Consider the following 57,671-nt stretch of genomic DNA (forward strand, 5'->3'; position numbering starts at 1 on the left):
ATAAAAGTTTTGATAGTATCAGTAATGATTTCAGGTTCTCTTTGGTAGTTTTTTCGCACTTCTGGATGAGTAGCGCCTTCGCAGTATTTTTTAACAGTCTGTCTTGATACGCCAAGGTCTTTTGCGATGGCGCGTATGGATTCTCCATCTGAATAACGGGCACGAATCGCTGAATAAATGTCCACCTCAATAATCACACCTTTCATTCCTCCCTGCAAAACATTTGATAATATTCTACAGGATTTTTATGATAGGTGGTAAACTAATTCAATATCAATATGACTTGAAGTGGTACACTTTTAGAATATCATTCACAGTTAACGGCATAGAACTCCCCAAAGTAGAGAAAAAGGAACGTGCTGTACTTTCTATAGAGGAATCTATTGCTTTTAGAGAAAATCCCAAACATAAAAAGCACCCCCTCTATGCTGCTTTCATGTTACAGTTACTAACAGGTATTAGAAGAGGTGAAGTCCTAGCATTAAGAGTTAAAGATATTGATTATAAAAACAGATTAATTCACATCCGAAAGAATGCCGTATTTCTTCCAAAGTCAGGCGTAGTAATGCAATCACCGAAAACTAAGGCTAGTATTAGATCTATCCCTATGACAGAGGAATGCAAGACAATCCTAGAAAATCATAAGCAAATATCTAATGAGTTAAAGCTTTTCTTTTGTAATGAAAAAGGCAAACCCTTGAACCCAAGGAACTATCAGCGAACCTTTGAAACCATCTTTGCGAAGGATTACGAAGGAATTACACTGCATAGCCTTAGAAGAACCTTTGCGACCACCATGTGTGCCAACGGTGTGGACATGAGCACCACTGCAAAAATCATGGGACATACTGATATAAGAATGATTGCAGAGATTTATAACCAGCCTCAGTTTGACACCTTGCTCACAGCAATGCAAAAGTATGAAACTGCATTAAAAACCCCCAATGCCACAGAAGAAGCACCTTCAGAACCACAAGAATAAAATTCATAGATACTGTATTTTTCACTGTATTTGTAACAAAAAAGGCTTCCAGCATATCGCCGAAAGCCTTGTATTTCCTATGGTGGGGTTAGGCGGACTCGAACCGCAGACCTCTTCGATGTCAAGGTGAATATTATGTAAATTGTGTATAATTTATGTATAAAAACCATATTAACTTCGTATTAACTAGCCGTCTTAAACTCGGAATAATTCAGATAAATCAAGCATTTATTATAATTACGTTTAAAAAGCGTTATATTTATATATTATTCATTTTATACAATTATTTAATCCGATTTTTAGGTACTTAGGCAGGCATTAGGCAGAACTCTCCTTATGCAATGGGTTTTAAGTCCTATGGAGTTATAACACTATTAAAAAACAATTTAAAAACTAATATAACACAAAGTCAATAATTGTGCGGGTTTCAGGCACAATTCAAGTTGTTGGATGGTAGGATGATATGAATGTGAACCTGAAACATTGCAGAAAGATTGCAGAAAATAACTCAAGCATTGCAGACATATTAATTGAAAAAAACATTCTATATTGCTGATTTTTTTAATGACACACATACCCATCCCCGCTTAAGTACCTTATAATAGAAAGAGATTGTCGCCAGCATCAATTTACGAAATAATCTGGAGGTACCCAATGCACCGAACTTTATTATCACTTATCGTATTCATAATGTTCGCCGTAACATCAGTGTATGCTACAGAGCCTCTGAAGGTAAAAGTATACGAAGACGAAACTACAAAAGTTGAGTTTACCCAAGAAGTTATTCCTTATAAAAATGATTTTCCTACTGGGCTAATTTACCTATTCACTATACAAAATCATAAAGCACCAGATATAAACTTGACTGTTGTCCCCAAAGAAGGTAGTTTAGATGACAGTTTACTCAAAACCCAAAACTCTTATATCACAAGCCTCAATGCTCGGATTAAAACTTGCGAAAAGCTACAAGTGAATAATCACCAAGCCTTTTGGCTAACTGCATTCGTCATGTACCCTAATAATGATAAGCGCATATATTCTATGCTTGTAATTGACGGAACCGACCTTCGCTATTTTCTATTTAGTGCGCCAAAGGAATCTCAGTTCGAAACTACCCTTGCCGAATTCTCCTATATCATACAAAATATCGAAATCAAGAAATAACCCACCCTATTCTCTGACTGCGCCAGAGCTTTGTCTTTCTCCAGCCTTCACATCCTCCACACGCCACACCATCACGAAAACATATAATTCGAAAAATAAAATGGTATTGCAAAAAATACAATCACCAAGAAAGACCGCTGACGTATATAATGCGTTTTAACGGTCTTCTTTGATACAGTTGGCTACTTAGCAGGTATTAGGCATAAGAATTTCTTATACAGAAAGAATGCAATTAGTTTTTATTCTCAAATAAGTCATTTATTTCATATATGTTTATCCCGCCATTTAAATAGCTTTGCCTAATTACATTCTCTAATAATTTTTTGTCGTCAGTTTCATCTAGTATTTTCTTTATTCTTTCATATTCCTTGTTGTTTAAAGTTTGAGAAGTAGTTTTAATTTTTATACCATGATTGTCTTTTATCTCATATTCATTTTTAATAATTTCAATCATCTTCTTTATAAACGTCATAATTATTTGTAATTCGTCTCTGATTTCAACTACATCAATTTCATTGACTATGCGTAAATTCATTTGCTGAATGCCATTTACTATTGCTTCAAGGTCATCTATTACAAGTTCTTCATATCCTTTAATAACATTTATTTCCTTAAGTAAATTACGATAATGTCTATAACTTACATATCCAAATCTAAAAAGATAATCTACATACATCTGTAATAAATTATTAAACATTTTATGCGAATTAAAATTTCCAATAACATTTAAAGAATTAATTTTATTTAAAATCCAAATATATGATTTTTTATCTTTTATAGAAAAATAATTTAACACATAAATTATTTCAATATCAAAATCAGTAGTTTTTTTCATTTTTAAGTAAAGTTCAAATAGTGCTGTTCTATTTTTAAAATCTGCATCTATTACCAAGAATGACTTAAACAACTCAACAGCCCAAGGGATTCCCATTAAAAATATAGTTTCATTATCCATTTTTTCAAATTTCATATGAAATAACTCATTATAAAATTTGTTAAATGCGGTAATCTGGTCATCAGGTTCTTGGGACAAAACCTCTTGAATCACTTTTTTTGCCACAAATTCATAATTAGTGTATCTGGATTTACCATTTTCTAAAAGACTCCAAATAATTCTATCTTTTTTATCATTTTCATTTCTACTATTTAACATTCTTTCTGGTTCCATTAATATTGATGGTATTTTTTCTGAAACATCTTCAATTAAATAGTGTTCGGAATTATAATTTAATAGTTTCAAAATACAATAATTTTCAATGTTTTGTTCATTCTTAAATAAATTTTCAACTATTTCTTTCTTCATATATATAATCTTAGAAATTGTATATTTTTGAGAATCAACATCAAATTTAATTGTATCTATAATAGATTCAGCTACCTCTAACTCTTCATAAATAGCAGAATAAAAATGTTTTATGTAAAAAAAAGTTATCACTGTTTCCTTATTATGGTTATATGGCTCATCCATTATTATAAGATTAATTTCATCTATAAAATGTTCAATAACCCTGACACTATAGTACTGTCTTTGAACATTTAAATAAGGTTCTTCAATATCAAATTTTCTTTTTATAATATCAAATCGATATTGCTGTTGATAGTTTTGGAGAAATTTAAAATCTTCAAGGTTTAACACTTCTTGATTTATTTTTTTCTCTTGTAAAATAAACTCTATAAGCTCAAAAAAAGTTATTTTTGTTAAATTAATTTTAAATGGAATGTATTTTTCCAAATATTCATTAGTAAAACCAATACATTTAAGTTTATTTTCATCATATTGATATAAGATTTTTATATTATCAGTACAAAGCTTCTCAGATAAATAAAATATCTTTTTAATAACTTTATCATCTGATATTCTGTCAATATCCTCATATACTATTAATATTTCTTTATCAATAAGTTTTAACTCTTGTTTAAAGCCTCTAATAGTTTCTGAATATGAATAGTTCCCATGAAAAAACAAGCCCAAAACTTTATTTATATTTGAATCTTCAACAATGAAGCTTTTAAGTTTTTTAGAATATTTAGAGACCATTCCATGTTTATACATAACTTTTTCTATTTCATTTATTAAAATAAGTAGAATTTCATCAATGTTGCATGCCAGAATATCTATTTCAATTATTTCGTATTGAGTACGAATTTTTTTATATAATTGATTTACTATAAAACTCTTTCCAGTTCCCCATTCTGCATTTATTCCAATAGTATTAAAATTGTTTACATATTGTAAAAGTCTTTCTAAGTCCTTTTCCCTTTTATAAACTAGATTTTCTTCTATTTCAATATGTTTATCTTTTCTTTGTAACCAGTAACTCCGTATGGAAACAAACAATACTAATAGTAAAAAAGCTGATATATATATTACTTCAGACAAATTGATAAAAACAATCTCGTTGCTTTTTACTAAAAAGTATGACAGAAAATTACTGATAGTAAGGATGATAAGCAAATCAAAAACTTCTCTGCTCTTTTTTATTTTAAAATTCAAAAATATAAATCCCCAAATTATTGATAAAAAAATCAAATATTGCATTAAGCTCAATTTTATAGCCGAAAAAACGATTAATGATATCAGCATTGTTTTTATAAAGTAATTCAATAAATTTTTTATTCCCAAGCCATACACTCCTTTCTAAACAAAATATGTTTTTAACTTTATCAGACATATAAGTCTATCAATTTACATTTTATATTAAATATCGAATCACAATGTAAAAAATAGATTTATTTCATGAAATCATCCTTCTATCAATTTTTCACATTGTACTTAATAGCTTTGCAAATTCATTAAAAATCAAAGTCTGTATTTGCGGCAATTTCAAGAACTTAGGGTCATTACTAACAAAAACTTCTATCGAGTTGGCATTTAGAGTCAAGGCTATTAGAGGCAGGACTACTATTTCCTCTGATTTTATCATATAACAATAAATCTTCTGAGGTAGCCCCGTTTGCGCCATATCCTGCGCCTTCAACATCATAAGAAAAACCCTGTGCAGGAAGGATAGTTGCAAGCTTATGAATTGATAAGCATTCTTCTCGCTTCTCCGCATTTTTTATATATTTTAGCTCAGCTTCTTGAATAGCAATACCATAAAGAATAACATTATTTAATCTCATGTGTTTAAGTAAAAGCTCTTTAGTTTTGGAGTCTAAATATAACGCGTCATAAATATTAGTATCCAGCATTATTCTCTATCTCTAAAATCAATAACGAAAATTATTGTACATTATCATTTTGTATTTTTCTAAAGTATCCCTATTCACAAGTAAAACTACAAGTCTATTCGTTTCGCGAGTTGTCGGTTTCAAAAAAAGAAGATATTTTGCATCAGAAATAGGAAGTTTGTAAACTCTCCCAGAATGATATTCAATCACCGTATGATGTAAAAAAACATTTATGTAATCTATACTATCCAAATCACGTGTTCTATCGGGAATTACTGAAATTGTATTTTCAGAAATCTTTATTAATCGCTCATCATAAAATTGCTTAAATATTCCTTGCAAAAAATAATCTTTAGAAATGGGATAATTTATATTTAAGACACCTTCTGCTTCCGTAGAAAATATTAGATTTAATGTACTATTAAATGCAGGAAATGTAGCTTTACGACCAAAAATCCAGTCTCTATACCATAGCGTATTAAAATAAGATATACTTTGCACAATAAAAATAATTGAAGCTAGAAATATTATTGTTACATATTTACTTACTTTAGCCTTTCGCTTTATCCTCTTCAATTTTAACCCCCATCGAAAAGCTCTTCCGAGTAAACACATAAAAGATAAGGATATCAAAAAGAAAGCATAATGCCAATTACTATGCTTATCAGAAAGTATAATAATAAAAAACACAAAAACCGAGACAGTTACGGCATATTTATTTTTCTCTCCCCAAATTAGTCCTTTGCTTTTAGCCAACTCAAATAATTGACTAAAACTCAATTTATAGACACGTACCTTATGTAATAACGCCAAAAACCATTTGATTAGAAAAATAAAATATCCTGGCAATAGTATTAAACCAACATTTGCCATTCTTTTTATAATCGGTAACTCCCAATTATTTTTCATTTCAGCAAAGTAATTATATCCGAATATCGTAGTGAATATTAAGTATGATGCAAAAATCGAAAACACAGGATTTTTCAGTCTTATGGTTTTGTAAATCATATATGGTATAACTACAATGCCAAATGGGATTAAGACCAATATGGTAAAAACAAGTAATGCTACTTTTTGATATGAGCCAAATAAAGCAATATCAACAATATATTCTCCAAAAGAAAAATCCAACAGCCTTGTATATACTATATAATCATTGAAATATATTAGCACAACAAATAATAATAAGTAACCTTTAATTTTACTTATTACAGAAATAAACTCTCCTAAGAATGACCACTCGCTACTTGAATTTATTTTGCTCATTCGAATTCTCCCACTATATCTTTAATCGTCTTTATAATACTTGTCCCAATTATTATAATCCGTCAATTCACAAAATTTAGGGGTTTGCAACTCAACAACTTCTATAATTTCTGATGCATCTAAGTTGCGTCTTATATACATTTCAAACACTGATGGCGGTTCTGGATTTTCTATATCACTAGCGATAAGATTAGAAAAAAAACGTTCAGCCAAGCTACTACTATAATGTTCAATATCGTTTACAGGTATTGAACATATAAGAATACATGGGGTTCCAAGTTTTTTTAGTGTAAGTGCAATGTTTTTGTCATTTTCATGTCCCCAGTACACTCCCTCCCCACCCCAGGAACGAAAAAAGCGATAAATTCCATTAATATCATTTCTCAATAATGAACAATTAGCAAAAAAGCAAATCCGCTCTGTCCGAACGCCATGTTTGTTATGGAGTATTTCATTAATATCTTGACTATTAATTAGGTAATCAAATTCTTCTTTTAATAGATATCCGTGTTGGTGAGCCGATATTAATCGTTCTTGAACTAATTCTTTCGATAAAATCTTCATTCCATTTCTTTTTATATTTTCAATTTCATAATCAATCAATTTAGTACAATGATAAGCAACGAAATTATTGGGTTTTAATAATTTTTCTGTTTGCCAAATAACCTCCTGATACTCTGCCTTAAAAGGATTTAAAGGAGGATTATATCTTAACTCAACATTTTTGATAGACCTGAATTCTATATCTTTCTTAAATTTATGATATGCAATAATCAATTGCTTTTTTTGCGTTGCAATCTCTAAGAAATTTCTAGGCCAAGTGCTCCTATCTTCAATTTCCATTGATAATTTCCTCACATGTCAACCCACCTAATAATTATCATTAAAAAACAACACGTTAATCTTTTTTCTTTTTTAGTTTTGCTCTCAATCGGTCTGCTTCCTTTTTAATATCTTCTAATGTTTTATATCCTATATCACATAATACAAGACAATTTAACGCCATATATACCGCCATTTTTGAGACATGATATAGGTCATTGGGGGTAACTGCTTCATATTCACCCCTATGTACAATTAATGAGCGTTTTTCGTAAAGGTCTTTAATTTGCTTATCATAATCTTTAATTTTTCTACTTGAGTCAAGTTTAAAACCGCCATATGTTAAAACTGTAGCAAGTCCATTTTCAACCAACTCAGTGACACCTTTATTATCAGGAGGATTATATATTAATGCTTCTATCCCTGACCAATATTTAATAAATGTATGAGTTAACGAATAATCATTTTGAGCTTCACCAATCCAATAGATACTTGTTAAAACCGCTTGTTCAAGTTCTGTGTGTTCGACTTTATTTATAAGAAATATTAACTTTGAAAAAAAATCAGTGTCTTGAAGATTTTCTAGTAGTTTTGGATTAACCTCAAAAGGAATTAATATTTTATTTGTAACTTGAAACTGCCAATTTTCATGACCAGCATTATCAATAAAAACTGTATTTTCTTCTGCTATATATGCTTCCGCAAGAAAATTAACTTTTAATGAATTGTCGGTTGAACCACCTTTATAAAGTATACAAATTAAAAAGCGAATGATATTTAAAGTTTCTCTTAATTTCCTAATCGCCTTATTTTTTGCTATATCTTTATCGCCAAAAACTTTACAGCGTATAATTACCTTGTTAAGCAATTGCCTTCGCCTATCAGCTTCGGGTAATTTAGCAAAATCAACCTTTAAAAGTTCACTAATATACATTTCATTAGAATTAAATATTTGGACTTCTCCTAACTGAATAGAAACGTCTTCTAGTTTTAGACCATCCACTATTCGATAAAATGTATATTCCTCACAGTCAGCAAGGCATTTTTCAACTATAGCTCTTGCATTCTTAGCTGAATGGATTTCTTGTGGCTTTTCCAATACCTGTGCAATTTCATACCCGATATTTCTTTCTATTGTCCTTTTAGTGATTATATCTGCTATTCCTTTTATAGAATATATATCATCAGCTATTTTTTCAAATTCGCAAGTAAGCTGTGGTGGCATATATATTATTCTATTGTTGTAATTTAATCCTTGCAACTTGTCCAACTTATCTTTTTCCTCAAAACTCTTAGGGCTATCAGTTATATATTTTTTTAAGTTAGTTAACTGCATCCAACTAGCTTTAAATCTGCCTAATATTTTCCTAAAATCCTTACCATCCAATATTTGGTTACTGTTCACAAACAAATTCCTCCTTCCCAAAATCTCCTAATTATAATAATAACATTAAATAATAAAGAAAAAAGCAATAAATTTAGATTACTGCTACAATTTGACGCTCTAGGCTTTTATAAGCGTCTATTTCAGCATGGGAATACATATTTTTACCCCACTATTTGCTCATAACTTACTGCATACGAAGAAAGTTCCAAAAACGAGAGTATTTTATAGCAAATAAGTTATAATCTAAAAATATATTTGAAAATAGCTTAAAATAACTTGAAATGGCTAAATTGTCCTGATACAATAAAATCAATACAAGTTAATAAAATTTAAAAAGATGAATGGTTTTTTCTCTATCCTCCATCAGGAGGTAGAAGTGTACCGACCGCTCCCCAAAAGGGAAAGGTCTACCACTTCACAGAGAAACAAGCCATTCTTTTTTATTACCAAAATAACAAGGAAAGGAACGTAACCACCATGGATAAAAAATTTTATAACCTCTACGAAGCCGCCGCGCTCTTAGGCATTGGCTACAGCACTTTACGCCTCCATATCCAAGAAGGCCGAATCCCGTTCATTATAATAGGCAAACGAAAGTTTGTTACCTCCACGACTATCCAGCAAATTGAAAACTCCGCCTCTGCCCGATGATGACCAATTTGGCCATTGGTCGAAACGGTCTCACATAGTTGAGACTATCGCGAAAGGCCACAAATAACATCCAACAGGAGTGATTTACTATGTATCAACCCCGCATACAAACCCTTTGCGGAACCCCAGAAGAATTGCTGGAAAAGTTAACAAGCATGGCTTTGGCAAGCTACCAATCCACAAAAGTTCTCATCAATTATGATAAAGAAACTGATACCGAAGTTGAAATTGATGTGCTTTTCGACAAAGCCTTAGTCACTGAATCATGCGAGGATTGGCTGACTGACCAGGGTCATGACAGCGAAGAATGGGATGACGATGGAGTAACCGCTTTTCTCGATGAGTATTATCCTAACCAATATGATGAAATAGCCTGGGAAGTTGCTGAGTTTTACGTTAGAGAGCAACTAGAGGAAATAAATTTAAAAGTAGAAAACCTCGAATCCATTTCAGTTTTCTATTAGCTCCGCCCGATGATGGCACGGTTGGCTACCTGTCGAAACAGCCTCCACTGCGGGGCTGTCGCGGAAAGCCGCAAAAAATAATATTTTAAGGAGTTGGTCTTTAGTGAAGAACTTAGCTAAGAAACTCACGAAAAATCATTTAAACGCTTTGAAAACTGAGGTAAAACGAGCACAATCGGAATATCTAACGACTAACATATCAGATAGGTTTTCGATTCATGTTGTAGTGAACGATAGCCTAGAGATTTTTACAGACTACAACAACATACAATCTGACAATCAAATTTGCATACACATTTGCAGTAGAGGAGCAGAAGCGGACTGGCGGCATTTCGCGCAGGAAAAGGGCGACTTAGACAGTTTCTTAAGGCGTAATATGATTGTGCTAGGAAATGAGAGCTTTACAGAACGTCTTAATCTGTTAGAGCAGCAATTCTCATTAACCTTTACTGAATACAAACAAAAGACGCTTGACTGGATAATGACACGATTTTGGCCTACTCAAGAACTAATAAATAGTGCAATCGCTAGATATCAAGAAAATTTTTCCGCCTGACGATTGGCATGGTTGGTGACCTGCCGAAACAGTCCCCATACGGGGCTGTCGCGGAAAACCGCAATAAAAGGAGTATTTAATTATGAATAAGAACAACAATTTATTAACAGCTATTTCCCTTATCCGCAGCGACAACTTTATCCTAATAAACCGCGATTTAATTCACGCAATAGGGCTTGAAGAAACTACGATTTTTTCAGAGCTTTGCTCAAAATATGCTTACTACTTGCAACAAGATAAGTTAGAGGAAGATGGTAGTTTCTATTGCACGGTCGACACGCTTGAAATTATGACATCTATCACAGAAAAACGCCAACGCAAAGCCCTGAACCGCCTTCAAGAGCTAGGAATCCTACAAATTCTTTTAAAAGGAATACCACATAAAAGATTCATTCTACTTGATGAAAACCTACTTAACATTATTGCGGTATTAATTAAACAGGGCACAGAAAACCAAAGAATTCTTAAAGACAATTTGACTCAAAAAGCAAAGCTTAAAGCGCAAGCTACAGAGCGGGCACGACAGGAAAAATCACAGTTCCGACAAAATAGCGGAATTAGTTCCATCGAAACAGAGGAACTTGTTCTGTCAAAACGGCGGACAATTAATAATAATAGTATTAGTAATAAGATAAATAATAATAAATCCCTTATTGGGGTTACTGCCCCGAATCAGTATGCAACTTTTCTTGAAAAAGAAGATGTTGAGACTGTTATAGCAGAAGATACTATTTCAAGCCCAGATAACAATAGTAGCAAGAATACTCCTTCTTCCCCAAAAGTGAAAAAACTTATTACCTATACTAATGAGGGGTTTATTACCTTTTGGGATAACTACCCCAGAAAGGTTGATAAAGCAAAAGCCTATAAAGCATATTTAATACTTCTTGCATCTGGATATACCGAAATACAATTAAATACAGCCTGTAAAGATTATGCTACAGAGTGCAGTGTTTCCAGAAAAGCTGAAAAATATATTAAGTACCCTTCATCTTTTCTCGAAGTAGAATATTTGGGTAAATACCTTAATCCTACTACTTCTTCAAATTCTACTACAGCAACAGCTACACTTTCATTTGAGGAAAGGTTGAATGCAGCTACGTCAAAACGGCAATCTTCATCAAACAGAACATGTCTCGGTTGGGATAATTTTGACTGCTAAAGAAGCAATGCCGTATTATGTATCACTGCACCAAATGTCGATTTTTTCTTCTTTGCTGTTCAATCTATTCTCTAACCTCCCAAAGTGGCTTAATGGGGAAAACAAGAGGTCTAGGATATGTCCTAGGCCTCAATTTATGGATATTAATCTAGCATCGAGCCAAGCTACCGCATGTTATTGTACCTTTAGCTGCTCCCATATCCCATCAGGTTATTTCACTTTCTAGGGAATTTTATATAATGCAAGATATTATTAGAAATTCCTGCATTATTTTGTTATCATCACCTATATGTAAACAGATGCCTATAAAGGCATCACAACCTTTGTTTAAGTAAAAGAATGGGTTCCTAACAATTTAAAAGGCTTCTGCCTGATTCAGTGCACAGTCAGGTAGAAGCGCAAAGGCGTTTCTCCTGACTTTTTATGCAAATAAGAAAATGGAGGAATGACAAATGCTTAAAGCTCAAAAAATAGGTAGAATGTATCGTATCCCGAACTTTAGCTTAACTTTAATTCGGGAAGGCTCTTATCTAGTGGATTGCAAAACCATTCGCAGTCCAGAAGATGCCTACAAAATTGCCAATATGGAGCTAGAAAACAGCCCTAATGAAAAATTTCTAGTGCTTCTCCTAACAACAAAAAACACCGTTATAGGCATATCTATTGTATCCAGCGGCACATTAAACGCCTCGCTTGTTTGCCCACGGGAAATCTTCCAAAGAGCAATTCTATCCAATGCCGCAAGTCTAATCTGCGTTCATAATCATCCCAGCGGAAACCCTACGGCTAGCAATGAAGATATTACACTTACTAAAAAGCTAGCCGAGGCAGGAACTCTCCTTAATATACCCGTTCTGGACCACGTTATTATCGGGGATGGCAAATATATAAGCTTTAAAGAGAGAGGTTTATTATAATGACAACGATTCGCTTTAATAGCCAATCCTATCTCGTAGAGGTTCTGAGCATTGCCAACAATGGCACCATAACTGTCCGTTACGAGGATGGACATGAAGAATGGATTTATCCAGAGGATTGGAAACGATACCTAAAAAATCAAAGTGACTATGAATTTGAACTTAAGCACCAATAATTACAAAAGACTCGCCAAGGCGGGTCTTTTGTGTATAGAGATTGATTTAGTTGTATATGTACTGGTATTTTTTTGTTGTGCCGCATATGCCACTCCCATAAAATGGGTGTTTACTTTTTTCCGCCTTTTAAAATTTTAAATGTTTTCCGCTTAACGTTTTTATCCTGAGAGATAACAGCAAAATCTATATCTTCTCTATGGAGCATTTCCCATTCTACAAAATCTTCGTCAATTTTCTCTTCTTTTATATTGTCTTCGGCCTCTTCGTCATCTCCATTTCCAAAAAAATCCGATTCCTCTTCATTCCAAGATGAGAACGTCTCGCTTTCTTCACCTTCTGATATCATTATGTGGAAAGGAACTTCGCTTGAGATGAGATTATATCTAATTATTAATTTATCCCATAGCTCTCCTCGCCAAAGAATCTTATTTTTGTCATTCTCTTTTTCCAATGTTGCGTTCTGGGAAAATTTATCCACTTTAACTCCAAATGAATTTAATTCTTGGATAACAGATTTCTCTTTGCTACATGCTTCAAACATTACGATTTTTAGAATTTCCATAAATACGCTCCTTGCTGTAATTAAAATTCAGCTAAATAACAACATCAATTTAAAAGGCAATCTCATCAGATAAAAGCAAATTATACAGTGCATCATTTGCTCGATACAGGATTCTTGGTTTTTCCTTATTCTCCGTATAATCTTTATCAATATCAATAAAATTGTATTTGTCCAATAAATCAAGCGCGTTTTTTAATCCTTTGGAATGAAAATCATGTTCAGTGGTAAGAAAAAGAGCCAGGTCCATCTGGTCTTGCCATGGTCGCGTTTGCCCCTCCTGAAATTTATCGCCGCATCTGATACGGAACAGGGCGGCTATCGCCATCGGAAGCGCCAAGAAAAACTCTTCTGATTTAAACGTTCCTTTAATCCTGGAAAAAATATCTGCTGCCGTGATTGCACTGTCTGACTTTAAAAATTCTGTTGAACGCTTTATCATTTTTCCACTTATAAGGTGAGTTTTCCTTGTTTCAGCCTCATTTTTCGATGTATCCTTAAACGCAAAGGGATATTGCTTAATCAATGCCTCGATGTCTTCGTTTATATCTTCCAAATTCTTAAATCTAAATTGATTTTTGCCCATACGATTTGCCTCCTCCAGATTCCGCATTTCCCTATTGTGCAAGTCCGTCATGAAATTTAAGAACTCATCCCATTTGTCAAAAGTAATTCTAATTTCATATGTCATAGCGTCATCATCTCCTTTTGCTCATTATAGTATAGATATTTGAAGCCCATTGCCATTTTCCGTCCCTTTTTTGCATCAACGCAAAATATTTTTTTCATATAGAGCCAAATAAAATAGCTAGAAGTCACCTAACTTGACTTCTAGCTGTATAAAATAAGCTTGAATTATTTTGAGATTTTATAAGCTATTCTCTCAAAAAGAATCGCTAACGTCTGTAATACGATTAAAAGCAATACGCAGAAAAAGATTTTTTCTTGATAATCAAAGTTTTTGATAAAAGGAAATACGTTGAATAAAACTTTATTAAAGTAGTAGATATAGTTACTGGCTGATACGATTAACCATTCCATAAAATCAACCCCTTATATTTTAAGCTACCAGCGATAACCTAAGTCTGCTACGACACGCCAATGTCCAATTTCCGTATAAGAAACACCTGAAATATTGAATTGCCAATTAAGCGTACCACCTGCTGGTACAAATGCGTTAACGTTAGCAAAATTGGCACTTGTAAGTAACGATTGCCCATTCTCATCGACACGATAAACCTCCAGACGGGCAGTATCTACGATGCCATTTTGATTTCCTTTATTAATTAAAACGCCTGTAACAACGAGCTTACCATTGTCAGCAAAATAAACATTTGCTGGACTAAAGGCAATGTCTGCGTTTGCCGATGCGGTAGATACAATGCCCAGTATAAACACCACTATTACGAAAAGCATTGAGTACTTCTTCATTATTATCCATTCCTTTATTCTGAAATTATAACAATCTTTTATTTTAGAAATTTTATTAACAGAGACTATTTATATATTTTTAGATTTCCACTAGCGCCCATGCTGGAAACTAATCCTGAAAGAGAATTAACTCCATCATCAATTGTTTCAATATTGGAAACGATAGCTCCATTTACTATTAAATTTGCTGTTATTGTATGTCCACGTAAACTAACCTCAACGTGTCCAGGCACTTTTGTTAAAGCACTGTTTATTAGTCCATACTTAGTTGGTAAATCATATGCAGCTTCTATCCCACGATATCTTAATCGCAATTGATATGTTCGATATGTATTATATTGACTGTCTCCATGTTGCTTGCTGAGTACATTAACTTCAACAAAAGCACCATTATCTGTTTTTACATGTATCCAAGCATCCCCGCTATAATCCATTTCACTGCTTGTAATACCAGATATGACAACTTTTTGAACGGGGGTATTAACTCCTGTCTCAGGATTTTCCATCCGCCATCCGTTTCCTGTTAATGGTCCATTGTATATTAAGTTGCCACTGTTATTTATTCCATCATCCGTCTGTGGAGCAGAAACAGTAGATTTACTATTTAAATTACTCAACACCACTTTGGGAATAGGCCATTCCTTATCATAATTACTCCAACTCAAGTTCTGTTTTTCCCAACCAGTAAGTTTTTCTCCTGGATAACTAAATACACCAAATTCCAGATATGTCCATTGATTTTTTTCAATGGACATAAGCATACTGTATAGATTGGTTGGATTTTTTTCCATGACTACAAAGCGTATGATATTGGGATTTCCATTGTAAGATGAGATTGAATTCAGGTCGACATAGGTAGTCATCCCACTTTCGTCCTTATCCACCGAAACCCAGTTTGGGGCGGCAAAGGCAGTAGCCGAAAGAAGCAGCAGTATTAAAAGCAGTAACCCCATCCTCAAAAACCGTTTTTTCATTCACAACACCCTTTCATTTATTTTCGTAGGTATAAACAGAAATAGTTAAGTTCGATAACCGTTAATTGTTGGTTAAACCGCTATTAGCTGCTCTCTTTTTCTATGGAGGCTGTACTCTCGTTTAAAAGTTCTGCTACGGTTACTCCCAGTACGGTAGCAATTTTTTTGAGACTTTGAATGGAACCCTCCGACTGTCCATTTTCAATTCTGGATACCAAGGAATTATCAATGCCCGCTTTTTCAGCAAGTTCCAATTGCGTTATTCCTTGCATTTCCCGCAAGGCTCTAATCCGTTTTCCTTGCATTTAATTCACCTCCTAATTACATGTTATTGAATTTTATGCAATTAGTCAATGATATTTTTGCATGAAATTCAATATTTTTTATTATTGTTTTCCTTGCTATAATAAAATTTGAATATAATGCAAAGAGGTATATAAGCATGGACAATATAGGTGCAACCATTACGTATTTTCGGGAACAGGCTGGGATATCGAAAAATAAACTTGCTCAGTTAATTGAAGTGGACGCCTCACTTATCACTCGGATAGAAAAAAACGAAGCAAAGCCATCGTTTGATTCTTTTTTCCGTATTTGCGAAGCCTTGTCAATATCGCCAGCCGAGTTTTTCGCTACTGAAACCAAAACTATTGACCCTTCACTAAGTCGGCTTACTAAAGCCGCTGAACAACTTACGGAAGAAGAACGGAATAAATTTTCCGAATTAATTAATTTACTGAAGAAATAAATTGTTTGATTCATAAGCAGGAACTTCACTTTCTTAAAGCCACCTTTGCGGTGGCTTCAGACTGTAGACAAAGTAGTTTCATAAAAATAGGCATGTATATTTAACTCATAAATATACATGCCTACGTTTTCAATAATTTTCGTTTTCTGAAATTATTCTGCAACAACTTTTAAGTTGAAAGACTGCTAGCCATACTATAATGCATGAAAATTCATTCATAGTTTCGTGTTCAAATAACATCTATGAATTATTTCAATATGACTTCTTAGATTTATTCCGCTTTACTATCACACGATGAAACACTATATTGCACTTATTTTTCAATCGTGTAAGCTGAAATTTTTGTTTTGATATATTGAATTGTAGTTTCCTGTGTTTAGTTAGAATATACCATTAATTATTTTCCTATGTCATTGATGGAAAAACCAATGTTTTTCTTGCAAACAATACGTAGCTTGTGCGGATTTTTTATTTTATGAGAACTTAATTTATACGACAAAATCATCATGTCAACTAAATCTTGCTGTGAAAAAGATGCTCCCGCTCCACCATCAAATGACGTTGTTCCTGCGCCTAATACTGGTACGCATACATCATTTTCAGAATAGTTATTCTCTAATTCCTTCCACAACCAATCCAAACACTCAAGATACTCGTCACGAGAAAAGAATCGCCCTTTACCTTTTTCATCTAATTTTGCAAACGCCATCAATAAGTCATCGCCATTTGGTACTATGGTTCCTGAATCATACCGTGTTTTACGCAGATATTTTGATTTGCTTTGGGCTGGTATAATTTGCGCAGAACTGATTAACTGTTGGACATCTAAATCTGGATGCAATTTTAAATACTGGCCGCATATGGAACCTGGATTTATATCTGGCGTTGCGTTACCTACTTGTGTTGTAAAACACTCATCAAAATTGATTACTCGCTTGCATTTCCTCTTTTCGAGAATATCTCCATACTCTACAATAATCGAATAATTTTGACCTTTGATTGTAATACTACTGCGAAATTTCAAAAAAGCCATATATAGAAACGATGTTACAACACAAACAAGCAAAAAGCACATAAGACGAGAAATTATAATATTAACATCTTGAGCATCTAAACGCGCAAACCATTCACATTGTTCAAGAGTCTCTTTCGTTATCCATTCATATTTTCCAAAGAATGCCTCTGGCACAAAGGTAAATATACCTGTGACGGTAGCAAATGCTAGAGTTACCCTCTTTACGACGAAATCAATCAAAATCCAAGTACCTCTTTTATGTATGAATAGTCTCCAACTTTCTTCCCATTAGAATCGATTTTCCAGAATGGTTTCGCATCATTTTCGTAACATTTCATATATGTGGGAAGCCAATTTGATTCATTACGTGTAGAATTATATACGATAATGATTGTTTTTTTCTTCTTTTGGGACTGTTCAAATTCATGACGAAGGTAAGAACACTTATTTATGTTTCCGTAATCGTCATTCTCGCTAGGCGTGGAAACACTGAAAACTGTACACGCTTTAGCGCCGTTGGTATTTTGCTTATATGGTGTACAAGTACACTCCCATTGTTCTTTAGAAATACGTTCGCATCCGCTTCCTGCTGTTCGAGAAGCAGTCATATCGCCCACAATAAAAATCGCTGCCGACGAAGCGTTAATTTGGCGATTAAATTCGGCTTTCAAATCACAAATTCGGCAATCATCGCTATTAGCCACACTGCCAGACGACACCTTCGACATATCAATAAAATCGACTTTATGGAGATTATCCATTCCCCATTTATTCAATTCCTCTACTACATTTTTATCACCATTTAGCTGGTCATAGTCCGCGCTGATGTAAACTTGCTTACTCATGCAAATCACGCTCCTTTGGGGATAATTTTAATATTTCAAACTATACAAGGTCGTTAATAACAACTGTAACATTTTAGTATATTATAGCACAAACAATCTTATCTCGTCACACCGTTAGCCGTCTTTACAATTTATATTATGAGAAGTGTGCTGATGGAGGTGTAAGCTATTTTGATTTTATATGTACTTCAATCAGGTACAATGCTAGGCATCTTCGAAAATTCAAATTTGTAATAATCTCATTTTTACATTGAAACCCATTAAAAGCCATCAAAACTCCATCTCTTCATCGTCTGATATTTGCTCCACTAACTTCGGATTTGCTTCAAAATTGCCTGTTTTTGTGTTGTAAATATTAAAATGTATAATCATAAGCGATTATACATTTTGTGAATTCCTTTATATACTTTGTCTACAGTCTGAAGCCACCTTTGCGGTGGCTTTTCTTTTTGCCGAAAATACAACTATAATCTTATTTTTATACTGGTCAAAAATAACCATCTTCCACGATTTAAAAACCACTGAAAAGGAACCCAAAAGCAGACTGTAGAGCAACTAATAGGAATATAGAACCACGTCAGTCGTTTGGAAATTTTTTCAGGATAAATTGAATCGCAAAATTGATTGAGTTGAAACCTTTTCAGTCGTTGTTCATTAAAAAGTGTCGCTGAAATACCTTAAAGTGCATTATACGGTAATTGTAAATACCATGTTTAAAAAATAGCGATATTTTTAAAATTATTTTCACAAAATGGTAGATTAAGGTCTTTTCTATTTCAGTATTCGCAATATTTTAGATAGGATATAAATGTATAGCTTTACCACTATGAATTGTGGCGTTGCTTTCGACAATGGCATACAATCGGGACCAGTGAGTACCCAACTGGCTGATATGGGCCCTTCTCGCTTCGAGTGGGATAAAGAATCAGGAGGATAGGGAAAAGTAAAGGTCTACGCCTTGAAAAAAACGTAAAAGACAATTAAATAAAAAAATTACCGACAATTGCCAAATTGTCGTTCATATAGTTGCATATCTCTCTGGTGTGCGGAGATATCGGCAAAGCCAGCCGATAGACTTCGCTTTGCAACCGCCAATGCTGTAGCCAACAGTATGCAGGTTGTAAGGGAGCCGCGATGTGCATGGAAACATGCAAGCAATCGTGGCACTGAGGGCTGTCAAGCTGAAATGCTTGGCTTCTACTCATTATCTTACAGAGATGCGGATTATGGGCGACCGAGACATGGCTATGCAGACGTTCTTCTGTATAGCTTGATTACAACTAAGTGGGTGTAAATCCCATCGGTGGGGTGCGGGAAACCGTACAACGCTGCCAAGCGAGGGAGCGGATAGGGTTTAACCTATCGGGAGTAATCCCAAACGTGATATAGCTTAACTCGTCAACCCGTCGAAGCGTCGACGGTAATGCACCTTGAAATGGTGCTACTTGGTGATATCTGGCATGGTGCTAGGTTCTAACCGCCTTGACCCCTGTACTCCGACCGAAATTGCGAAAGCAAAAGTAAGGCGGGCCTTCTATATTCCTCCGCTTGAGGATACAGGGCGAAGCGCAACACCTACCCCAGATGCATAGTAGTTGTAGTCTAATCGGGTAAGGTCCGACTGGTACGGATAAAACCGTACACAAGGACTGGAAGCGAGAATTAGTAGAGTTTGAGCTGCGATGCGCAGAACAGTGTCAAAGCGAAGCCGAATGGTGTGGCAACCATTTCATTAAGGCTGCTTGAAAGTTCCACCTCTCCAGATGGAGATATGCAAAGGGGTGGCTCCCCTTCTGTGCCGATATTTTATTCGTTTACACCCTATCGATACAGAAGGCGAGCCAGCTTAGGCGGGAGCCTGTCCATGTAGTACGACGGGAGTTGAAACAATGGTCTATGAAGATGAAGCTTGGCAGGAATTTTTGGAACAAATCATTCGTCTCGTTGCGCGACACGGATATAAATACTTTTCCTTATCTAAGTATCCGCTTGAGAAGAAATCCTTCAAATGTGACGCAACGGATAAAAAATTGACTACCAAATATAGGGCAGAGGCAACGTCAATGCAAAGATATAGAGGCAAAAAGAAAGGCTTTTGCGCCTATTACTACCTTCGTTGGAAGGAGTATATCGTAATCTTGAAAACACCTGGGCAGGTTCCTCCTGGCATAATTCAGGATGATGCCTTCTTCTCTATAGCAAAGCACTCTCTAAAAATCAGAATAAGTGCCTTTATCACGGTAGAAATTTTTGAGCGCGATGGAAAAATTTCCGCCAAGTTGGCCGATGAAACCTATTGGGAATTGAAAAATAAGCTCTTCTATGTGGCTAACAGTGCGCAAAAAGCACGCAATCCCCAGCAACTAATCGAGGCATTTAAAAAATTAAACGGCCTTCCGTGCTGGCGAGGTATTCTACAACAAAAAAGCAGATTAAAAAGATACTGCTTAAGTCTTGCAAAGAAAAGAGGACTAAAGCTACATTCCAATGACCTGCACTTTAGAATTCTCCGTCACGCGAATAAAAAAATGGCTAACTGACCTCAACACGATAACAAAACCCGCTCTCTTGCCCTTTATGGCTTGAAAGCGGGTTTTGTTCATGTCGTAAAATTTTATAACAAATATGTTATAAAATGTTTAATTATAATATATTTTTATAAAAAGGTCCAGAAAATTTTTCGTTTTTCTTAAAAATCGCCTACATTGCGCTAAAGAATATGCTATCCTGTAAAAGTAGTAAGTCCATTAGAGCTACTAAAACAACAGGAAGGTGATTTTATGGCTAAGAAGAAAAAGGAAAACACACGAGGCGAACGTGGTTTAGGCACAGTTATCAAAAAGGACAACGGAATTTTTGAAACGCAGGTTACAGTCGGTTATGACCCTATCAGCAAAAAGCGTATTCGAGAAACATTTTCTTCTTCCGACAAAGAGGAAGTAAAAAACAAGCGGCTAGAATTTTTACAGCGACGTAATCGATTTAACGGGATTTATGATAAAGATATTACACTTAGCGAATGGATTATGGAATGGCTAGAAGATATAAAATCCATATCTCTCGCCAAGACAACTTATGCAAAATACAATACGCTTATTAAAACACATATTATCCCCCGCTTAGGTAGCTTCCCTCTAAGAGATATCACGCAAAAACACATCCAGCAATTTATAAATACCATCTATAAAGAAGGCACCCCAAGGAAGCGGGGGGAAATTTCAATTAAGGGTACACCATTATCTCCAGCTACTGTTGTAGAGTGTCATAGCATATTGTTTGCTTCTTTAGATTTAGCTACAACCCCCGACAAAGGGCTACTAGAATACAATCCTTGTTCCCATACCGAACTGCCAAAAATCAAACGTCGAGAACGGGATATATTTCAGGATGAAGATATTTGCTTAGTACTGCAAGAGGCAAGAAAAGCCGATATCGCGGCGGAAGAAAGGTATAAAAATTTTAAGAAAGAGGAAATTTGTTGCTGGCATTTAGCAATCCGCTTACTGTTTGAAACAGGGTTAAGACGCGGCGAACTCTTAGGATTAAGGTGGAAAGATGTAGACCTACTTACAAGCAATGTTAAAATACAGCAATCCTACGTTTCTTTAAACGGGCAGGGAATACCAAGCCAATTGAAAACAAAAAGTTCCTACCGTGGTCTACCTACACAAGTGAGCACAACACAGGAATTAAAGCTTTGGAAAGAAAAACAATGGCAAATAAAACTACGTAATAAAACTCTTTACAAAGACCAAGGGTATATATTTACCAATCATATAGGTTTACCAATCGACCCTAATTGGTTTTCTACGAAGCTAAAAAAATTACAAGCGAGATTAGGAATTAAAGAATTGTCCCCACATTGTACGCGGCACACAGTAGCCACAAAATTATTACAACAAGGTGTTCCTATTTCGGATGTACAGGCTTGGGGTGGTTGGGGTTCTCCACGTGTTTTGTTGGAACATTATTCTCACGCTTTACCTTCCAATAAGAACAAAGTACTAAGCATTTTAGGCGACCTTACAAAAGAAAATGAGCCTTCTGCAAATACAGAAAGCCCAAATCACTAAAAAACCTTTTTATATAGCGCTCAGGTCTAGACCACCTGAGCGCTATTATTTTATCGAAGCACTTAGGCAGAAGTTAGGCAGAACCAACCATACCGAAGTGCCTTACATACTGGTGGGGTTAAAGGAACTCGAATCCCTGACCTCTTCGATGTCAACGAAGCGCTCTAACCAACTGAGCTATAACCCCTTTATATTGTAAATATGCTACAAAAATTATTATTTAGCGGAACACTCTTTATATTATAGAGCATTTAAACTTGCTTTGCAAGTAATTTTTATGTAGCTATATTATGATTACAACCTTTACTCAATAATCACTTTCATATTCTCTAATTATTTCTTGAAGACGACTTAAATTATCGATAAGAGCTTCATTGGCATCGTCCCTTAATTCTTGAAGTAGCGTAATGATCTCTTCATAACTTGATTCGAGAGGCAGATCTCGTGTTTTTTTGATATCAACATCAATCTCTTCTAAGATCATAATTTCCATGATTTCTTCCATTTTTTCTTTTCCTAACTGCTTAACGCTTTCCAAGGTACTTTTGAGCAACTCAGCTGTTTCCTCAGTAACTTCTTTAACGCTAAGAATGTAATCCTCTTCTGTACGCTCAATCGTATAAAAAAGGTTACCTCGCTCATTTGATCCTTCAAAAATAAATGGATCACCAAATTTTATGGCCTCTAGTATACGCTCTTCAACTTCTAAATAAATATCGTCAAGACCTGTATGGCTCGTTTTTTCATCTCCAAAAGTCAGAGAGTATGTTTTTCTTTCTTGTCCCACATTCGTATTGATTCTGTCATTTTCAAAATCGCGCACTTGCATTCCTCCGTATTTATCCCTTATTCTTTGAAATAACTAAAGATAATTCGACTGCAAGCTAGATTATTCCTCTTTCTTTGAGTGATAGATGAGCAAGAACCTTCATTTTCTGAGAATCTATAAAATCATAACGCTTTTAGTTACTATTCATTTAACTTAATAGTAACTTTCCTCCAATTGCCAATAATACTAGACCTATTATTTGATTCCATCCGTAGCTGCTTTGCTCTAAGCCAAATGCACCAAAGTGATCAATCAGTATAGCTGTCAACACTTGCCCTACGATAATTGCTGTTGTTGCATTGGCCACTCCTACCTCTGGAATGCTGGCAGCTACAAGATAAATAATTCCCACGCCAACTATTCCGCCGAAATAGACATACCAAGGAGCCTCTGCAAATGCAGATAAATTCCCCTTCCCCATTCTCAATCCAAATAATAGCAACCCAATCAGAATTGTACCTGTAATATGTACAACAAAAGTAGTCTCAAGAAGACCAATCACTTTACTCAATCCTGCATTTAAAGCCCCTTGTACTGCCATAAGAACACCAGAAATAAACGCCAATAATAATGCTAATGTATTCCCTGATATATCCAATCTATACACTCCTTAAGACAAATATCGTTCTTCTCTCTTAGAGTAGTATCTTATTTGAATTATCTTTATATACTAGCTAATAAATCAAAAATATTTAAAAACACTTTTAGCCTAAAAAAAAATACAGGCTTTGCGCCTGTTAGTCTAAAATGTATACAATTACTTTTTTTCTCCCGAATTGCATTGCCTCACTATGGCTATCAAAGGCTAAATCAATCTTATTCCCCTTTATAGAACCGCCGATATCATCTGCGATTGCATGGCCATAGCCAGGAATAAATACCCTTGTTCCAAGGGGAATTACATTAGGATCAACAGCTACAATTCCTTTACGTACTAAATTGCCACCATATGTATGATTGGAGTTTCCATCATCATAAGCACTATATGCAGATGCACTCATATTTAAGGATCTGCTATACCGGCTTGGATTCGAGTCAGCGCTGCCAGGACGCCCTAAGAACAGTAAAGTCTCTTTACCAACAATTCCATCAGCTATTAATCCGTTGCTAGTTTGAAAATCTTTAATTGCTTTTAATGTCGCATTCCCAAAAACACCATCAACTTCATCAAAATAGAAACCTTTTTCTAAAAGTGATTTTTGAATCATCTGCACATCTTCACCGCGCATACCAAACTTAATCAGTTTGTCCCCAGGAGCAGCAAAAACAACAGCACTACTCAGCAGCATGAAAAAAACTAATGCTACTGATACATAAACCTTTTTCATTTGTTCACCTCTCTTTGATAACGTCTTGGAGGTTATTGATTATGCCACACGCAATAACACAAAAACTCCTAACGTTCAGCCTCCGGGGTTAGCTGTCGGGATAGGGAAAAGAGAGAGATAAGAACGCGCCCCTCCGTTGTAACGGATTATCCCCTGTAATTATATTGGTTCCCCCGTACCTATAAGGATTCGGCATTGTAAATATAATACTATATTTTATTCAAATAGTCAAAATTGGATATTCAAATGCCTAACAAATCTGACATTTGTTTAGTTACTATACCGGTAATCTCCATATTATGCTCTGCTTGATATGCTTCAACAGCTTGCTTCGTTATGGTTCCAAAAATACCGTCTGCTCGGCTATCCAGATAGCCTAATTCCTTTAACTTCATTTGTAATATGGCAACATCTGATCCCGTTATCTGGTACTTAAGGGGTCGTTCTACTTTTATTTTGCGCCCTTCAATACGCACAGGAGTGCCTATCGGTACCCACTCAAATAACTCTTCCACATCTGTATTGCGCATGCGAATGCAGCCATGACTAGCAAACTGCCCTACAGACCAAGGCTTATTGGTACCATGAATCCCATATATACCCCAAGGTACATTAAGACCAATCCACCGAGTACCAAAACCAGTTCCCCAGTTGTAATCTTTCCATACAACATTCCATTCTCCAACAGGTGTTGGTGTCTTATTCTTGCCTACAGCAATTCTATATTTCTTATGCAAATTTCCATCACTATACACTTCTAAAATTCTTTGGGATATTTTAATCACCACACTTACTGTTCCTGTAGGTGCAACTATTGTTTGATTTTCAATCGCTGCTAATTCCCTCTCATCCATATATTCAAAACCTACTATTCCAAATATAAGACTCATTAGCAATAGAATGGCAATGCTATAAAAGATCTGATGACGCCTAATCTTCACCACTGTCACACTATTTCCTCCTCACTAGAGCACTCTGTAAAAATGTATGTATTTAAGTAGGAAAATAGTATAATAGTTTCAGACCCTGTTAAACTTCAATGAATTGGAGGCATTTTCTTTTGTCGACGATAAAACTATATTACGAAAACGCATATACTAAAGATTTTACCGCTAACATTACTAAAATCACGCCTTTACCGAATAATAAGTGGGCACTCTCTCTAGATCGCACTGCTTTTTATCCAACCTCTGGCGGTCAGCCCTTTGATAAAGGCATGCTTGATAACCTACCTGTTATCGATGTGCACGAAGATGGCGAGGATATTATTCACATCACAGAAGGATGTCCTGTAACAAGTAAAGTCGAAGGGCATCTAGAATGGAAAAGACGCTTTGATCATATGCAGCAACATAGCGGTCAACACCTTTTATCCGGTGCATTTTTTTTCTGTATTACAGGCAAATACAGTTAGTTTTCACTTAGGTACAGAATCAAGTCAAATTGATATAGATCTAGAAACCTTGACATTTGAAAACCTAGTAGAAGTAGAAGAATTCGCCAATCAAATTATTTTTTCTTCAAAAGCATTACATACTTATTGGGCAAATCAGGACACGCTTCACTCATTTCCTTTACGAAAATCACCCATAAAAGATTTTTCTGAAATTCGGTTAGTTGAAATCGCTGATTTTGATTATTCTGCATGCTGTGGCACCCATGTTGCGACTACTGGTGAAATAGGCTTGATTAAAATACGCAGTTGGGAACGAAAAAATAATGGAGTTCGAATTGATTTTGTATGCGGCTGGCGTGCTCTGAGAGATTATCAACAGAAAAATTCAACCATTCAACAAGTATCAAACCGACTGTCACTTCCTTCCACTGCCATTCTCCAAGGAATCGAAAAGCAATTATTAAAAACAGAGGCGCTGAGTAAAGAATTAATTAGCATAAAACAAGAATTCTATCACAATCTTGCCACTACTTTATTCCTACAGGGAGAAATCATTGGTAATTATAAATTAATCGTTCATGTCCTAACAAATACAACTCCTAATGAAGTCAACAGTCTTGCCAAAGAGTTAGTTAGCAATCCCCAGACAATCGCCTGTATTTGCGGAACCAATACGGATGAAACGAAGATTCATCTTGTATTTTCAGCCTCACCAGACGTTCCCCTTTCTATGAATCACGAATTAAAGAACATTTTACCATTGCTTGATGGCAAAGGCGGAGGCAGCCCACAATCTGCTCAAGGAGGCGGCAGTAAAATCGATCAATTGCCAAATGCGCTCACTTTAGCAACAAGTCATATCAAAGAACAATTGTACCTACTATAAAAAAGCAGTTCTAGCTTGTACAGCCTCACTAGGCTACAAACTAGAACTGTTTTTTTATTAATTCAACACATATACTTTTACTTTTTGAATGCCATAGTCAAGAGCATCCTGACGGTCATTAAATACTAAATCAATGCGATTTCCTTTAATTGCGCTTCCTTGATCTTCAGCGATAGCTTCACCATAGCCTTCAATCCATAATTTTGTTCCCATAGGAATTACTTTTGGATCTACAGCTGCTACTCCTGATCGGACCTTACTTCCTACATAAGTCTTAGTATCCCATTTGCCGTTGTCTAATGTTCCTGGTGCATATGCTGTAGCTGTCATATTTAGAACCTTTTTATAATTCTGTGGAACCGCAGTTAAAGAATCGTTTTCATTGACAGCTTTAGGTGCTAATATCTGATTATTAAAGAATGTAGCAATCGCTGTTAACTCTTTTTCATAAGGAGCTACTCTGTTTATAATCCTTTGCCCCATTTGCTCACGCAATGCATCTTGAAGCGTCTGATTTACGTTAACTTGTTCTAATATATTGCTGCCGGTGTTGATTTGATTAGACTGACTTACAGCTGTTTTCGCCAGCGTCTCAAGTACCTGTTGCTTATTGCCTTGTTCCCATTGATTTTTTAATAGTAATAATTGTTGTATTCGATCGACATTAGCCTGCTGTGCTGCAATTTGTGCCAATTGGTCATTTAATGATGCGGCATGGGCAGGCACTATGGGAGAAAAAAATTGAACAACCACAACTGCTGCAATACTCGCAATTATTTTTTTCATTTGAAATCCCCTTTCAAAAATACATACATGGGTAAAGCCTATCTATGTCATTTTAACACACAGTTTACATAATTAATAACGGTAATTACTGCCTAAAAGAAAAGAAGCGGCTTTAAAAACCGCTTCTTTTCTAACTATCTTACTTTATTGCATTTACTTTGCCAATTGCAATAACGTTTCTGTCAGTACATCAATTCCAGACATGATTTCATCAATTTCAGTATGTTCTTCCCCATTGTGGCTAACACCATTTTGCGACGGAACAAAAATCATCCCAGTAGGTGCTAGGTAAGCTAGATTCATTGCATCATGTCCAGCTCGACTATGTATCATTTGATGAGGTACCCTCTTTTCCACACATACCTTTTTAATAAGGCTCATAATATCTTTATTCATAGTTACAGGCTTTTCTGCAGACAGTAACATGATAGAAGCCCCTACTTCCTGACCTTCTGCAATCGTACTGATCGCATCTTTGATATCCTGCAAACATTCAATCGTGCTTTCATGATTTGTACCACGAATATCTACCCACATTTCTACTACACCTGGAATCACATTAATGGCTCCTGGGTATACATTGAGCATCCCCACAGTGGTAACTGTACCATATTTTGACTGTTCTAAGCCGATTTCATGTATTGCCAGTATAATCATAGAAGCACTAACTAATGCATCCCGTCTTTCTTCCATAGGGGTAGAGCCAGAATGAGCAGCCACCCCTTCTACTTTGATTTTAAGTCTTGTAGGAGCAGCAATTGTTTCAACAATACCGATTTTTTTTTCTTCTTTTTCCAAAACTCGTCCTTGTTCAATATGAAGTTCCACAAAAGCCTTTATTTCCTCGGCAGGTCTTACCGCTTCGCCAATACGCTCTATATCGAGCTGCTGTTGTTTTATTGCCTCCGCAAAACTTAATCCTGCTTGATCTTTAGCCTTCCTCCATTCAGAGATATTCGCTAAGCCAGCCATAGCTTTACTGCCTACTGTAGCACAGCCAAAACGGCTTGATTCTTCACAAGCAAATATGATTAGTTCTAACGGATGAGTTAACTTCCCTTTTGCTTTTAAACGACTAATAGCTACTAAACCACCAATTACACCAATTACGCCATCATACTTTCCACCGTCAGGTACAGTATCTAAATGTGATCCCGTAGCTACGGCTGGCAGTGATTCATCCTTACCTTCTAGTCGCCCAATTATATTCCCAATTTGATCAATAGTGATTGTAAGACCAACTTCCTCCATTAAACTAATCACATACTTCTGTGCCCCTGCAGCAGTTTCTGAAAAGGCTAAGCGAGTTATGCCCCGTGGTCCTTTGCCAAAATGGGAAATCTTCTCTATTTCATTCATTACCCATTCCTTACTTCTGTCCATCAGCATCGCCCCCTTATGAAGTCACTTAGCTTCTATATACCAAAATCCTAACCTAATATATCGTGTTTTACTTTCTCAATACCTAGACGTTCAATCATATTCCCCATTCGTTCATAATTCTTTCCATTTGCTTTATAATATAAAACTACTTTATCTACTAAAGCTAGTACGGCTTCCACTGGTACATGCTCTTGCAACACATCAGCAATTCGTGCTTTTACACCAGCACTGCCACCAATCAAAACTGTAAATCCTTTTGGTGTTCCAATTAGCCCCAGATCTTTCACTGCAGACTCACTACAGGAGTTTAAGCAACCCGAAATACCCATCTTGAACTTAGATGGAAGCTGCATACCATGATACTTCGCGTCAAGTTCCAATCCAATCGATACTGCATCTTGTTGTGCACGCTTGCAGAAATGAGTTGCCGGGCAAATTTTAACGCTACGGACACATAAACCCACGGCATGCCCTTTGTCCATATCCAGATCTTTCCATGCATTATCAATTTGATCTTTGTCAATACCAACAATGGCTATACGCTGAGCACTTGTCAATTTAAGCGCTTGTGCACCATATTTTTCAGCTACATCTGCGATCTTACGCAATACATTCACATCAAAAATAATACCACCAGGTATATGCGGTGCGATTGCATAGGTTTTTTTGTCTCGCTGTATCACAGCACCCTTTTCTAAGATATCTTTTTTAATTTCCACTATATCTCCTCCTTATAAACAACAAATAGTACTAGACTATCATTATAAATTATCTGCATAGTGGAAATTTCCTGCTTTTTAAAGATTTTTTTATGAATAAATGTCAACTGCAACTTTAAAATGAAGTGCGAATCGCACTTCATTTTAATTATATAAGAGAGAAATGATAACTGCCAACAAGCTCGCAGCTCCCAATATGCCACCAATGGTAAGGGCTGTTTTATTTAAATTCCTCATATCCTGCCGATGATGGGCACGTTTTCCCATTCCTTTAGCCATCACTTAACCCCCTTATATAATTTTATTTATTACATCTTGAATTTGAACTTATTTTGACAATGCTGACAAGTAATCTCTTCGCTGTTTACGACGTTACACATTGGCAATTCAATCATCAAGCCACAGAAAGGGCATATAATCTGCACCTCATTTTGCACCTTACATTCTCGTTTCTTGTACATACTAAGCCCTCCTTCATATTTTATTACATAATATGAAGAAACATTCTAATTTGTTAAATTCTAACCATATGATAAATACAATTCCCTATATTCAGACTATTTCCTGCTAAAATAAAAATCGCGAAATAGAATTCGCGATTTTTAGTATTCTTATTAAGTTAGTGAATCTAATATTTTGCGTAATTTAACTACATGAGTTTGTTCTTCAGCCTTTAATGAAGTAAAGATTTTTTTGGCATCTTCAAATTTAGATTTACTCGCTAATTCATCATAAAATAATATTGAATCTTTTTCTGCTTGTATAGCCATTTGTAAAATTTCAGGAATCGTAGTAACTTCTGCAATTTTGATTTCAGCATTTTCAGCTGTTGGAAAGATATGTCCCTCTGCTAGCACAGTAAGGTACCGTGAAGTCTCTGCATCAAATAAATATTCATCAGAAGCAGCTTCTTTATTTTCATTTACCTTAGCAAAGATCTTTGTAAATGTTTCAAAATGAATAATTTCTTCATTTTTCAATAGACAGAATAAATCTTTATGAGCATCTTCTGTTGCTTTTTCAAAAGCTTGTTGGTAAAAATCACGCCCTCTTTCCTCTATTGCCATAGCAATTCTTAATCCTTCTAAATCACTAAATAATTTTACGTCCATTTCAATACCCCCTAAGTAAAAATACAGCTTCTCTCCTCTAATTATTTCCACAATATAAAAGAAACTCCTGCAAAACTACATGAAATACCAGTTTTTTCTCACATTTTAATTATAAAAATTTAAAAATTATTTAATAATAATTATCATTTACATTTCATATGACACATGTTACCATATAATAGTATATTATAATTACAAGGAGGCATCTCAAATGACAAAACGTAATGATATTGTAAAGTTCGGTGGTAATCCAGTCACATTAATAGGAGCAGAAATTAAAGTTGGTGACAAAGCTCCTGATTTTACAGTGCTAAATCCTGATTTATCCTCTCTATCACTTAAAGATACAAAAGGTCAGGTACGAGTGATTAGCGTTGTGCCTTCCATTGATACATCTGTTTGTGATATACAAACTCGCTGGTTCAATGAAGAGGCTGCAAAAATTGATGGTCTAACAGTGTTATCCATCAGCGTAGATTTACCTTTTGCGTTAAAGAAATATTGTGCAGCTCAAGGTATTGCTACGATCAAAACACTATCTGATCACAGGGAGCTCGATTTCGGGCTAAAATATGGATTTGTCATTGAAGAATTACGTCTTCTATCTCGTGGAACTGTAGTGATTGATAAAGATGACATTGTACGCCATGTAGAATATGTTGCTAATATTGGCGACCAACCCAATTATGATACAGTAATGGCTGTTGTAAAACAATACTTATAATATCCAGCCTCATCTAAAAAGTCCCTTATCAACTTGATAAGGGACTTTTGGATACAAAGAGAGACGTAACACGATTAAATTATATTGCGTTTGTATTTTGCATATGCAATTTTCAATTCTTCTACTTTACCATACATTTCAATCTGAAGAGCAGATGCAGTATCATAATCACCTGCTGCAACCGCATCATTTACTCGCGTAAAAATGGATTTTTGCGCAACAGTATCTTTAGCCAGTTCCAATCGCAAAGAATTCACCTTATCCCATAAATATAAATCATAGTCCACTGCACTGTCAGCATCATGTAAAGATTTAGCTGCTTTTACAATCGCAAGGTTTTCAGGGATAATTCGTTTCAATAATTCCGTTGACCAGCGAATTAATGCGCCTGCTACGAAAGCATCCAAAATTTCTTGACGAAGAATATTTCCCGCTTTAATAACTTCTGTCTTCGCAGGGAACCTCTTCAAGTTCTCCATATTTTCCCAAACAGTAGCTGGAGGTTTACCAAATAGGCGATTTCGCTCTTCTTCTTCATAATCTTCAAATACATCATGTTCACTTCGATAAGCACGGTCTGTTTCAAGATAAAATCCAGGAGCCCCTGCCTCTTTTGATAATTCGGCTAATATTTCTTTTGTATTCTTGCCGGACGCAACAACAGCTTTCACACCATCAAGCATGCTTAAATAGATTGCTGATAATGCAACATACGTATTCGTGTATGGATTAGCTGCGCGAACCTCAAAACGAGTCGCTAATGGATTGTTAACATCCCGCACAAGTCCAGCAAGAATCGTACGATTACGCGAAGGTATCTCTGGAGTATGGCCAAGAGAAGTTACGATACAAACCGGTGCTTCAAAACCTGGTTTCAAACGATTTAAGGCATCATTAGTGGCGGTAATAAAAGGATTAATCGCTTCATAATTTTTTAATAATCCCATTAAAGAGCCATAGCCAACAGCACTCATAAAGTCTTCTTTCATATTGGTAGGAGCAAATAAGTTAACGAGCTTACCTGATTTCATTTTCGCAGCAAAACCTACATGTGTATGTTCGCCATTACCAGCAACACCAATAATAGGTTTCGCTTTGAAGGTAACCTCAAGACCATTGGCTCTAAATACTTCTTTTACCACAATACGAGCTTGCAGCTCATTATCTGCAGCTTGCAGGGCATCAGCAAAACGCCAGTCAATCTCCAACTGCTCGCAAACATGGGTCAAATTACCGGCCTCATCAATAGTAGCTTTAATACCACCAACTTCTTTATGCCCCATTTCTGTTTTTAAACCATAGTTATCTAGCATTACAATCGTTTGCTCTAATGCTGTACGAACAGAGCCACGAGTACGCTGCCAGTATTGTTCTTGCATAGTTTGAGATGCAGAAAGTTCAGCAACTTCGGCTTTATCGACGGGAGTCTTCACCCAGAACTCAAGTTCAGTGCCTGAAGTAAAGATAATATCTTCAATTTCTTCACCATTAATGTGTTCAAGACCAGCTACTTTAGGATATTTCTTGAATAAAGTTTTCAGCTCGTCTTTTATGTAATTAAGACTATCGGCTAGAATTGCACGGGAGTCAACACGTAAGCCGTTATGAACTAAGAATGCAGGAATACGAAGGGTACCAACAGGTTTACCAGTTACTTCATCGATATTATTAAAATTATAATCAACAAACCAATTCACACTGGAATCAGCAGGCATATCTACTTTAGCATTATTTAAGGTAGCAATTCCTGTCAGTACTACTGAGGAACCATCGGTTTGTACTGCACTTCCTTGAAAGAAATCATCCATATCTTTAAGAAATAATTCCATAGGGATTTTCTCGTCAGTATCATTACCTGCAAGATCAACGCCTACCAAGGATATAAATTTAATTTCAGAATGCTCTTTTAATAATTCAACCAATTCATTACTAGCATATTTCCCAGTTGGGATTACATAAAGCAATTCACTTGCCATTCCAATCACCTCTTAAATATTATAAATATAATTGTACCACGTTATACCTATGATAAATTTTACAGTAGAATTATATCCTCCTTATTGAGAAATTTTTCTTTATTTAATCTATTATACTATTAATAACAAAAATTACAAAGATTATACTGATAGATTATTATATATAAATTAATTAAGTCTGTTCGTGTTTGATAGCGAACACAAAAAATAAAGCTTGGCAGCATAGCCAAGCTTTATTTAGAAAATACCTATTATACATTAAATAACAAATCACCGTAAGTTGGCATCGGCCAAACGTCTTTATCTACTAAAGTTTCAAGCGTATCAACAACTTCACGAAGTACTATCATTTTTTCAAATACATCGAATCGGAATAATGAAGCTTGCTTATAAGTGTCTCCATGAGCGTTTGAAGCCTTCTCTACAGTTTCTTCAAGAACAGCAATATTTTTCTTTAATGATGCTGTCAACGAAGATACTTCTGTTAATAATTCAGTTTGAGCTGTCAAATCCGCTGCTACGCCTGTAGCTTTAATTGTATTTATTGATACCGCAAGATTTGTGGCAAACTTGATAACGGAAGGAAGAATTTGTCTCTTCGCCATTTCAATCATTGTTAACGCTTCAACATTGATCGTTTTGATATAATTTTCAAGAGCGATTTCATAACGGGATTCCATTTCTACTTTACTTAATACAGCATGTTTCTCCATAACTGCTATGTTCTTTTCAGAAATAAGAGCTTTAATGGATTCTACTGTAGTTCTTAAATTTAGCAATCCTCTTTTTTCAGCCTCAACAACCCATTCATCTGAATATCCATTGCCATTAAATACTACTCTTTTATGATTGGTAACATATTCAGTAATAAGTGCTTTTACTTCAGCATTTGCATCTGCAGCATTTTCTAATCGATCAGCAACTTCATTTAGTATTTCTGCTACAATCGTATTTAAGGTAATGTTAGGCTCAGCGATGGAAGCGGAAGATGGGCACATTCTAAATTCAAACTTATTACCAGTAAACGCAAATGGAGAAGTTCTATTTCTATCAGTTGCATCTTTTGGTAATGGAGGCAACGTAGTAACACCAATTTCCATATTACCACCATTTTTAGAACTTGTAGCTCCACCATTTTCAATCTGTTCAAGAATATCTTGCAATTGCTCTCCTAGGAATATTGATATAATAGCTGGAGGGGCTTCATTAGCACCGAGTCTATGATCATTTCCTGGATTTGCAGCTGACACTCTTAATAAGTCAGCATATACATCGACAGCCTTTATAACTGAACACAAGAATACAAGAAATTGCTGATTATCATGAGGAGTACGGCCTGGTTCCAGTAAATTCATTCCATCATCGGTTCCCATAGACCAGTTATTATGCTTACCGGAACCATTAATTCCAGCAAATGGTTTTTCATGTAGTAAGCACACAAGATCATGTCTCAAAGCAACCTTTTTCATTACATCCATAGTAAGCTGGTTGTGATCTGTTGCTATATTGGTAGTCGTAAATATTGGAGCTAACTCATGTTGCGCAGGAGCAACTTCGTTATGTTTAGACTTAGCTGCAATTCCAAGCTTCCAAAGTTCTTCGTCTAATTCCTTCATGTAGGCAGAGATTCTTTCTTTAATTGAACCAAAATAATGATCTTCTAATTCTTGCCCTTTTGGAGGTTTCGCACCAAAGAGTGTTCTTCCCGTAAATATTAAATCTTTTCTTTGTTCATATGTTTTCTTATCAACAATAAAGTATTCTTGCTCTGGTCCAACGGTTGTAATAACTCGATTCGTCGTTGTATTTCCAAGAACTCTTAATACACGTAATGCTTGCTTGCCTAATGCTTCCATTGAACGCAATAAAGGAGTCTTTTTATCGAGAGCCTCTCCAGTATAAGAACAAAAAGCTGTTGGTATACACAACGAATCGTCTTTTACAAATGCAGGTGACGTACAATCCCATGCAGTATATCCTCTGGCTTCAAAAGTAGCTCTAAGTCCACCAGATGGAAACGAAGAAGCATCTGGCTCTCCCTTAATTAATTCTTTCCCTGAGAATTCCATGATCGCTTTGCCATCAGAAGTTGGTGATATAAATGCATCATGTTTCTCTGCAGTGATACCTGTCATCGGTTGGAACCAATGAGTGAAATGGGTTGCACCTTTTTCAAGAGCCCAATCTTTCATCGCATTAGCCACTACATCTGCCACTACCGGATCTAAAGGGAGCCCCTCCTGAATGGTCTTCTTTAAAGCTTTATATGTAGCTTTTGGAAGACACTCCTTCATAACTGCATCATTAAATACGTTTGAACCGAAAATTTGACTTAAGTTGCTCATCTACAAAAACCCCTCTCAATTTTTCATATTGCACTAGTGTTGATTCCAAATACAACTTGCATTAAAACCTGCTAAAAAAAAGATGACAGGTTGAATATTTTTTTATATAGCAATAAATTGCTACAAAAAAAACAGACCCCTCCACTTGTTCAGTGTAAGGAGTCATCGTTGACTCAAAATTTTCATTTATATTAATATTATAACACAAAAACGTTTTTTGTCTAGCTACATCTTTAAAAAATACCAAGATTATCTTCGGAAAAGAATAATTGAGCACCTGTTGCAGCAACTACTTCTTCTACTGTAGTGCCTTCGGCAATTTCAGTTAAATATAGCCCATCTTGATGAACAGCAATAACTGCCATATCCGTAATAATTAAATCAACTTCAGCCTTAGCTGTAAGTGGTAAAGAACACTGCTTTACAATTTTTGCAGTTCCATCTTTATTATTATGTTCCATAGCAATGATGATTTTCTTTGCACCAACAACTAGATCCATAGCTCCACCCATACCTGAAATTCTTTTTCCCGGAACCATCCAATTAGCCAAATTTCCCTGTTCATCCACTTCTAAAGCCCCTAGTACTGTGGTATCAACATGACCGCCTCGAATAATAGCAAATGACATAGCACTATCAAAGCAACATCCATTCTCTTGAATTGTAACTGGTTTTCCCCCAGCATTTACAAGATCCTTATCTGCCAACTCCGCTTGCGGCTCCGGCCCAATTCCCAAAAATCCGTTTTCAGAGTGTAAAACAATAGAGACTCCGTGAGATAGATAATTTGCTACTAAAGTCGGCATGCCAATACCTAAATTAACAACATCGCCATCATGCAGTTCTTTAGCTACCCGTTTAGCAATACGAACCCGTTTATCCATTTGAGCCATAAAGCTACCTCCCTTTGACCAAAAGATCGACAAAAATTCCTGGGGTTATCACATTATCAGGTTCAATTGCTCCTGCCTCTACGATTTCTTCCACTTCAACAATGACAGTCCTAGCAGCCATAGCCATTAAGGGATTAAAATTTCTAGCCGAAAAACGATAAATCAAATTTCCGTGACAATCAGCTTTATATGCTTTTAATAAGGCAACATCTGCTTTTAGAGGTTCTTCTAGCAAATAAGTTTTATCCGCTACCACTATTTGAGTTTTTCCTTCTTCTACTACTGTCCCAACTCCTGTAGGAGTCAGTATTCCCCCTAAACCAGAGCCACCAGCACGAATTTGCTCCGCCAGAGTTCCCTGTGGAGTTAAGATAATTTTCAAATCCCCTTCTTCCATACATCTGCCACTCTCAGGATGTCCGCCAATATACGATGTATATAATGTGGACATCTGCTTACTATCTTGCAGTTTACCTACACCAACTCCTGGAAAAGCACTATCATTTGTTATGACCGTTAGATTTTTTGTGCCTTTGTCTACCAACGCCTGCACTAACCCTTCAGGCGTTCCAACACCTAAAAACCCGCCAATCATAATACACATTCCTTCTGAAATATCTTTCACAGCTTCGTTTGCCGTACAAATCTTTACCATAAATCACCTTCCACCTCCTAATAAGCCATCTATCATTTCATAATCAATAACTCAGAATTCTCGGTTTTTACATCATTTTTTCTTTCTATTGAGGAAATCGACGATAAGGATTTATCACCGCTTAACATTCCTGCTAATCCCACTGTTGTATCAAGGTGATAACCACCGCACACTTCACAAGGTGCTTCTGGATCTACATAATGCTTTGGCTCTGTGTAAGTAGTAAACACACCTTCATAATTTCGCAGTACGGTTTTACTAGCATTTTGAGAAACTAAATATTGAGGCATAACCGGAATCTTGCCGCCGCCTCCCGGCGCATCAACGACGTAAGTAGGAACGGCTAATCCTGAAGTATGCCCTCTTAAATATTCAATCGCCTGAATTCCCGAACTAATAGGTGTTCTAAAATGTTGTATGCCTTGTGACATATCACATTGATAAATATAATAGGGTTTTACTCTTATTTTTAATAATTGCTGCATCAGCTTTTTTATTAATTCTGGGCAATCGTTAACTCCTTTTAAGAGAACCGCTTGATTGCCAAGAGGTATTCCAGCATCCGCTAAGGAAGCACAAGCCATACTGGCAGCCTCTGTTATTTCTTTAGGATGGTTAAAATGGACATTCACATAAATTGGATGATATTTTTTTAAAATTGTGCATAAGGCAGGAGTAATTCTTTGCGGTAAAACTACGGGTGTACGAGTGCCGAAACGGATAATTTCTACGTGCTTTATTTGTCGTAATTCTTTCAGAATATATTCAATTAATTCATCACTAATTAGAAATGCATCACCACCAGATAAAATTACATCTCTGACTACCGGCGTTTCTCTTATATATTGAATACAGTTGTCAATTTGTTGTTTCGTACGTGCTTGATCACAAACTCCGGCAATCCGCCTTCTGGTACAATGACGACAATACATAGAACACTGATCTGTGACTAAAAACAGTACCCGGTCAGGATATCGATGAGTCAGTCCCGTAACGGGTGAATCTTGATCTTCGTGTAAAGGATCAGCCATATCAAATTGACCAAACTGTAGCTCCGTTGCTGTTGGAATTGCTTGTTTACGCATAGGACAATTTACATTTTCAACATCAATTAACGTTGCATAATAAGGAGTGATTGCCATTCTTAGACTTTGCAGGCAACTTAAAATTCCTTCTTCTTCTTTTTGAACTAATGGAATAACCTGTTTTAGCATGGAGAGTGACGTAATCCGATTCGCTACCTGCCATCGCCAATCCTGCCATTCTTCTTCTGTTACATTGCTCCACAAAGGAATATCATGATAATCACGCATTTTATTAACTCCCTTCGCCAATTGACTCCATAAACTCATTCGTAATGAAGTCAGATCTGTATCAAACTAAATTCTTGTTCAAGTCTACTTTTTCCAAAGCGACTACTTTCGTTTTTTTAGAAAACTTATACCCTAGATACGTTGCTAGGAAAATAGGAATACCCACATAGGAAACGGCTAATCCATACCAGTCTACTTCCCCGCCTAAAAAAGCATTATAATTTTGTCCAATGATTACGATACCACAAAGTACCATCGCAAAAAGAGGACCAAACGGGAACCATTTTGCTTTATATTTAAGTTGAGATGTATCAAGACCTTGCCGGTTAAATGCTTGACGGAAACGATAGTGGCTAATAGCAATACCCAGCCAGGCAATGAAACCAATCATTCCCGTAATGTTAAGCAGCCATGTATAAGCAGTACCTTCTCCAACTAACGAGGAAAGAAAGGCTAAAAAACCAATAGCAGAAGTAGCATAAAGAGAATTAGTTGGAACTCCGCGTTTATTGACTTTGCCAAAAATCCGAGGAGCTTTGCCTTCTTTTGCCATCGCATACAGCATACGAGTTGAAGCATATAATCCTGAATTCGCACAAGATAACACGGATGTGAGTATGATTGCATTCATTAGGGAAGCTGCTGCCGTAAATCCAGCACGGCTGAATACTAGCGTAAAGGGACTGACAGCGACATTTTCCACATCACCTTTTAATAAATTTTCATCCGTATAGGGCAGGATAAAACCAATAACAATTAAAGCACCGATATAAAATAGGAGAATGCGCCAAAATACCGTATTAATCGCTTTTGGTACATCTCTTTCAGGATTTTCACTTTCCCCAGCAGCAATACCAACCAGTTCAGTTCCTTGGAAAGAAAAACCAGCAATCATAAAGATTGCTAATATTGCACTAAATCCACCAACAAAAGGAGCCTCTTGGATTTGCCAATTAGTGAACCCTGGCGAAGCCCCTCCAGCAATCCCTAAAATCATTAATGTTCCTATCACCAAAAAGACAATAACGGTTATAACCTTAGCACCTGCAAACCAATATTCACTTTCACCATACGCTCTTGTTGATAAGTAATTAAGAGCAAATAAAATAATCAAAAAGAGTCCACTCCAATAATAACCAGGAATGTCAGGGAGCCAAAATTTCATTATGATGGCACCCGCTACTAATTCTACTGCAATACAGGTTGCCCAATTTAACCAATAGTTCCAGCCAATTGCAAAACCTAAAGCCGGATCAACAAACCTTGCTGCATAAGTTCCAAAAGATCCTGGAACAGGTAAATAAGTTGCCATTTCTCCTAGACTAGTCATAAGAAAATACACCATAATCCCAATGACACCATAAGCTACTAATGCGCCACCCGGACCTGCAGTACTGACCGATGCACCACTTGCCAAGAATAACCCCGTGCCGATAGCACCACCAAGTGCTATCATATTCATGTGACGGGCTTTTAAACTTCGCTTTAATTCCTCTTTGCCTCCAACACCTGTCTTCTCTCCAAGGCTTTGGATTTTCCCTGTTTCCAGGTCGGCATTCATGAAATTCACTCCTTTTCAATGAATATTTGGAATTTTTGATTAATAACTTGACCGTGTTACTAGTCAGTCAGAACTTTAGATCTTATTATAAAGATTGCAATAACCATGCCAACAGCAGTATCAAGAATGATTCGCTTATTTATTATGGCTGAATACATAGTTTTTTCTTATTATGACTAATCTTCGGCACTAGAATGAAGACAATGAGCGATGCGATTACACTTTGCAACCTATTTTATATTTGCTCATTTTTCGGCAAACTGCCGAAAAATGAGCAGAAGCCACAAAGATTCAGCAGTATTGCAACTACTAAATTTTAAGGCTTCTGCTATCTTTTATTTCATGAAAGCTTTATATTCATTTTATTGCCTTCACTGGATTAATCCTAAAATTCTTCTGGCCTGTTCGGGAGTAGCAACTGGTCGACCTATTTCTTTTGCAATTCTTGCTATACGCTCTACTAGTTGAAAATTACCATCGGATAATACACCTTTTGTATAATAAACATTATCTTCAAAGCCAACGCGCACATGTCCTCCTAAAACAATCGCCATCATCCCAAGAGACAACTCACTGCGTCCAATCCCCGCGACTGTCCAAGTTGACCCTGCTGGTATAGACTCTATTAGATGCAGTAAATGCCTTGCTTCTCCTGGTATACCTCCAGGAACCCCCATCACAAAATCAAAATGCAGAGGCAACTGCAAGATTTTCTTTTGCACTAAACGCAGTGCATTATAAATCATTCCCACTTCGAATACTTCAATTTCTGGTTTGACTCCCTGGTCCACCATTGCTTTTGCAAAAAATTCAACCATAGGCATCGGGTTAGAAAATATTTCTTCACCAAAATTAACTGTGCCTGTGGTCAATGTTGCCATCTCGGGCTTTAATTGTATAGGCTGCAAACGTTCATCGGCTGTCATCCAGGATGCTCCACCTGTAGATGTTTGAATAATTACATCACTATTTTTTTTGATCAGTGCAATGGTTTCTTGAAAGATGTCCTTTGCTTGCGTAGCCTTACCGTCTTCATCTCTAACATGCAGATGAATGATAGAAGCTCCCTTTTCAGCACACTGTATAGCCTCATTGGCAATTTCTCTAGGGGTAAGAGGCAAATTGGGATTATCTTGGCGAGTAGCTTCTGCTCCTACAGGGGCAACGGTAATAATAAGCGGCTCCAACTTATACACCCCTTTGCTTTTCTTTAGGAACCACACAAGTTCCGCTAGCGATGCAAACTACAACAGGATCGGCTAATACAAAGGCTGCAGACTTATATTGAGCAGCCTGATCTAATGAAATAACTTTTGTGGCAATAAACTCCATTCGTCGTGATGTATTACCAAGCTTGATAATCTTACCCCGCGCCTCGATAAAATCGCCTGCATAAACAGGGGCGGTAAATTCCACATTATCATATGCAACAAATAGCCCTTCATCACCATCGCTGCGAATTAATAATTCAGTTGCTACATCACCAAATAAATCTAACATTCGTGATCCATTTACCAGCCCTCCTGCATAATGTGTGTCATGTTCGCTCATTCGAATCCGTATTAAAACATCTTCCATACTCTCCTCCCCTTATGGCTCTTAATAGATAAATCAACTCGTTTCTTTATCGTTATCCCATATCGTCTTGCGTTTTACTTCCTGAACAAGAAATGACGCTACGTGCTCTGCATAGGTATTGGAACTAAAACCAGCGTCATATCCTAACTCTTTTGCTAACTCATGACTAATTCGAGGTCCCCCCACTACTAAGGTTACTTTATCCCGCAATCCTTCCGCTTCCAGCATATCTACAAGTCTTGTCAAATTCGTAATATGAATATTCTTTTGGGTTACTACTTGAGATATTAAAATAGCATCTGCTTGAATTTCATAGACTTTATGAATGACTTCTTCGCAAGCCACTTGCGCTCCCATATTTACAGCATTAATTTCATGATAACTTTCTAAACCTTTATGCCCATTAAAACCTTTTATGTTCATGATGGCGTCGATACCGACAGTATGAGCATCACTCTCAATACACGCTCCCACTACATTGAGTTTCCGTTTTAGATGGGTGCGTATAAAGTCATCAATTTCTTTTTTCGACAATACCTCTAATGCAACTTCAGGAATCGAAATCTCATCAAGATTTACTCCGTGACTGCACTTGCCATAAACAATGAAAAAACTAAATGTATCGCTAATTCCCTCAGCATGAGCAACCGCTACCTCTTCGAGTCCCATACTAACTGTCAACTGCCTAGCTGCTTCTTTAGCTGCATTCGATAAAGGAATCGGCAGAGTGAAAGCTAGCTGCACCATACCGTCATTTAAGGTATCACCATAAGGTTTAACATACTTCACATTAACCATTACTATTTCCTCCTTTTAACATAAGAGGAATAAAAGGATTGAGATAACTGTATTCCTTTACAATAACTCCCTGCAAACCTTTACCGCCTTCAGAGGTTCGCGAGATATCGGCAAAATAGCCTAATGTCAGTGCTCTCATCAACCCTACATCATTAATTTCTTCCAATAAGCTAACTGCCTTTTCCAATACCTCCTGGGCTCTTTGGTGAATAAATCCGCCTTCAGGAAAATATATTTCGTCCGCGATTCCTCGCAAATTATTAAAAACATATTTAGCAGATTCAATACTTAAAAATCGATCGTGAATAAGAGGGGTATGAATGGCTTCTGTTAATATACCTAAAAGATGCAAACTCTGCCCTGTCATAATGGAACAAACATTGAACAAAGTATCTTGCACATGCCCTTTAAAAATATTTCCTGTCATATATTTAGTCGGTGGCATATATTTAATGGGGCTTTTTGGAAAAACTTCTCTTACTAATTGTGCTTGGGCCAATTCATACATAAAACCATTAGGAGTTTGTGGATCGATTTCAAACGCATGCCCCAAGCCGAGTTGCTCAGAGGCCATATTACACCGAAAAGCAAACTGTTCATTTATTAATTCAGAAGCTAAAACGGTATGACCACTTTCAATGGCATCTGCTGTGGTTAAATAATTATCTTCCCCTGTATTGATAATAATACCAGCATAGCCATTGATTAATCTGGAAAAGTACTGATCTACAAACGTACGCTTCATATTAATATCTCGAAAAATAATTCCATACATGGAGTCATTGAGCATCACATCTAAACGTTCTAACGCCCCCATAACTGCAATCTCAGGCATACAAAGTCCTGAGCAATAATTGGTCAAATAAATATAACGATTAACTTCTTTTCCTACTTCGTCTAACGCTTGGCGCAAGATCTGAAAATTAGCCTGTGTCGCATATGTACCGCCAAAGCCCGTAGTTGTAGGTCCATAAGGAACATAGTCTAGCAAACTTTGCCCTGTTGTTCTAATAACGGCAATAATATCAGCCCCTTGCCTAGCAGCAGCCTTCGCTTGAATTGCATCCTCATACACATTGCCAGTTGCTACAATAACATATAACATAGGCTCCTGTCCCTTGCCTAAATTTGCTATCCATGCCTCTCTTTCTTGACGGCGGTCTTTAATCTTTTCTAAAGAACAAGTAGCCAATTGCAAAGCTGCTTCTTCAATTTCACAATCTGAAACTCTAGGTAAATCTAGTAAACGAATTTTTTTATTTATTATGCATTCTGCCAACTGCTGAGATGATAATTTGGTATGGATCAACCCGTTTACGAACCAATACATGACTCCTTTTCCAAGTACTCCCGCATTGTGTAATTCTTCAACGATCCCATTTACTAATGGTACCCCTGCCTGATCAACTCCATCGATCCCCAATAATCTTAAAACAGATCGCTCTACTGCTACTGTGCTATGAGCATCAATGTGCTCATGCACCTGGTCTACAATTTGTTTTGCATGTTTTCTACCGCGGTCAATAACATCCTGATTCAATTTAAGTTTTTTCAATACATTCCCCTCCTGATAAGGAGTCACCTTTCTTATCCCTTTTGAGCAAGCCATATATTTTCAGTTTATATTGTATGGTCTGGCGAGGAATACCCAACGATAAGGCCGCCTTTGATATATTTCCTTCACTTCTTTCTAAAGCATGAATGAGAGCACTTCTTTCAACAGTTCCTACTATTTCCGGCAGGTTCTTGCCGTTCAATTGACAATAGATTTCGCGACTATGCTCGTCATCATAGTTACGCAAATGATCTGGGATATGTTCGATTTCAATAATATGGCCGGAGACGATATTCATGGCATGCTCAATGGCATGCTGCAATTCTCTAACATTTCCGGGCCAAGAATATTTTAAGAATACCTGTTCCACTTCTTCGCTTATTTTTTGCACCGAACAGCCTAATTTCACATTATACATCATAATAAAATGCCCGACTAAGACAGTAATATCACTTTTTCGTTCTCGCAAAGAAGGTACATGCAGCGCAACTACATTTAATCGATAATATAGATCAATACGCAATTCCTTTTTCCGGACTGCTTCTTGGGGATCTACATTCGTACAAGCAATGACTCTAGTATCTACTTCTCTTACCTTATTGTCACCTAAGCGGCGCAGCGTTCCGTCTTGCAGAACTCGAAGCAGTTTACTCTGCAATTCCAAAGGCATAGAATTGATTTCATCTAAAAACAGAGTTCCTCTGTCAGCAAGTTCAAATAATCCTGGACGATCTTCCGCTCCTGTAAAGCTTCCCTTTACGGTTCCAAATAAAATACTTTCCAACAGCGTTGCAGGAAAGGCAGCACAGTTTTGTGCAACAAAGGGTCCGTCCTTACGAGAAGACGCGTTATGGATGGACTGTACTACCAACTCCTTTCCTGCACCAGTTTCACCAATTACCAATACTGGAGAAGAAGTTGATGCCACTCTTTGACTAACCACTTTAAGCTTAACCATTAGGTCGTGACTGCCAATAATATCATTGAATGTGTATTTTGCAAAACTAATTTCTGTCTTCTTCACTTTTTTCAAGTTAGTTGATTTTTTATCTAACAGTACAGCCTGCAGGTCCATCACTCGATCTGACATCTCTTTAATTTTTGTAATATCTCGAGACAAATCACAAGCACCCACTAATATACCCTCTCGATATAATGGAAAAGTAGAATAATGAATCGTAATAATTCGTCCTGTCCTGCTTACGATCGTTTGCTGCTGATCCAATACTGGCTTACCAGTAGCCAATACCTCCATCAAACTGCTGGTTTCAAGCGTCAATGAAGGATATACCTGAAGAACGTGCTTGCCCATAACTTCAGTAGCCTGTAATCCTTCGACTTCTGCCGCTGTCTGGTTGTAATAAACTGTTATTCCCTCGCAATTTATTACATGTACCGCCTGATCAAGACGATCTAATACTAAATCAAGACAGCTATCGCTGCCGTCCAATTCATTGAGCAATCTACTCCCCCCAATACTGAGTAATCAAAACTTTATTTCTTGTACCACATCCATTACAGGTATAGGTGCTAATGCAGCACCCATCTTCTGAAGCAAAACACCAGGATCAATCCCTTTTCCACCTGGATATACTGGATTTATCGTTACCCCTAATAAAGAAATTGGCTGTAAGGCCTGAATCTGTATATTACGAGCTTTTAGCTGACGCCATAAATCAACAGTAATAAAAATCTTACTACCATCTTGAACCACTACGGTAGGGATCTGTTGTTTTTTTAGCAAGGCCTGAGCTATCCCATCTCCCACCGCTCCTCTAATGATAAGAGCCGTGCAATCGTCTTTTAGTACTGTTAGCCACTCTGCACTACTTAAAAGAGATGTTTTTACGAAATATTCCTGCCACTGGCTATGACGATTTACCAATACCTTAGCACTTGATTGGTTATATCGTTTAGCATAATCTTTATTGCAGTTTGGTATCGTTAACTGTTCTACGCGACATGCCGTAATACGAAGTAATTCCTCTATATCACGACTTAGAGTCGCTCCAGTGGCTAAAACAATTTGGCCACTAATCAAGGGATCAGCAGAACTTTGCCGATCAAAAGCCCCATCAACCAATGTACACCTTGTTCCCCAGCGAGTTAAACATTGCAATAATTGCCTTACATCTTCATTTCTGCTTGGCCCTGCCAAAACTACCTGATTCACAAACTTTGCTTTCAAAATAAGCACATTACCTAAAGGGGTCCAAATATCTGTTTTCTGAAGATAATCCCATCGATTTGGGTCTATACTAACTTTTTCGGCAGTAGCCACTATTGTTTGGGGCTGCACAACAATCGAAGGTTTCGCTAAATGAGTCAGAGCATCAAAGCTTTCTCCATCTCTTCCAATTGATGTCAGTCCTAAGGCTATGCCTTGTGAATGTAAGACTTTTTGTATATAATTTAAAGTTACCGTTTTACCTACGTTTTTTGCCATGCCAATAATCGTTAAAGCTTTAGGAGTTGTCACTGAAATTTCATTCCAATTCAGCATCATCTTCAAGCATAAAGGTCATGAAATATTTTCCATAAAATTGGGCTTTCTCGAAGAGTTTCCAAGGCAACGATTGCATGATTCCGGCAATAGCCATTCCCCACTAACATAGTTACATCTTTGCCTATTCCTTCAGCCCCAAGAGCAGCACCGGTAAAGCTGGTCGCCATGCTAAAGAAATATACAGTTCCTTTATCTTTTGTAGCCATAATTGAGGCCATTTCAGTATTAGGTATATTAACGCAATTGATTGTGACATCTACCATCTGTCCGTTTGTAACCTTAGATACAGCTTTCATTACTTGCAGCGGATCTGTAGCATCTACTTGCAGTACTTCATCGGCATAACCTAGCTGTCGCATTCTATCACAACTTCCTTTACCTGAACCTAAGCCAATCACTTTACCTGTTACTCCTGCTCTCTTTTTCGCCTCATACAAACAAAGCATACCAGATTTACCACCGCCGCCAATAATGAGTACATTTTGCCCAGGTCTTACTAAATGAGCAGTTTGTGCTGGTGCACCTGCTACATCCAAGACCGCCAAAGCTAAGGATGGTGACATATCTAAAGGCAAAACTGCATAAATACCGCTGCTGAATAAAATAGCTTGAGCATCAACTTCAACCTGTTCTTTTTCAACATGAATTTTTTTAATCTTCCGAATTTTTAATGGAGTTAATGATAATGAAACCAATGTAGCAATTCGGTCTCCTACCTTTACAGGCAGCTGACCTGTCCATGCAGGTCCAATTCTACTTACCGTTCCCATTAACATTCCACCAGAGCCAGTAATGGGATTGTGATGTTTTCCCCGCTTTTCTACGATATCAAGCATCATCCTTTCCATAGCACCACTATCGTTCTCTACAGCTTTTTTGATCTGCGTAAAACTTGCTGCATCAATATTTAAGGTATCAACTTCTATTAGTAACTCATTATCATAGATTTCCATAGTATTATCAATTTTCCATGCTGGCTGAGGCAAAACACCTTGAGGCTCCATTACTCGATGAGTACCATAGGGACAACCGATTCTTGCCATAATAAACACCCTCCAATATATTCTATTTTTTGAAATATAATCCTCTTTTTAAGAATTTCAGATGACTCTTGAACTCACCTCCAACTCAATTGATAGGATAAGGTATTGTTTCTCTAACAGACTACTATGCAAATTACGTTCCAACCTAAAATAGCCCTCCACTCCGCTAATTTTCTCTGTTTCTATTCTTACTCGAACCAATATATGCCTAAAATTCGGCATGTACTGAATGATTCATATAAAATATGCATAAATCAACGCCCAAAAACCAGCATCTATCTGCCGATTTTTGGGCGTATTCATACCTATATTATTCTTTTTCTTGAGTTGCTGCTATTTCTGCAATATCTGTTGCATCTAATATATTTAACGCTTCCTCTTGAGGAAGTTCTTGTACATTTTTTAGCTTCCTTTCTATATTGCGGGACTTTCGTGCAGCTACATCAATAGAGTTACTTGCCTCCTGCAGTTTTTTATGAGTCTTATCTAATAAATCACCAAATTTGCCAAATTCAGTTTTTACAATACTAAGCAACGACCAAACTTCCGAGCTGCGTTTTTCAACTGCCAGGGTCCTAAAGCCCATTTGCAAGCTATTAAGCAACGCTGATAAGGTCGTAGGGCCTGCAATCATTACCTTGTAATTTCGCATAATGGTATCACAAAGTCCTGGGCGCCGCAGCACTTCAGCATATAATCCTTCAATTGGCAGAAATAAAATCGCAAACTCTGTAGTATGAGGAACACAGACATATTTAGTTGCAATCTCTTTTGCTTCATTTTTAATTCGATTTTCTAAAGCCTTGGCTGCTTCTTCCGCTAAAATAGCGTTGGCTTGCTCTTGTGCCTCTAATAAACGCTGATAATCTTCTTGCGGAAATTTCGCATCTATTGGCAGCCAGACAATGCTTGCTTGGGTATCGCGGCCAGGAAGCTTAATGGCAAATTCAACTCTATCATTGCTTCCTGGCTTCGTTGCAACGTTTTTAGCATACTGTTCAATAGTTAGAATTTGCTCTAATAAATTCTCCAATTGTATTTCGCCCCATATACCTCGGGTTTTGACATTGGATAATACTCTTTTTAGATCACCAACACCTGAGGCCAGAGTCTGCATTTCACCTAGCCCTCTATGTACCATTTCTAACCTTTCACTAACCAGCTTAAAACTCTCGCCTAAACGCTTTTCCAAGGTCTGATTTAATTTCTCATCTACCGTTTGTCTCATCTCTTCAAGTTTGCTGCCATTCTCTTCACGAAGTACGTGCAATTGTTTTTCTACCGTTTCACGCATACGCTCTAACTTTTGTTCATTCATTTGAGTCAGTCCCTGTAATTGCTGAGAAAATGTTTCTAATTGCGTTAATTGCAATGTCGTATTTTCATTCATTCTTTTTAAGATTGATTCATTTAAATTACTAAGTGTATTTGCTACTTCCTCTCGCAAAGCTCTGGCGACAAGATTATTTTCGCCTCGATTCTTAGCCATCTCATCATTTACAATTCTCTCTACCCTTTCAATCCCTTTTTCTATGCTTATCAGTTGAGCGGCAAACTCTTGATGCTGATTTTTTCCAATTCGGAATAATATTGCAATGAGCAGAAAAATAATAATTCCAATACTACAAAAAATGAATATTATCATCACTGTTGACAAAATAAATCCTCCAATTATTTATTTTTTCCTTTAGAACAATCATATAAAATCCGAATCAGGGAAAAATATTTTAGGAACCCGTTTTCTAAACGTACTTCTTGGGTAAGCTATAGGCGGGGAGGTGATATTATGGAAAAACGTCAAAATGAAACTTGCAAAGAAAACAAAAACAAATCACAAAAGGCTTCTACAGAATTCGCTAAAGAAATTTGTCCTAAAGATAAGAAAGAAAATAAGAAGTAAAAATAAGAGGGTGGCAAAACCACCCTCTTATTTTTTTACGGCTTTCCCTATACCATCTCTTTCTATTCTTCTATCACTGACTTATTTTAAGATATTCACTATATGCTGAAATAAATTCCCATTATCTTTGATTTTCTGTTCATTTCCTAAAACACACAGGTAATTTTGTTTCATGGCATCTTCCATCAAATCAGCCAGCTTAGAAATATCACTTTGCTCTGTCGCTAAGATTTCATCTCGTTCTTGTTGAATCATAGCCTGAGAAATATTTCGAATATAATTATTAGCTGCTCTCTCTCCTTTTTGCGATGGCGTTAAAGGTGTATCGAGCTGGCTCATGGTACCAATCACATACTTAGTCATCTCTCTTTGATCAACAGAAAAATTACGCAAATAATTTGCAGTTTCATCATATACAGTTAATGTCTCTTTTAAATTAGGATCTCGATAAGAGCCTAGTACCATATTTCCATTACGTTCTAACCTTGCAAAACCCCCATACGCTCCTCCTTGAACGCGCACACGTGTCCACAGGTAGTCATAACGCAAAATCGTTTCTAATACTTTCAAGCTCCCATGATAGGGATATCCCAACTTACGGAAATTTGCTCCTTTAACTACATACTGCACTTTTCCAGACGTCATAAGCCCTTCATTGCAATGACTATTTTCAAAATGATACACAGCAGGCTTTTCTGTTGTTGAAGCTAAACAAGAGTGAAACTCAGAAAAAGCTTTTTGAAATTCACTATAGTTTTCATCTTCAACAGTTACGCTTACCAGTAAGTTTTCTTTATTAAAGATAAAGCCAGCTACGATTTCAAGATTCTTATAAACTTCTTCTGACTTTGCCGCAAAATCTTTTTCTAGTGCAGCTACAAAATCATAAAAGGCTAACATCCCTACCTCATTATATTGCGCAATAGGAGAAAAATAGGATAATACACGATTTGTCGCCAGCTGCTGCCCACGTCGGAACAAATTCATATCCCAATTGGATTTTATTTCTTGAATCAATTCCTTCATTCTTTTACTATTGTCAAAGCGGCTATGAGCAATGATCTGCTCAGTTAAGTTTAATAATTGAGGCAGCTTTTCCACCAAGGATTTGCCTTTAACTATAAATTTCGGTAAGTATTTTGAATCATTCGCATTTTCTGTGAAAACTGCTACATCAAAAACAATCCCCCCTGTATTCTTGTTTACTTCATTGGATAGCGCTGAGTATTCATATTGCTGAGTAGAAATCTTTCCTAATATCTCTGATAATAAGTACATATACGGTAAATATTCTTGAGGTACTAGACATGTATCAAAATACATATTCACGTAGGCAATAGCATTGGTACGAAGTGGATGCAGTAAAACAGGCACTCCTAATTCTTCTTTCTCTATTACTATTAATTCTTCTGATTTTACTTCGATATCTTGCCGAGTGAGTAGAGGAATGGTCGCTAAGGCTTCTGGTGAATCTGCTGTTTCTTGTAATGTCTTTAAGCGCTTTGTTTGTTCAACTAACTCATTAATTTCAGCATCAGATAAAGATGCTTTATATTCAGCTAAGTATTTACGTAGTTCTTCATCTTTTTCTTCTGCTAGACCATGCTTTGGTTTTAAGATTACCAAAGCTTGATGATTATTGTTGAGCAGGTACTTCTCGATCAACTGTTCAAAGTAATTGTTTTTTAATGCAGCTTTTATTTTTACTAAGTCATCCTCATACCCTAAATGAATAAAAGGGCTTGCATCATACAACCAGCTATCCATGCATTTAATATTATAGACAAGTCCTCTAGGCCGAGTCCCATAATTTGCTTCTCGTAACGTAAATTCAAAAATGTTAATACATGCTTCAATTAATTCTTTGTCAATACCCACTCGGACCAGTCTTTTAAGTTCTTCATCTACAACTTGAATAAATTTTTCTTTTTCACTTTCATTAGAACCCGTAATAACAACCCCAAAAGTAGGCTGTAGTATACTTTTCACAAAAGTCCCTACCACATCTTTACCAATTTCTGCTTCAATCAAAGCATTTCGTAAAGGTGCAGCCGGCGTTTCAAGAAGTAGGTACTCTAATATTTGAAAAGCTAGACAAATCTCTGAATTAGTCGCTTTCCCTAATACGAAATTTCTACTTAAAAACGTTTTATCTTCTATATTCTCACTAGGGGCAATTGAATATTCAAAAACATTTTCCACTTTTTGTTTAAATACAGGCTGTAAAGCAATTTGAGAATTCACTTCAATTTTTTCAAAATTACTTAAATATGACTCATCCAAGAACTTTAAATTATCAAGTATGTCTAAATCTCCATATAAGAAGATATATCCATTGGAAGGATGGTAGTATTTCTTATGAAAATTTATAAATTTCTCTTGGGTTAAATCGGGAATAAACTCAGGATCACCACCTGATTCTACACCATATGCAGTATCAGGGAATAAAGATTCAAAATTTTTCTTTTCCAATATTGCATCTGCTGAAGAAAAAACCCCCTTCATTTCATTATATACTACTCCTTTATAAGTAATTTCATCCAATGGATTCTCCAATTCATAATGCCAGCCTTCCTGCATTAGCGTTTCTGGAGCATTATATATATTGGGATAAAATACTGCATCCAAATATACGTCCATTAAATTACGAAAATCCTTACTATTGCGACTTGCTACTGGATACATTGTCTTATCAGGAAATGTCATGGCATTTAGATAAGTATTCAAGGAACCTTTTACTAATTCAACAAAAGGCTCCTTCATGGGAAATTTACGGGAGCCGCACAATACAGAATGCTCAACAATATGAGCAACACCTGTACTATCTTCCGGAGGTGTGCGAAACGTAACAGAAAATACTTTATTATCATCATCATTTTGCAAATATAACAATCGCGCGCCACTTTTTTCATGATAAAATTTTCTGGCAAGCGAACTTATTTCATCAATTTTTTCTTCTTCTTCCAAACGAAAACCATGATATAAACTGCCTTTTATTAAATCCATTCCATTACCTCTTTTCAAAAAATTTCATTCTTATTATCTTATTCGCTATCATAGGAACAACGTCCTGCAAATGGGGTTTTCTAGAACACGATTCAAGATTCCACGTCACTACTATATGCCAAATGGATTAAAAGATTGACGCTAGCAGAGTAAAATGAGAAAATATACTATATGTCCAAGATATTATAGTGCTAGAAAGGATGTTTAATTTGGAAACTTTAATTTATTACTCTTCCATATTAGGTGGCATTTTGCTATCTGTTACTCTCATTTGGGTAGCAATTTATAATTTTAAAATCTCCCAAACTAAAAAGGCAAGTTTATTTCTTCTCTCTGGATTATCTCTTGGAATCTTACTTATTTATAATATCCTATTTCCACAATAAAAATTTATTTAAATTACCAGCCTCTAATCTTAAATATTTTTGAACTAAATGTCGATTGCAGGGCATCTCCAAACAAATGTGAGATACATCCTAAAAATACATAAGGCGCAGCCCCTTTTATGCATAAAAAAGGAACTGATAAAACAGCACCCCCTAGCAAGGTATGACAAAATCCCCTATGACTCATAAAGCCTACAAAAATATTTAATCTGCCAAGCATCGATTTGTGATGATCAATATCCGGCAATATACTGCCAATCACTATAAATAAAATATCCATAGGCCGTATCGCGAATTCTAGACTAAAAAAAAGTCCTATAATAATATGTATTACCCAATTGAAAATAATCACCTATTTCATCATGTATTATAAATTATGCTGCATCGTTTTATATAATTTTTTCAAACAATTACGAACATTCGTTTGTATTTTTATACTAAAGCAAACATTCGTTCTTGTAAAGAGAATTTGAAAATTTTTTCGCTGAAATACTAGGAGGACGTATTCATGGATATGATTAAAAACTTGGCATTTTTAGACTATTTATTTGATGGAATCTATTTAGTTGATAAAGAAGGTACTATTTTATTCGCTAACCACTCAGCGGAAAAGATAAGCGGTCACATTGCAACCGAGATCGTAGGACATAAGTACAGCGATGACATTCTTCAAGAAGATTCTAATAAAAAAGAGCCCTTTTGTTTATCAAATCCTATCCTTTCTGAAAAGGCAGTTTACCTACGCCATAAAGATAACTCTTTAATTCCAATATCAATTCGCTTGATTCCCTTATTAAACGACGAAGGTTTAAACAATGTCACATTAATAGCCTTTACTAAAACTATTTTTATTGAAAACATGAATCAAGTAAAAGACTTAGCTCGCAAAGCATTTATCGACACTCTAACTGGACTCCCTAACAAAGAATATCTCGACAGTAAACTAAAAAGTTTATTGACATCTACAGAAATTCAAAATAATAATACGTTAGGTCTGTTTTTTGTTAAACTCGATAATCTGAAACAAATTAATGACATTCATGGGACATTAGCAGGAGACATGACATTAAAGGCAATTGCAAAAAATCTATTTGACAATAAGCAACACCCCAACAATATCATATGCCGATGGGATAGCAGTCTATTTTTCGTCTTAACTAATTTTGATAAAAAATTCCTTATGCTAAATTGGGCCTCAAAAATAAAAAACGTATTGCAAGAATTAACCGTGCCTGGTTACAATAATCTTTCAACAACGATTTATATCAGTGGAGTGATCTCTCCGTTAGGGGAAAATTTGGACAATCTTTATGTTGCTTTAGACGAAGAACTAAAAAATAGCTATCAATCAGGTAGTAATATCAGTATTCGCGATCTTCCAACTACATAATTATTTATTATAAAGCGCCTGCCACAATGTGGACAGGCGCTTATGATTTAGTCTTGATTATCTTCAAACATCCCAATAACAAAAAATGTACCTCGTGTTTTTGCCAGAATTTGATTTTGGCTATCTATGATCTCACTTTCCGCTACCATTGTAGTTTTCCCATTATGAATGACTTTTCCTATGGCTTTTATAGCAGATTGAGCTACTGCCCCTTTAATAAAATTCATATTCATTTCAAGAGTCACTACTTTCTTCCCGGTGGTAGCACATGCAATTCCCATAGCTGAATCACCCAAAGAAGCTAAAGCACCACCATGAGCGATGTTATACAAATTTGTATGTTTACCAGCAAGCACAGGCATATGAAGTTCTACCTTGCCTTCTTCCACATGTCCAATAGAAATATCCAATAATTTGATATACGGATTTTCGTTATAAATCGTAACGAGGTTCTCTTTTAACCATTCTGTAATGTTTTCCATATTAATCTGCTCCCAACATTCTATTACTTCTAGCTGCTACTATGTACTATATAGTATGATTAGGTAATTCGAATCCTATTATGAACCTTAACTTCTTTTAAAGGGCAATGCCTTCCAGTAGACCATTTGACTTTAACAACAACTAAACACTTATATAAAAAGTAAAAACTCTCGCAGATTGTGCAAGAGTTTTCAATTTCATGATACTTTTTGAATCAGAACTCTATTTACACGCATAACGTCAGCCTCTGTAATAATAAAGTCATATCCTTCATAAGAAATTTTTCGATTTACCTCAAGAGGTAACTCCGTTCTTGCGCAAATCCAGCCACCAAGAGTATCCACATCCTCTGTTGGAAGCTGTAAGTCAAAAAAGTCATTAAATTCCTCTATCAAGATACGTCCATCTACTAAATGAGCATCTTTTTCATGACTTTCAATTAACGGACGTTCATCGTCAAACTCGTCATGCATTTCCCCTACAATTTCTTCTAGAATATCTTTTACTGTGACAAGTCCCGCAGTACCACCGTATTCGTCTATAGCAATTGCTATCTGCGCCTTATTTTTCTGCAGAAGTTTTAAAACAGAACTAATCTGCATCGATTCAGGTACAGCCAGCACATTTCTCGTAATGCTTTCCAAATCAGGCTTAGCGGTTAATGCAAGTGGCGATAAAAGATCTTTAATATGAATAAAGCCAATTATATTATCTTTATTGGAATCACATACAGGATATCGCGTTTTTCCTTCTTGTATTGCGACCTCCAGGTTATCCTTATAAGACTTTTTAATGTCCAAACATACCATATCTGTTCGTGGAATCATTACCTCACGAGCATGTCTTTCCGCAAAGTCGAATATATTATCCATTAGGGTTAATTCTGTCTGATTTATAAAACCTTGTCTGTGACTCTCCTCCATAAGAATACGTATTTCTCCTTCTGTATGGGCAGATTCACTATCAGTTGCAGGCTCAACACCTAATAATTTCAAAAACTGATTCGCCGTTCCATTCATAAACCAAATAAAAGGATACATGATCTTATAAAAGGCAATTAAAGGGGGAGCCGCCCACATAGTCACTTGCTCTGCTTTTTGAATTGCCATTGATTTAGGTGCCAATTCGCCCAAGATAATGTGCAGAGAAGTAATTACAGAAAAGGCAATCACAAAAGAAATAGTTGCAATGATTTCTTGCGATAAACCAAATACCAAAAGCAGTGGAGCAATAATGCTGGCAACTGCCGGTTCACCTACCCAACCCAATCCAAGAGAAGCTAAGGTAATCCCTAGCTGACATGCTGACAAATAGGCATCCAGATTTTTGGTTAAACGTTGCGCAAATTTCGCTCTTACATTTCCTTCTGAAACCAACGTTTCGATTCGAGTGCTCCGAACCTTAACCATGGCAAATTCTGCGGCAACAAAGAATCCATTTAACATAACCAAACCTAAAACCAAAATTGTATTAAACATTATAGACGCAGGGTCCAATAAATATCCCTATTATCCCTCATCCATTGGGGAAATAGGACACCTCCTCTATTTTATATATTGTAACATTATACCACATTTTTTAAATTATTTAAAATAGATCTAGCCTCTATTCGATTAATACTACACTCCATTAGAGCGATACATCATCATTTTCTTTAAAATTCTATATATTTCTTCGTATATTACGAATTCTTTCCTTTTTAAATGATGTTAAAATACGATACTATTATCTTCACATAAAACAAAAAAGCTTCGTATATATACGAAGCTTCAATTTACGTGGTGCCGAGGACCGGAATCGAACCGGTACGGAGATTTCTCTCCGACGGATTTTAAGTCCGTTGCGTCTGCCAGTTCCGCCACCCCGGCATAAGTCAGTTATGCCAAACTGTTTAGGCAGTGTATTAAACTTTGATTGGAGGCGGCACCCAGATTTGAACTGGGGATAAAGGTTTTGCAGACCTCTGCCTTACCACTTGGCTATGCCGCCTTTAATGGAGCGGGAAACGAGATTCGAACTCGCGACCCTCGCCTTGGCAAGGCGATGCTCTACCGCTGAGCTATTCCCGCATTTAAAATGGTGCCTCAGGACAGAATCGAACTGTCGACACGAGGATTTTCAGTCCTCTGCTCTACCGACTGAGCTACCGAGGCATTTAAAATTGAATGGCGACCCAGATCGGATTTGAACCGACGACCTCCGCCGTGACAGGGCGGCATTCTAACCGCTAAACTACTGGGCCACTGCATAGTCACAATGTCTATTATACTACATTGCAACCGACATGTCAACTGTTTTTTTCGTGAACCCAATGGATTCATTTTTTTACCAGCTGCAGTCCTTAGCCACAGATATTATTATAGCATATAACCTTTTATTGTCAAGTACTTTCGTAAATTAGATTTTCTTATTGCCCTAAAACTTTTTTAATGGTTTCAATCACTTGAATATTATCAAAAGGCTTTACTATGAAATCTGATGCACCAGCATTAATTGCATCCGTAATAATTGATCTTTGCCCTAGCGCAGTAACCATTACAATTCTAACCAAAGGGTTTTCTTCAAAAATATGTTTGACTGCTTCTATTCCATCCATTTTAGGCATGGTAATATCCATTGTTATTAGATCCGGTTTATGATGTCGATAAAGTTGCACTGCTTCCATGCCATCCCCAGCTTCACCAACTATCTCATGACCATTGTCAATCAATACTTTTTTCAGCATCATGCGCATAAAAGCAGAATCATCACAGACT

The 57,671-nt window shown here is 36.3% G+C and carries 57 protein-coding genes, 6 tRNA genes and 1 riboswitch (1 of these 64 running past the window's edge); of the genes, 15 read left to right on the forward strand and 48 right to left on the reverse strand.

All coding sequences use genetic code 11. The features are described from left to right. The coding region (locus BMZ99_RS25955) for a helix-turn-helix domain-containing protein (RefSeq protein ID WP_139214770.1) at positions 1-206 on the reverse strand (206 nt) is incomplete at its 3' end. A gap of 41 nt (positions 207-247) precedes the next feature. Between BMZ99_RS25955 and BMZ99_RS13965 the strand changes: the two genes are divergently transcribed. Both BMZ99_RS13965 and BMZ99_RS13970 read left to right on the forward strand, forming a co-directional pair. Further along, positions 248-982 carry a tyrosine-type recombinase/integrase gene (locus tag BMZ99_RS13965; RefSeq protein ID WP_090938361.1) on the forward strand — a complete coding sequence of 245 codons (735 nt, stop codon included), beginning with the start codon at positions 248-250 and terminating at the stop codon, positions 980-982. A gap of 654 nt (positions 983-1,636) precedes the next feature. Further along, on the forward strand, positions 1,637-2,146 hold the full coding sequence (locus BMZ99_RS13970) for a hypothetical protein (protein WP_090938364.1): 510 nt from the start codon (positions 1,637-1,639) through the stop codon (positions 2,144-2,146). A gap of 232 nt (positions 2,147-2,378) precedes the next feature. On the opposite strand, the gene BMZ99_RS13975 is transcribed toward BMZ99_RS13970, so the two are convergent. The 5 genes from BMZ99_RS13975 to BMZ99_RS14000 form a co-directional block, all read right to left on the reverse strand. Then, the gene (locus BMZ99_RS13975) at positions 2,379-4,769 is read right to left on the reverse strand and encodes a P-loop NTPase family protein (RefSeq protein WP_139214771.1); all 2,391 of its coding nucleotides are present in this window, start codon (positions 4,767-4,769) and stop codon (positions 2,379-2,381) included. Between the two features lie 221 nt (positions 4,770-4,990). Beyond that, positions 4,991-5,338 (reverse strand): hypothetical protein, encoded by a 348-nt coding sequence (locus BMZ99_RS13985; RefSeq protein ID WP_090938373.1) that lies wholly within the window; start codon positions 5,336-5,338, stop codon positions 4,991-4,993. 18 nt (positions 5,339-5,356) lie between these two features. Continuing rightward, positions 5,357-6,583 (reverse strand): hypothetical protein, encoded by a 1,227-nt coding sequence (locus BMZ99_RS13990; RefSeq protein WP_090938376.1) that lies wholly within the window; start codon positions 6,581-6,583, stop codon positions 5,357-5,359. Positions 6,584-6,604: 21 nt separating this feature from the next. Next, complete coding sequence (locus BMZ99_RS13995) at positions 6,605-7,426, reverse strand: hypothetical protein (RefSeq protein ID WP_139214772.1); 822 nt, start codon at positions 7,424-7,426, stop codon at positions 6,605-6,607. A gap of 55 nt (positions 7,427-7,481) precedes the next feature. Beyond that, a complete protein-coding gene (locus BMZ99_RS14000; protein ID WP_090938382.1) occupies positions 7,482-8,810 on the reverse strand; it encodes a HEPN domain-containing protein in 1,329 nt (442 codons plus the stop codon). Positions 8,811-9,532: 722 nt separating this feature from the next. Between BMZ99_RS14000 and BMZ99_RS14005 the strand changes: the two genes are divergently transcribed. The 5 genes from BMZ99_RS14005 to BMZ99_RS26345 all read left to right on the forward strand — a co-directional run bounded on the left by BMZ99_RS14005 (position 9,533) and on the right by BMZ99_RS26345 (position 12,718). Next, entirely contained in the window at positions 9,533-9,907 is a 375-nt protein-coding gene (locus BMZ99_RS14005; RefSeq protein WP_090938385.1) for a hypothetical protein, read from the forward strand. A gap of 103 nt (positions 9,908-10,010) precedes the next feature. Beyond that, positions 10,011-10,463 (forward strand): hypothetical protein, encoded by a 453-nt coding sequence (locus BMZ99_RS14010; protein ID WP_090938388.1) that lies wholly within the window; start codon positions 10,011-10,013, stop codon positions 10,461-10,463. An 82-nt stretch (positions 10,464-10,545) separates the two neighbouring features. Then, on the forward strand, positions 10,546-11,625 hold the full coding sequence (locus BMZ99_RS14015; protein ID WP_090938391.1) for a hypothetical protein: 1,080 nt from the start codon (positions 10,546-10,548) through the stop codon (positions 11,623-11,625). 452 nt (positions 11,626-12,077) lie between these two features. After that, the gene (locus tag BMZ99_RS14020; RefSeq protein ID WP_245754973.1) at positions 12,078-12,542 is read left to right on the forward strand and encodes a JAB domain-containing protein; all 465 of its coding nucleotides are present in this window, start codon (positions 12,078-12,080) and stop codon (positions 12,540-12,542) included. Continuing rightward, a complete protein-coding gene (locus BMZ99_RS26345) occupies positions 12,542-12,718 on the forward strand; it encodes a hypothetical protein (RefSeq protein ID WP_175490553.1) in 177 nt (58 codons plus the stop codon). The genes BMZ99_RS14020 and BMZ99_RS26345 overlap by 1 nt, the downstream gene beginning before the upstream one ends. A gap of 110 nt (positions 12,719-12,828) precedes the next feature. Here BMZ99_RS26345 and BMZ99_RS14025 read toward each other — a convergent pair whose 3' ends face one another. From BMZ99_RS14025 to BMZ99_RS14050, 5 genes are all read right to left on the reverse strand, one after another. Continuing rightward, a complete protein-coding gene (locus BMZ99_RS14025; protein ID WP_090938392.1) occupies positions 12,829-13,281 on the reverse strand; it encodes a hypothetical protein in 453 nt (150 codons plus the stop codon). Between the two features lie 49 nt (positions 13,282-13,330). Next, positions 13,331-13,864, reverse strand: coding sequence for a hypothetical protein (locus BMZ99_RS14030; protein WP_175490554.1), 534 nt, complete (start codon positions 13,862-13,864; stop codon positions 13,331-13,333). A gap of 479 nt (positions 13,865-14,343) precedes the next feature. Beyond that, a complete protein-coding gene (locus BMZ99_RS14040; RefSeq protein ID WP_175490555.1) occupies positions 14,344-14,676 on the reverse strand; it encodes a hypothetical protein in 333 nt (110 codons plus the stop codon). A 98-nt stretch (positions 14,677-14,774) separates the two neighbouring features. Next, complete coding sequence (locus tag BMZ99_RS14045; RefSeq protein ID WP_175490556.1) at positions 14,775-15,662, reverse strand: hypothetical protein; 888 nt, start codon at positions 15,660-15,662, stop codon at positions 14,775-14,777. A gap of 104 nt (positions 15,663-15,766) precedes the next feature. Then, positions 15,767-15,988 carry a helix-turn-helix domain-containing protein gene (locus tag BMZ99_RS14050; RefSeq protein ID WP_090938405.1) on the reverse strand — a complete coding sequence of 74 codons (222 nt, stop codon included), beginning with the start codon at positions 15,986-15,988 and terminating at the stop codon, positions 15,767-15,769. A gap of 137 nt (positions 15,989-16,125) precedes the next feature. Here BMZ99_RS14050 and BMZ99_RS14055 point away from each other — a divergent pair, with 137 nt between their 5' ends. Beyond that, a complete protein-coding gene (locus BMZ99_RS14055; RefSeq protein ID WP_090938410.1) occupies positions 16,126-16,431 on the forward strand; it encodes a helix-turn-helix domain-containing protein in 306 nt (101 codons plus the stop codon). A gap of 397 nt (positions 16,432-16,828) precedes the next feature. Here the strand turns inward: BMZ99_RS14055 and BMZ99_RS14060 are convergent, their stop codons facing one another. Further along, positions 16,829-17,686 (reverse strand): macro domain-containing protein, encoded by an 858-nt coding sequence (locus tag BMZ99_RS14060; protein ID WP_090938412.1) that lies wholly within the window; start codon positions 17,684-17,686, stop codon positions 16,829-16,831. Then, the gene (locus tag BMZ99_RS14065) at positions 17,683-18,291 is read right to left on the reverse strand and encodes a hypothetical protein (protein WP_090938417.1); all 609 of its coding nucleotides are present in this window, start codon (positions 18,289-18,291) and stop codon (positions 17,683-17,685) included. Before BMZ99_RS14065 ends, BMZ99_RS14060 begins: the two co-directional genes overlap by 4 nt. Positions 18,292-19,427: 1,136 nt before the next feature. Here BMZ99_RS14065 and BMZ99_RS26350 point away from each other — a divergent pair. From BMZ99_RS26350 to BMZ99_RS14075, 3 genes are all read left to right on the forward strand, one after another. Continuing rightward, a complete protein-coding gene (locus BMZ99_RS26350; protein ID WP_175490557.1) occupies positions 19,428-19,565 on the forward strand; it encodes a hypothetical protein in 138 nt (45 codons plus the stop codon). A gap of 615 nt (positions 19,566-20,180) precedes the next feature. Then, complete coding sequence (locus tag BMZ99_RS14070) at positions 20,181-20,831, forward strand: hypothetical protein (protein ID WP_090938420.1); 651 nt, start codon at positions 20,181-20,183, stop codon at positions 20,829-20,831. A gap of 240 nt (positions 20,832-21,071) precedes the next feature. Beyond that, the gene (locus BMZ99_RS14075) at positions 21,072-22,364 is read left to right on the forward strand and encodes a site-specific integrase (protein WP_090938423.1); all 1,293 of its coding nucleotides are present in this window, start codon (positions 21,072-21,074) and stop codon (positions 22,362-22,364) included. A 110-nt stretch (positions 22,365-22,474) separates the two neighbouring features. Here the strand turns inward: BMZ99_RS14075 and BMZ99_RS14080 are convergent. From BMZ99_RS14080 to BMZ99_RS14100, 5 genes are all read right to left on the reverse strand, one after another. Next, positions 22,475-22,551 (reverse strand) — tRNA-Val (locus BMZ99_RS14080). A gap of 120 nt (positions 22,552-22,671) precedes the next feature. After that, the gene (locus BMZ99_RS14085; protein WP_090938426.1) at positions 22,672-23,187 is read right to left on the reverse strand and encodes a hypothetical protein; all 516 of its coding nucleotides are present in this window, start codon (positions 23,185-23,187) and stop codon (positions 22,672-22,674) included. A gap of 154 nt (positions 23,188-23,341) precedes the next feature. Then, a complete protein-coding gene (locus tag BMZ99_RS14090) occupies positions 23,342-23,791 on the reverse strand; it encodes a DMT family transporter (RefSeq protein ID WP_090938429.1) in 450 nt (149 codons plus the stop codon). Between the two features lie 139 nt (positions 23,792-23,930). Beyond that, positions 23,931-24,521 carry a 3D domain-containing protein gene (locus BMZ99_RS14095; RefSeq protein WP_090938432.1) on the reverse strand — a complete coding sequence of 197 codons (591 nt, stop codon included), beginning with the start codon at positions 24,519-24,521 and terminating at the stop codon, positions 23,931-23,933. 63 nt (positions 24,522-24,584) lie between these two features. Further along, positions 24,585-24,726, reverse strand: a riboswitch (cyclic di-AMP (ydaO/yuaA leader). A gap of 37 nt (positions 24,727-24,763) precedes the next feature. Beyond that, positions 24,764-25,471, reverse strand: coding sequence for a L,D-transpeptidase family protein (locus tag BMZ99_RS14100; protein WP_090938434.1), 708 nt, complete (start codon positions 25,469-25,471; stop codon positions 24,764-24,766). A 110-nt stretch (positions 25,472-25,581) separates the two neighbouring features. On the opposite strand from BMZ99_RS14100, the gene BMZ99_RS27045 reads away from it, so the two are divergent. Both BMZ99_RS27045 and BMZ99_RS14105 read left to right on the forward strand, forming a co-directional pair. Further along, entirely contained in the window at positions 25,582-25,935 is a 354-nt protein-coding gene (locus BMZ99_RS27045) for an alanyl-tRNA editing protein (protein WP_245754974.1), read from the forward strand. Between the two features lie 49 nt (positions 25,936-25,984). After that, a complete protein-coding gene (locus BMZ99_RS14105) occupies positions 25,985-26,803 on the forward strand; it encodes a DHHA1 domain-containing protein (protein ID WP_245754975.1) in 819 nt (272 codons plus the stop codon). Positions 26,804-26,860: 57 nt separating this feature from the next. On the opposite strand, the gene BMZ99_RS14110 is transcribed toward BMZ99_RS14105, so the two are convergent. The 6 genes from BMZ99_RS14110 to BMZ99_RS14130 all read right to left on the reverse strand — a co-directional run bounded on the left by BMZ99_RS14110 (position 26,861) and on the right by BMZ99_RS14130 (position 30,803). Next, positions 26,861-27,589 (reverse strand): 3D domain-containing protein, encoded by a 729-nt coding sequence (locus tag BMZ99_RS14110; protein ID WP_090938437.1) that lies wholly within the window; start codon positions 27,587-27,589, stop codon positions 26,861-26,863. A 153-nt stretch (positions 27,590-27,742) separates the two neighbouring features. Next, positions 27,743-28,972, reverse strand: coding sequence for a Zn-dependent hydrolase (locus BMZ99_RS14115; protein WP_090938440.1), 1,230 nt, complete (start codon positions 28,970-28,972; stop codon positions 27,743-27,745). Positions 28,973-29,019: 47 nt separating this feature from the next. Then, positions 29,020-29,691, reverse strand: coding sequence for a nitrite/sulfite reductase domain-containing protein (locus tag BMZ99_RS14120; RefSeq protein WP_217645089.1), 672 nt, complete (start codon positions 29,689-29,691; stop codon positions 29,020-29,022). Between the two features lie 144 nt (positions 29,692-29,835). Beyond that, the gene (locus BMZ99_RS14125; RefSeq protein ID WP_090938443.1) at positions 29,836-29,970 is read right to left on the reverse strand and encodes a DUF2970 domain-containing protein; all 135 of its coding nucleotides are present in this window, start codon (positions 29,968-29,970) and stop codon (positions 29,836-29,838) included. 29 nt (positions 29,971-29,999) lie between these two features. After that, positions 30,000-30,152 (reverse strand): hypothetical protein, encoded by a 153-nt coding sequence (locus tag BMZ99_RS26355; protein WP_175490558.1) that lies wholly within the window; start codon positions 30,150-30,152, stop codon positions 30,000-30,002. A 153-nt stretch (positions 30,153-30,305) separates the two neighbouring features. Further along, positions 30,306-30,803 carry a ferritin family protein gene (locus BMZ99_RS14130; protein WP_090938446.1) on the reverse strand — a complete coding sequence of 166 codons (498 nt, stop codon included), beginning with the start codon at positions 30,801-30,803 and terminating at the stop codon, positions 30,306-30,308. A gap of 211 nt (positions 30,804-31,014) precedes the next feature. Here BMZ99_RS14130 and tpx point away from each other — a divergent pair, with 211 nt between their 5' ends. Continuing rightward, positions 31,015-31,527 (forward strand): thiol peroxidase, encoded by a 513-nt coding sequence (gene tpx, locus BMZ99_RS14135; RefSeq protein WP_090938449.1) that lies wholly within the window; start codon positions 31,015-31,017, stop codon positions 31,525-31,527. A gap of 74 nt (positions 31,528-31,601) precedes the next feature. Here the strand turns inward: tpx and BMZ99_RS14140 are convergent, their stop codons facing one another. The 16 genes from BMZ99_RS14140 to BMZ99_RS14215 form a co-directional block, all read right to left on the reverse strand. Continuing rightward, the gene (locus BMZ99_RS14140; protein WP_090938451.1) at positions 31,602-33,503 is read right to left on the reverse strand and encodes a type I glutamate--ammonia ligase; all 1,902 of its coding nucleotides are present in this window, start codon (positions 33,501-33,503) and stop codon (positions 31,602-31,604) included. A 251-nt stretch (positions 33,504-33,754) separates the two neighbouring features. After that, positions 33,755-35,848, reverse strand: a complete 2,094-nt coding sequence (locus BMZ99_RS14145; protein WP_090938454.1) for a glutamine synthetase III family protein — start codon at positions 35,846-35,848, stop codon at positions 33,755-33,757. Between the two features lie 233 nt (positions 35,849-36,081). Next, entirely contained in the window at positions 36,082-36,741 is a 660-nt protein-coding gene (locus BMZ99_RS14150) for a 3-oxoacid CoA-transferase subunit B (protein WP_090938457.1), read from the reverse strand. A gap of 4 nt (positions 36,742-36,745) precedes the next feature. After that, a complete protein-coding gene (locus tag BMZ99_RS14155; protein ID WP_090938460.1) occupies positions 36,746-37,396 on the reverse strand; it encodes a CoA transferase subunit A in 651 nt (216 codons plus the stop codon). 32 nt (positions 37,397-37,428) lie between these two features. Further along, positions 37,429-38,709 carry a lysine 2,3-aminomutase gene (kamA, locus tag BMZ99_RS14160; RefSeq protein ID WP_090938462.1) on the reverse strand — a complete coding sequence of 427 codons (1,281 nt, stop codon included), beginning with the start codon at positions 38,707-38,709 and terminating at the stop codon, positions 37,429-37,431. 61 nt (positions 38,710-38,770) lie between these two features. Next, entirely contained in the window at positions 38,771-40,270 is a 1,500-nt protein-coding gene (locus BMZ99_RS14165) for an amino acid permease (protein ID WP_090938465.1), read from the reverse strand. 371 nt (positions 40,271-40,641) lie between these two features. After that, positions 40,642-41,457, reverse strand: coding sequence for a 3-keto-5-aminohexanoate cleavage enzyme (gene kce / locus BMZ99_RS14170; protein WP_090938467.1), 816 nt, complete (start codon positions 41,455-41,457; stop codon positions 40,642-40,644). A 1-nt stretch (position 41,458) separates the two neighbouring features. Then, positions 41,459-41,848: a 3-aminobutyryl-CoA ammonia lyase gene (gene kal / locus BMZ99_RS14175; protein WP_090938472.1), complete on the reverse strand. Its 390-nt coding sequence runs from the start codon at positions 41,846-41,848 to the stop codon at positions 41,459-41,461. Positions 41,849-41,881: 33 nt separating this feature from the next. After that, positions 41,882-42,646, reverse strand: coding sequence for a lysine 5,6-aminomutase subunit beta (gene kamE / locus BMZ99_RS14180; protein ID WP_090938475.1), 765 nt, complete (start codon positions 42,644-42,646; stop codon positions 41,882-41,884). Continuing rightward, positions 42,639-44,201, reverse strand: a complete 1,563-nt coding sequence (kamD, locus tag BMZ99_RS14185; protein ID WP_090938478.1) for a lysine 5,6-aminomutase subunit alpha — start codon at positions 44,199-44,201, stop codon at positions 42,639-42,641. The genes kamE and kamD overlap by 8 nt, the downstream gene beginning before the upstream one ends. Further along, positions 44,188-45,663: a sigma-54 interaction domain-containing protein gene (locus tag BMZ99_RS14190; RefSeq protein WP_090938481.1), complete on the reverse strand. Its 1,476-nt coding sequence runs from the start codon at positions 45,661-45,663 to the stop codon at positions 44,188-44,190. The genes kamD and BMZ99_RS14190 overlap by 14 nt, the downstream gene beginning before the upstream one ends. 24 nt (positions 45,664-45,687) lie before the next feature. Then, on the reverse strand, positions 45,688-46,707 hold the full coding sequence (gene kamB / locus BMZ99_RS14195) for a lysine 5,6-aminomutase reactivase subunit KamB (RefSeq protein WP_245754976.1): 1,020 nt from the start codon (positions 46,705-46,707) through the stop codon (positions 45,688-45,690). A gap of 2 nt (positions 46,708-46,709) precedes the next feature. After that, on the reverse strand, positions 46,710-47,750 hold the full coding sequence (gene kdd / locus BMZ99_RS14200; RefSeq protein WP_090938485.1) for an L-erythro-3,5-diaminohexanoate dehydrogenase: 1,041 nt from the start codon (positions 47,748-47,750) through the stop codon (positions 46,710-46,712). Positions 47,751-48,060: 310 nt separating this feature from the next. After that, positions 48,061-49,407, reverse strand: coding sequence for a DNA recombination protein RmuC (rmuC, locus tag BMZ99_RS14205; protein WP_090938487.1), 1,347 nt, complete (start codon positions 49,405-49,407; stop codon positions 48,061-48,063). A 324-nt stretch (positions 49,408-49,731) separates the two neighbouring features. After that, positions 49,732-52,656, reverse strand: a complete 2,925-nt coding sequence (locus BMZ99_RS14210; RefSeq protein WP_090938490.1) for an insulinase family protein — start codon at positions 52,654-52,656, stop codon at positions 49,732-49,734. A 399-nt stretch (positions 52,657-53,055) separates the two neighbouring features. Continuing rightward, complete coding sequence (locus tag BMZ99_RS14215) at positions 53,056-53,394, reverse strand: metal-dependent hydrolase (RefSeq protein ID WP_281246808.1); 339 nt, start codon at positions 53,392-53,394, stop codon at positions 53,056-53,058. A 156-nt stretch (positions 53,395-53,550) separates the two neighbouring features. Between BMZ99_RS14215 and BMZ99_RS14220 the strand changes: the two genes are divergently transcribed. After that, on the forward strand, positions 53,551-54,432 hold the full coding sequence (locus tag BMZ99_RS14220) for a sensor domain-containing diguanylate cyclase (protein ID WP_090938494.1): 882 nt from the start codon (positions 53,551-53,553) through the stop codon (positions 54,430-54,432). Positions 54,433-54,479: 47 nt separating this feature from the next. Here the strand turns inward: BMZ99_RS14220 and BMZ99_RS14225 are convergent, their stop codons facing one another. The 8 genes from BMZ99_RS14225 to BMZ99_RS14260 all read right to left on the reverse strand — a co-directional run. Next, positions 54,480-54,914: a PaaI family thioesterase gene (locus tag BMZ99_RS14225; RefSeq protein WP_090938497.1), complete on the reverse strand. Its 435-nt coding sequence runs from the start codon at positions 54,912-54,914 to the stop codon at positions 54,480-54,482. Positions 54,915-55,112: 198 nt separating this feature from the next. Further along, on the reverse strand, positions 55,113-56,393 hold the full coding sequence (locus tag BMZ99_RS14230; RefSeq protein ID WP_090938546.1) for a hemolysin family protein: 1,281 nt from the start codon (positions 56,391-56,393) through the stop codon (positions 55,113-55,115). 301 nt (positions 56,394-56,694) lie between these two features. After that, a tRNA-Leu gene (locus tag BMZ99_RS14235) sits at positions 56,695-56,783 on the reverse strand. 47 nt (positions 56,784-56,830) lie between these two features. Further along, positions 56,831-56,904, reverse strand: a tRNA-Cys gene (locus BMZ99_RS14240). A gap of 5 nt (positions 56,905-56,909) precedes the next feature. Further along, a tRNA-Gly gene (locus BMZ99_RS14245) sits at positions 56,910-56,984 on the reverse strand. Positions 56,985-56,992: 8 nt separating this feature from the next. Continuing rightward, a tRNA-Phe gene (locus BMZ99_RS14250) sits at positions 56,993-57,068 on the reverse strand. 13 nt (positions 57,069-57,081) lie between these two features. After that, positions 57,082-57,157 (reverse strand) — tRNA-Asp (locus BMZ99_RS14255). 165 nt (positions 57,158-57,322) lie between these two features. Continuing rightward, positions 57,323-57,671 carry the 3' portion of a response regulator gene (locus BMZ99_RS14260; protein ID WP_007935366.1) on the reverse strand. Its footprint extends 14 nt past the window's final position, so 349 of the gene's 363 nt are visible here — the last part of the coding sequence; its start codon lies beyond the right edge, outside the window; the stop codon is at positions 57,323-57,325.

The sequence above is a fragment of the Pelosinus propionicus DSM 13327 genome (assembly GCF_900114615.1).
Lineage (GTDB): Bacteria > Bacillota > Negativicutes > DSM-13327 > DSM-13327 > Pelosinus > Pelosinus propionicus.

What these genes read in the sequence shown, in the direction of transcription:
- BMZ99_RS14115 (WP_090938440.1), bottom strand. Translation starts at nt 28,972, where the DNA reads ATGGACAGAAGTAAGGAATGGGTAATGAATGAAATAGAGAAGATTTCC.
- kdd (WP_090938485.1), bottom strand. Translation starts at nt 47,750, where the DNA reads ATGGCAAGAATCGGTTGTCCCTATGGTACTCATCGAGTAATGGAGCCT.
- BMZ99_RS14145 (WP_090938454.1), bottom strand. Translation starts at nt 35,848, where the DNA reads ATGAGCAACTTAAGTCAAATTTTCGGTTCAAACGTATTTAATGATGCA.
- BMZ99_RS13995 (WP_139214772.1), bottom strand. Translation starts at nt 7,426, where the DNA reads ATGGAAATTGAAGATAGGAGCACTTGGCCTAGAAATTTCTTAGAGATT.
- BMZ99_RS14050 (WP_090938405.1), bottom strand. Translation starts at nt 15,988, where the DNA reads ATGCAAGGAAAACGGATTAGAGCCTTGCGGGAAATGCAAGGAATAACG.
- BMZ99_RS14230 (WP_090938546.1), bottom strand. Translation starts at nt 56,393, where the DNA reads ATGTTTAATACAATTTTGGTTTTAGGTTTGGTTATGTTAAATGGATTC.
- BMZ99_RS26355 (WP_175490558.1), bottom strand. Translation starts at nt 30,152, where the DNA reads ATGTACAAGAAACGAGAATGTAAGGTGCAAAATGAGGTGCAGATTATA.
- BMZ99_RS14070 (WP_090938420.1), top strand. Translation starts at nt 20,181, where the DNA reads ATGGTCTATGAAGATGAAGCTTGGCAGGAATTTTTGGAACAAATCATT.
- BMZ99_RS14210 (WP_090938490.1), bottom strand. Translation starts at nt 52,656, where the DNA reads ATGGATTTAATAAAAGGCAGTTTATATCATGGTTTTCGTTTGGAAGAA.
- BMZ99_RS14025 (WP_090938392.1), bottom strand. Translation starts at nt 13,281, where the DNA reads ATGGAAATTCTAAAAATCGTAATGTTTGAAGCATGTAGCAAAGAGAAA.
- BMZ99_RS13985 (WP_090938373.1), bottom strand. Translation starts at nt 5,338, where the DNA reads ATGCTGGATACTAATATTTATGACGCGTTATATTTAGACTCCAAAACT.
- BMZ99_RS14125 (WP_090938443.1), bottom strand. Translation starts at nt 29,970, where the DNA reads ATGGCTAAAGGAATGGGAAAACGTGCCCATCATCGGCAGGATATGAGG.
- BMZ99_RS14030 (WP_175490554.1), bottom strand. Translation starts at nt 13,864, where the DNA reads ATGGGCAAAAATCAATTTAGATTTAAGAATTTGGAAGATATAAACGAA.
- BMZ99_RS14065 (WP_090938417.1), bottom strand. Translation starts at nt 18,291, where the DNA reads ATGAGTAAGCAAGTTTACATCAGCGCGGACTATGACCAGCTAAATGGT.
- BMZ99_RS14110 (WP_090938437.1), bottom strand. Translation starts at nt 27,589, where the DNA reads ATGAAAAAAATAATTGCGAGTATTGCAGCAGTTGTGGTTGTTCAATTT.
- BMZ99_RS26345 (WP_175490553.1), top strand. Translation starts at nt 12,542, where the DNA reads ATGACAACGATTCGCTTTAATAGCCAATCCTATCTCGTAGAGGTTCTG.
- BMZ99_RS13965 (WP_090938361.1), top strand. Translation starts at nt 248, where the DNA reads ATGATAGGTGGTAAACTAATTCAATATCAATATGACTTGAAGTGGTAC.
- BMZ99_RS14155 (WP_090938460.1), bottom strand. Translation starts at nt 37,396, where the DNA reads ATGGTAAAGATTTGTACGGCAAACGAAGCTGTGAAAGATATTTCAGAA.
- kamA (WP_090938462.1), bottom strand. Translation starts at nt 38,709, where the DNA reads ATGCGTGATTATCATGATATTCCTTTGTGGAGCAATGTAACAGAAGAA.
- BMZ99_RS13970 (WP_090938364.1), top strand. Translation starts at nt 1,637, where the DNA reads ATGCACCGAACTTTATTATCACTTATCGTATTCATAATGTTCGCCGTA.
- tpx (WP_090938449.1), top strand. Translation starts at nt 31,015, where the DNA reads ATGACAAAACGTAATGATATTGTAAAGTTCGGTGGTAATCCAGTCACA.
- BMZ99_RS14220 (WP_090938494.1), top strand. Translation starts at nt 53,551, where the DNA reads ATGGATATGATTAAAAACTTGGCATTTTTAGACTATTTATTTGATGGA.
- BMZ99_RS14130 (WP_090938446.1), bottom strand. Translation starts at nt 30,803, where the DNA reads ATGGACGTAAAATTATTTAGTGATTTAGAAGGATTAAGAATTGCTATG.
- BMZ99_RS14005 (WP_090938385.1), top strand. Translation starts at nt 9,533, where the DNA reads ATGTATCAACCCCGCATACAAACCCTTTGCGGAACCCCAGAAGAATTG.
- BMZ99_RS13990 (WP_090938376.1), bottom strand. Translation starts at nt 6,583, where the DNA reads ATGAGCAAAATAAATTCAAGTAGCGAGTGGTCATTCTTAGGAGAGTTT.
- BMZ99_RS14015 (WP_090938391.1), top strand. Translation starts at nt 10,546, where the DNA reads ATGAATAAGAACAACAATTTATTAACAGCTATTTCCCTTATCCGCAGC.
- BMZ99_RS14140 (WP_090938451.1), bottom strand. Translation starts at nt 33,503, where the DNA reads ATGGCAAGTGAATTGCTTTATGTAATCCCAACTGGGAAATATGCTAGT.
- kamE (WP_090938475.1), bottom strand. Translation starts at nt 42,646, where the DNA reads ATGGTTAATGTGAAGTATGTTAAACCTTATGGTGATACCTTAAATGAC.
- BMZ99_RS14165 (WP_090938465.1), bottom strand. Translation starts at nt 40,270, where the DNA reads ATGAATGCCGACCTGGAAACAGGGAAAATCCAAAGCCTTGGAGAGAAG.
- kal (WP_090938472.1), bottom strand. Translation starts at nt 41,848, where the DNA reads ATGGAAGATGTTTTAATACGGATTCGAATGAGCGAACATGACACACAT.
- BMZ99_RS14020 (WP_245754973.1), top strand. Translation starts at nt 12,078, where the DNA reads ATGCTTAAAGCTCAAAAAATAGGTAGAATGTATCGTATCCCGAACTTT.
- BMZ99_RS14150 (WP_090938457.1), bottom strand. Translation starts at nt 36,741, where the DNA reads ATGGCTCAAATGGATAAACGGGTTCGTATTGCTAAACGGGTAGCTAAA.
- BMZ99_RS14075 (WP_090938423.1), top strand. Translation starts at nt 21,072, where the DNA reads ATGGCTAAGAAGAAAAAGGAAAACACACGAGGCGAACGTGGTTTAGGC.
- BMZ99_RS14045 (WP_175490556.1), bottom strand. Translation starts at nt 15,662, where the DNA reads ATGGGGTTACTGCTTTTAATACTGCTGCTTCTTTCGGCTACTGCCTTT.
- BMZ99_RS14225 (WP_090938497.1), bottom strand. Translation starts at nt 54,914, where the DNA reads ATGGAAAACATTACAGAATGGTTAAAAGAGAACCTCGTTACGATTTAT.
- BMZ99_RS14055 (WP_090938410.1), top strand. Translation starts at nt 16,126, where the DNA reads ATGGACAATATAGGTGCAACCATTACGTATTTTCGGGAACAGGCTGGG.
- BMZ99_RS14095 (WP_090938432.1), bottom strand. Translation starts at nt 24,521, where the DNA reads ATGAAAAAGGTTTATGTATCAGTAGCATTAGTTTTTTTCATGCTGCTG.
- kamB (WP_245754976.1), bottom strand. Translation starts at nt 46,707, where the DNA reads ATGATGCTGAATTGGAATGAAATTTCAGTGACAACTCCTAAAGCTTTA.